The sequence below is a fragment of the Enterococcus hailinensis genome (genome assembly GCF_045862035.1).
Classification (GTDB): domain Bacteria; phylum Bacillota; class Bacilli; order Lactobacillales; family Enterococcaceae; genus Enterococcus_A; species Enterococcus_A hailinensis.
In genome coordinates this window covers 1-57,671 of the sequence record NZ_BAAFRV010000014.1, presented here as the reverse complement: position 1 = coordinate 57,671, position 57,671 = coordinate 1, and the positions used below count along the sequence as shown (strand labels likewise).

Sequence of the window (57,671 nt, the reverse complement as noted above, 5' to 3'; positions counted from 1 at the left end):
GCTCTTTGTCTTTCATAAAATCAGCTACATGAATCACCCGTAATTCTGTTGGTGCGAGATTTAACGCTGAAAAAGCGGCAGCGCTCAAGAACTGATGCTTTTTGGTTTTTTGTTCTGGCAATTCTAAGTTACGTAATTCATCAGCGGCTGTTACATCATTTTTTAAAGTCTCACCATCGTAATAAACTTTTTTAGTCGTCCGATTAGCGACGAATGTTTTAGCTTCTAATGGATTTTGATCAAATTGCGCTTGATTATAATAAATCGTCTCTTGATCTTCTTTTTGCGTATAGGTCACATCAGAAGTCGGCTGAATACTTGCCAAGTTAGACGCATCGACTTTTTGCGCATTATTTAAGATCAAATCATACGTAGAGGTGACCTCGGTCATCTTAGGAATTTCATTGTGAAATCCTAGTCCTACGGTAATTGCTCCGAGAGCTAAAGCAAAAAGCATCGCAACCATCGACAGGATCTTCGTGTAATCTTGAATACGGAAACTTAATTGCGATAAGGTAAAGTTATTCAACCCTTTCAATGCCACACTGTCACGGTTTTTTAGCAAGTTCAAGCCAAAAATCAAGATCGAATGGAAAACAAAGTACGTCCCTAAAACAATGGTGATCAAAGCGATCACTAATGCTATGAAGGCTAATTTCAATACTTGAGTCATCATATAATAACCGATCGCTAAGAAAATGATTCCTGCAATCACTTCTAAAAGCAAAGTGATCGTTTTACGCTTTGCTGGCATCGGTGTTTCACTTGCACGCAATAAACTTAAAATCGGTTTTTTAACGATCGTCATCGCATTCACTAATGCTGCTAGCAAAAAGATTATTGTAAAGAACACAAAGGTAACTAACATCCCTGTCGTACTTACTGCTGAAAAATGCGTGATTTTAAGTGCTAACTGTTTGACTAATAATTGTTGGACAATACTACTCAAGCCAATTCCGACTACCACTCCGACAATCGTTGCCCCGACACCCACGAGAAAGGTCTCGATAAAAATCATTTGTGCGATTTTACGGCCTTTGGCGCCTAGCATCATAAACATAGCATAATCTTTTTGCCGCATCGACATCAAAAATGAATTAGCATATAAAATATAAACAAACGTGATGATCGAAAGTAGCACTGTTCCTAAATGAAAAATCAATACGACCGACGACACCAAAGAATTACTTTTTAAAAATGTTTCATTGGTTGCTAATCCTTCGAACATATAAAAAATCCCCGAAGCCATGACCAAGCCTGAAAATAGCACGACATAATCTCTTAAGCGACCTTTTATTCCAGTAAGCGATAATTTTAAAAGCATCAAAAATTCCTCCTACTGTTCCAAATTTCCAAGAATGCTTAGAATCTGGCGATAGAAAGCTTCTTGGGTTTGGTCTTCACGATTGAGTTCTTGATAGATCACACCATCTTTGATAAATAAGATGCGGCGACAATAGCTGGCTGAGAAAGGATCATGCGTAACTAATAAGATCGACACTTGATCTTTTTGGTTCAATTCTTCCATCGTGTCCAACAAATCACGCGCACTATTTGAATCCAACGCACCGGTAGGCTCATCGCCCAATAAAATCGTAGGCTGAGTGATTAGCGCACGGGCAGCGGCGACCCGTTGTTTTTGTCCACCAGAAATTTGAGCAGGGTAACTATTCAAGATCCCATCGATCGACAAGCGTTTAGCAACTTCTGCTACGCGACGATGAGTAGCTTTTCCCTTAACTCCTTGTAAAGATAGAGGAACCGCGATATTTTCAGCAGCCGTCAAGTTCTCTAATAAATTAAAATCTTGGAAGATAAAGCCGATCTCTTTACTACGAAAATCAGCTAACTGATTGCCCGATAGTTTTGTGACGTCGGCTTGGTTAATTGCGATTTCACCAGCTGTTGGTTTATCTAGGGTCGCTAATAAATTCAATAATGTTGATTTACCCGAACCAGATGCACCCATGATTCCAACAAATTCACCTTTTTCTACTTCGAATGAAATTCCTTTCAAAGCTTCTGTTTTCTTCTGATTTCCTTTACCGTATGTCTTCTTGACGTTATTGACTGAGACAATTTTTTCCATTATTACACCTCATATTCCAAATTCTTGTTGAAACCATTCAATTAATGATTTAGTCTTTATAACTAATTTTTCGAACTTATACCTAATTTTTCAGCAGCTTTTTCAGGAACTTTCTTTTTTTGGACTTCTTCATAAGAAGTCACTCCTTTTTTCTTATTCCAAGTCACTTTCAAAAATGCATCTTTACGCAACGGACGATCTTTAGCAGCCGAAAAAGTTAATTGTTTTTCCTCGCCATTTTTATCGTATCCTGGTAATGAGTATTTATAATCTACATATTGATTGCCGCTATCATCTTTATTGACGATCCGTTCTCCATCATTAGTGATTTGTACATAATAATCATCCCCGCTAGAAACGACTTTCTGTGCTATTTGCAAACCTACAAAGGCAAGAACGATTAAACTAACTAAACCAATCAAAAATTTCTTCATGAGTCATTGCTCCTTTTCTAATTTCTTTCCATACTATACAAGTTTATTTGAATTTTCACCATATTTCGAAGATAGAATCATCTAACAAAATTGTCATTTCATAAAAAAAGAGCCAGCCTCAACATCATCGTTGAAACTAGCTCATATGATTGAATCAAAGCTAACTGTTTTAGCTTTAAAGGTTTTAGCGGTTCATTTTATTGCAAATCGCTTCATTTGGGGTAATTTGATAAACCATGCAACAAGTAGGCAAGAAACAATTTTATCCACAACATTGGCAGAAACCGCTCCCCAGTAAGTAGCACTGACCATTTCCTTGCCAGATGCACGCAGTGCCATAATCACAATATCTGTACCTGATCCAGTAAAACCACCAAACAAAGCCAAACGAATCGGAGCACCAATCATTGGACAAATAAACGCTAATAGTATGCCTGCAATCAATGCTTGTTTATATCCAAAACCACGTTTAGCTAATAAAGCAACCACAATCGCCACTGCTACATTTACTAGTGCAAACGGAATCGATAAGGGACCACTAAGCAATCCCATAAGTAGATTTGTTGTTACTCCTGTAATGATTCCATAACCCATACCAAAATTAGCAGCAATAAAAATGGTTCCCATCGTATCTAAAAACAACAAGGGAATTTTCATCATCGAAACAGCTTCACCTAAGACAACATTCAACACTACAGCAATGGCACACATAGCAATTACTTTGGCTTTACTATTATTCATTCTCTACTCCTCTTTCCAAGAAAATTTTTAGTTGTTCATTTAAGTCCCCTTGTTTTTCTTCACTGTACCAAGTAGGAACCTCAAAATAATCAGTATTGATACCCATTTCTTTACAAAGATCAAAAAATTCTTCCATTAAAACCCCACGCTCACCACTAATAGAACAATTAGGACTTTCATTAATCCCAACTACACCTAAATATTGATAGCCTTGCTCTTGGTAAGCATTAATTTGCTGAATAATAGGATCTAATATTATTTGACATTTATGACGATAGTTTGGTAGTTTATCATACTGCTGATAAGTCATTGGTGGTCGCTCACCACCAAGTATCAAAAATTCAGGACAAGGCAGCTGGATAAGTGCAATCCCAGCTTTTAACAAATCTACTGTAAAGGGAAAAGCACCACGAGCTCTTTCCCAACCGTGGATCACTGCATTTTGATTCAAGACACAATGCGAGACTGCGACTAATTTTTTTTGCGGGTGAATATCTATCCCTCCTTAAAAATTTCTAGCAAGCTTGTTTGGATCATTGAAAATTCTGCTTCATCAATTGTTCTTACATCAAGTAAATTACAGTCGTTTTTAATCCGACTGATAATCGGTACCTTTGCCATTCGTAGTTTTACTTGTAAATGATCGGCTGAATATTTTTTACTTGTTAAAGAAACAGTCATTGTCGGCAGTAAATGTTCAGGATAAGACCCCCCACCAATTTTACTATGATCTTTTTCAATCGTTACGTCTAAATCAGGAATTGCACTTAACATATCCGCTAATTTTTTAGCTTTCGTTAAACATTCTTGTTCAGTTAAACTGATCATTTGTAATGTCGGAATAGCTTCCAATGCTACTTTTTCATCTAAATACAAAGCGAAGGTTGCTTCTAGTGCGCTTAAGGTCATTTTATCAATTCGTAAAGCTCGTAAAAGTTGGTTCTGCTTCATTTTATCAATATATTCTTTTTTTCCAACGATAATACCAGCTTGTGGCCCACCTAATAACTTATCTCCGCTAAACGTGACCACATCACACCCTTGTTCCAAGATTTCTTTGATTGTTGGCTCATACGGCAGACCAAAAGACCGCATGTCTAAAAACAAACCACTCCCTAAATCATTGATCAGCGGCAATTTTTGACGATGGGCCAACTTAGCTAGCTCGTTTATTTCAGGGGTTTCAGTAAACCCAATAATTCGGTAGTTGCTGGTATGGACTTTTAAAATAGCTCCGGTTTCATCAGTTAATGCACGTTCATAATCAGTTAGATGAGTTTTATTCGTTGTTCCTACTTCTACGATTGTTCCGCCGCTAGAAGTAATGACATCAGGAATACGAAAAGCACCACCGATCTCTACCAATTCACCGCGTGAAACCAATACTTCTTTATTTTGGGTCAATGTGCTTAAAGCTAATAACACAGCCGCTGCATTGTTGTTCACTACTAATACATCTTCAGCGCCTGTGAGTTTCTTGATGATCGAGACTAGATGGCTATAACGCGAGCCGCGCTTACCTGTGGCTAAATCAAATTCTAAATTTGAATAATGAAAACTAGTTTCCATTACTTGCTGCTGGACTTGAGAACTCAATGATGATCGTCCTAGATTGGTATGAATGACTGTTCCAGTCGCATTTATTACTCGACGTAAAGAAAACTGATTTTCCTGCAATTTTTTTTCAATTCTTGTGATGATTTCGGCATCCGTCTCTAGTTCCGTTTTTGTTCCCGAAAGAACTTCTTGACGAATCTCAGTCAATACTTTTTGTGTTATTTCTTTAGCTATGCCGTGTGGATATTCCGGATTTATTTTCTTCAATAGTACATCAACGGACGGTAATTTCGATAAAATAGTTTGAATCGTTTGAGTCATAAGTCTCCTACTTTCTCAGCGAGACGCTAGATTTTTTAGTGCTGTTAATACATGATCGACTTCTTTTTTCGTAGTAAAACAAGAAAAGGAAATTCGAACAGTTCCTCGGTCTGCGGTGTTTAACGCTTCATGCATCAAGGGGGCACAATGATACCCGGGACGAGTAGCAATTTTAAATTCTTCCCAAAGTAGATCACTAACAATGGCCGATTCCGCATCTCGAAGATTGATTGAAAAAACATCGACTCGCGGAGCTGAAAAGTCACCATAAGTAGTTAATCCGGTAATTTTTTTGGCTTCTTGATAAAAATATCCTCCTAAATTAGAATTACTATCTTTTGATTTCAGCCACTCGACGCTAGCAGCTAAGCCTGCTAACCCGGGAATATTTAATGTTCCGGCTTCTAGCAATGTCGGTAGTACTTGCGGTTGTACTTTTGAAAAAGACTGCATGCCATCGCCACCCGTCAAAATAGGTTCTATAGATACATCTTTTTTTATACACACGCCGCCCGTTCCTTGTGGTCCATACAATGACTTATGTCCAGTAAAACAAAGTGCCGAAATTTTTCCATCACTAAGATCAATCGGTACTGCCCCGGCAGTTTGTGAAGCATCGATAATCAGAAAAAGATTATGCTGCACACAAAATTCTTTGATTCTAGCTAGATCCAATAGATTTCCTGTGACATTACTCGCGTGGTTGCAAATAACCACCCTCGTTGTTGGACGTAATTTTCGTAAAAATTCATCGTAATTCAATCGTCCACTGATTGGTTCGCTCGAGATAATATCTAACAATACACCTTGAGCTTCCAATTGATACAATGGCCGCAATACTGAGTTATGCTCCCAAGAGGTCGTGATCACGTGATCACCTGGATGGATCATCCCTTTTAAGACTTCATTCAGTGCAACAGTCGCATTGTTTGTAAATGCAACTTCGTACTGTTCACTGGCCTGAAAAAGTTCTTTGATCTGATTTCTAGCATTTTCAGCCACATGATAGCTAGCCAGAGAATAGCCATGAGCACCACGAGAGGAATTTCCATAATCACCTTGAAGAATTTTTTTTATTGAATCACTGACTACTGCGGGTTTTTGCGCAGTTGTTGCGGCATTATCCATATAAATACTCATGCGTCCCCTTCACCTCTTTATATCTATTGTTTAAAATAATTTCCTAAAACACGATAATTTTCTACCCGCTTGGTTATTTCTTGCTTGTCCATGTACTCTAAGATCAACATTGAGGACTTGCGGCTTGAATCTGTCAAATCTCGAAAGTCCCCTAACGTCATTTGACCCTTTTCAACGATTTGTTTATTGACTAATTCAACAGCTTGATCAAAGACTTTTTTTAACAATACATATTCATGCGTCAAAAAAACCACTGTTTCGCTATTCAAAGCTTCTAAGACTTCTTCAGCATTTTTATCTAAGTGGATTAACTCTTCTTTTTTTACCGGCGTATAACCATTTTTCGCTAAGACAGTTTCGATTTTTTCTTTGGCTGCTTTTTGATACTGATTAAAAGTTACTTCAAAATCTATCAAGGCTAGCCGATCATTACTTTCTTTGAGCTTTTCTTTTTTCATTAATTCCAGATATGTAGCAATTTCTTTTTCTGCCAAAGAGCGGCGCATCCGTGAACGAAATTCTTCTACTGGCATCCCATAGCGTAGACGATATTGTTTATGATAAGCAGTTAAAATTTCAATCCCTTGATCGGCTAATTTTTGAAAACTCGTTTGGGCTAAGTACCCGGTCTTAGTTTCTAAAATGCGTTTTTCTGCAATCATTTCACTTAATACAGGTTTGAGTTCTTCCGGATCTGTCCCAAGGTATTCTGCCAATTCTTTCAAATTAGTGAAAGGTTGTTTTTTATTCGTCATAAAATCATTGATCAATTCATCCAAACTACCATCTTCTTTTGCTTTTAAACTTTCTAATATTTCTACTTTAAAACGACGGTGTTTATGCGGTGCCGCATCTAAGACCTCACCTCCGGCAATCGTCTGCATAGGCGAATACGTACGTAAAATGAAACGGTCACGATCTTTCACTGCTACTTGCTCTTCTAGTCGTAATTGTAGAAAACCTTCTTCTCCAGGTGCAATCCAGTCGATTCCTAGTGGAACCGTTCGTGCCATCACCTCTCTAGTGCCTATTAGTAAACGAACCCGATCCCATAACCCGATTCCGTTGGTTACTTCGGGCAAACAAGTCACTTTAACATCCAACATCCACGTATCAGATAATTTTTCAGATGTTGTTAAAACATCACCTCGCTGGATTTCATCCTTTGAAATATTTGCTAAATTCAAAGCTGTCCGCTGTCCGGGCTGAGCATTTGAGACATCCATTTCATGAACTTGGATATTTCTTACTCGCGTTTTCTTTTGGCTAGGATACAGGTAAAGATCTTCACCTGTATGAATTTCTCCATCGAGCAAAGTCCCCGTAACAACGGTCCCAAACCCCTTTACACTGAATACACGATCAACATTCAAGCGAGCTGCCCCATTTTTTGATCTTTCGGTCGCTATTTCAGAATATTCTTGAATTTTATTAATCAGAATTTGGATTCCTGTACCTGTGACGGCATCCGTTTCGATCAAGTCAGCTTTAGCTAATGGCGTTTCACTTAATTGTTCACGAATATCTTCTACGACTAACTCTTTTAGTTCCGGATCAACTGTATCTACTTTAGTTAAAACAATCAAAAAGTCCTGAATGCCTAATAGTGATAGAATATCAATGTGTTCTTTTGTTTGTGGCATGATTCCTTCTGCCGCATCAATCACTAATAAAACAAGGTTAATTCCGGGCAACCCAGCAACCATATTCTTAATGAATTTTTCATGTCCCGGAACGTCTACGATTCCTACTCGTTTATCATTTGGTAGATCCAAATAAGCAAAACCTAAATTAATCGACATTCCTCTTTTTTTCTCTTCTGAAGTCGTATCTGTTTCAATCCCTGTCATGGCTTTGATCAGCGTTGTTTTTCCATGATCGATATGCCCAGCGGTTCCAATTACAATATTAGCCATCTATTAATCCCTTCATTCGTATAATCTTTCTTGCCTTACAATACTGGTTCTCATACAACTATTAGCGAGCTTCTAGTAATTCATAGTTTATTTTTAAGCCAGTCTGATTCGCGTGATAAAAGCCTTCTGAAATGATCGCTGATTGATCCAACAGTTCTCTCAGTTGTGCTTCTTCCGATAACGAATATTTCAAAGAAAAGCCACAACTAGCATGAATCCTTTCCGGAGTAGGAATGATTCGCACAGCTAGTTGGGCTTTTTTTGCAATTTCTTCTGCTTTCATCGCTTCTCGTGTCGAATAGAATAAGGCAACACCGTATGTTTGCATCAAAATTGCTCCTTTATGGTTTTATGATTCTTGACGCTTCACGCATCATTTCTACTATTCTATACATATTAGTTACTTCACCAATTGCCGGTGTCAGTTCATAAAAGTTCAAGCAAGCACCACAAGAGTAGATTTCAACGCCTTGACCTGCTAAAGCTATCAAGTCTTCCAATGAATCTGATGCTTTAATTACTGACTGTACACCACCATTATAAAAAATAACTTTACTCGGTAAGACATCTTGTTCTGTTAATGAATAAATAAACCCTTTCAATAAATTCTTTCCTAGTTCGTCAGAACCTCTTCCCATCACATTCGTATCGATCACCACGATATATTCATCAGTAACTACATCTTCTGTAGGAGTTATTACGGTTTCCGATGTCTCACCTGTTAATTCAGTATTTGCTTTAGAGATTACAACAGCATATTTGTTTTCCGCTTGTTGCTGCATTTGATAAATATAACCAAGTTGCTCAGCCATTTTTTTCAAATTTTGAGTCGCGATTTCATTATCTACAAGCGTTTCAACAACCGTATGTTCACGTAGTGCCTTTTTTGTTTCAATTACTGGTAAAGGACACGCTTTACCTAGTGCATCAATTTTAAACATTTTTTCACTCCTTCATCATGTGTCATACCCTTAATTTACGATCAATTCTTTTATTTGTTTTTCTATAACAACGCCAAAATCTTTTGCCGGAATGTCTGCTGCTTGTAACGCTTTCACTAATGTAGAAGCTTCATCTGCAGGAACACTCACTAAGAGCCCGCCCGATGTTTGTGGATCAAATAAAAGCTCTTCAATTCCAAAATCATCGATTTGAAAATCGATTTTATCCTGCATGTAATTTCGATTACGTTGTCCACCTGCCGTCAAAATAAATTCTTTTGCTCCTTGATAGGCTTCCTCAAAATAAGGCAGTTCTTTAGCATTAATTTCCGCACTGAAATTATTATTCAACATCTCATGCAGATGTCCAGCCAAACCAAAACCAGTGACATCAGTACAACTATTGATTGAATAATGACGAATAATATCCATCGCATATTTATTTAATGTCTCCATGCTCGTGGTCGCTTTCACAAATGCAGCTTTGCTAATTTCTTCTGCACTATAACCAACCGTGATAATACTTACACCCAAAGGTTTCGTCAATATTAAGTGATCCCCTAATTGACAAGTATTATTTTGATAAATTTTAGTAGGATCGATGGTACCTGTAACTGATAAGCCATATTTGACCGATTGATCGTGAATCGAATGCCCACCAGCTAAAATAGCACCGGCTTCCTGGACTTTTTCAGAACCACCTCGTAAAATTTCTTTTAAAATAGCAAGATCTTTTTCTTCAGGAAAGGCGACAATATTTAATGCTGAAAGAACTTCTCCTCCCATAGCATAAACATCACTTAACGCATTTGCTGCCGCAATTTTACCAAAAAGATATGGATCCGTTACCATTGTTGGGAAAAAGTCTAACGTTTGAATGATTGCTAAATCTTCACGTAATTTAATAACAGCTGCATCATCTGTAGAATCAAAACCCACTAATAAATTTTCATTCGTTGTTTTAGGTAAATCAGCAAGCAGTTCTCCTAGATTACCTGGTCCAATCTTTGCATTACATCCACCACAAACAATTAATTGCTGTGCTGTTTCCATATTGCTCACCATCCTTTACTTCAACCATTATAACAGTTAATTTTTTATTTAACCATGAGAATTTTATTTAAGATAACTTATAAAATAGTATTAATTGTTCCTTTAAAAAGGAAAATTTTTTATACTATTATCGTAATAAAAAAAGAAATAGATCTTTTAAAAAAATAAATTTTTTATAGTTATTAAATAATCATCAATTTAAATAAAACTCAATTATTGTGAAATTTTAGATTAGTCTCTAAAAAAAGACTGCTCACTTTTCTTAAAGTAAGCAGTCTTTTTTTTAAGCTTTTACAACTGATCGCATACTCTTACGAATATAAGTGATCCCAGTATAGATAATTACAACAATGATAATGTATGTTAGAAGTTCTAAATCTAATCCTGTTACAAATTTTGCAGCGATAATCACTCCTAAAATACCACCGATTGTGATGGCTAAACTAACTTTACGGGCATAATCTCCCGTCTTCACAAAATTAATACTAGCAATCGGCATCAATCCTGCACAAGAACCCATCATTACTGGGAAAGCAACCAAAGGACTCAGCCCCAGCATGTAAACCATTGCCATACAAGGTGCATACAAACCAACACCTATCGTCATCAATGCACCTAGGAAGAAATTGATCACAACGCCGATAATTAACTTGATTCCTGTTAATGCAGTTGCAGTATTATCTGCACCTAAAATATCAATCCAGCCTTGTTGACGAGCAAACATTAATATCGCTGTAACAATTAATGCCCATCCCATCCAAAGTTGAACTTTTTTTTCCGGTAATCCCGTCACAAACTTCGAACCAATAAAAGCACCAATTGTTGCTGCCCCTACTAAAGAGAACAATGTTATTGGCGATACATCAACTACTTTTGTAAAGATAAATGCTTCAAGTAATACGGGGATTCCGTGCGACACATTTAATGTTCCTGGCAATAAGCGATCGGAACTCAACTGCTTTGTTGCATCTAATGCTAACGTGGTAGGCGCAAAACTTCCGATTCCTAATGTATCTAAGAAGTCTGTAACAAAACCAATAATTCCCGAAATAATCCAATTTCCATGACCTAAATTATTTCTATTTTTAAACAAATCACTACCCATATTGACCGTGTGTAAGACCATCAGTGCAACATAGATTCCTAGCAATATAGTTACCATATTTCCCCTCCTCTTATAGCTAGCCTAGAAGAAATCCATCTTTCAACGAATCTTTAGGATCCACTAAAAATGAATTATAACCAGTGACATATGCTGATCCAGTGACACGTGGAATAATTGCTTTGTATCCTCCAACTTCAGCTTCTGCAATAATTTCACCTTTAAATTTTGTACATAAAATACTTTCGTAAACAAAGGTATCGCCAACTTTCATTTCACCTTTGCCATAAAGTGTTGCCAATTTTGCACTCGTTCCCGTACCACACGGAGAACGATCCACTTGACCATCACCAAAAACGACCACATTTTGATATGTTGCATCTGGACTAGTCGCCGGCCCGTAAAATTCAACTAAATCCACAGTTTGAATATGTTTCAGCGTTGGGTGTTTGACCTCGATTTGTTCATTGATTGCTTCACGAATAATTATTCCTAAATCATTAAATTTAGATGCGTTTTCTGGTTTGATTTCTAACCCAACTGACGAAGCTGGCAAAATCGCAAAGAAACTTCCACCAAAGGAAATATCTACCGTAAGTTCTCCGATATCGGGAACATCAACTTTTACATTTTCTTTATATAGAAAAGATTCCACATTTTCAAAAGAGACAGCTTCTGCAGAATAGTCTTCATCCAAATGAACCATTCCTCGAACGATTCCGGCTGGAGTATCTTGCACCACTTTTACTTCACGTTCACCTTCTGGAACTTCAAGCCAACCTTGTTCTACGGCAGCCGTCATAGCAGCAATCGTATTATGGCCACACATATTTAAATAGCCACCTGAATCCATAAAAATAATGCCATAATCGGCTTCTTCATGAATAGGCTCTGTAATAAAAGCACCGAACATATCACGATGACCACGTGGTTCTAGCATCAACATCTTGCGTAAGTTATCTGCTTCATTTTCTAAATAGGCACGTTTTTCGGCCATCGTTTCGCCAGGAAATTTAGGAATTCCACCAATAATTAAACGTGCAGCTTCACCAGCTGTATGGGTATCAATTGCTGAAATCATTTTTGATACTTTCATGATTGCCCTCCTTATTGAGCATAATTATCTGAACATACCATTCATTTAAATTTCTTATTACGTCTTACACATCAATTTAGATCACCTTGGTTCTTGATTGTCTTTTCTCATTTTCAACTTTATAGAAGCTAGTGCCTTGGCTGCGTCACGCTGATCAATCGTATTTTCACCTACGATTTCCGTTTCAATTCCTTTTTCGGATTTATTAAAATCCAAGACGTGTTTTGTAAATTCATTTTCAACGACAAATTTTGCTTGTGTTCCAATGAATTTAAGGCCAATTACACTTATATTTCGCCGTCCAATTTCTTCTAAAGTATTGGCAAAATCAACATCAGAGTTGCCCCAACCGTCTGTTGTAGCAATTACACCATTCGTGCGCATTCCTTCCAACCAGATAGCAGTTCGTTGACCAACTAAATATTTCATTGCATTACTTTGAGGGGTACCAACAATGATAACTCCTTGAAAATCAATATCAGGATCTTTTCCCAAAAGATCAATCAATGGATCTTGAAAATGATGTAAAGATGTTTCTTTTGTTGATGGACCTATTCCCATGATGCCACCACCTAGTTCTTATTTGTTAAACCATTGAACGAATAGCTCCATCTCGATATTCGTTTGCAGATAAAAAGACTGGTATATTATTCATATCTATAATTGAAGTTCCTCCCGCAAAGCCACTTGGCTCATTAGGATAAAGCAACATATCATACATCGCTCCTTGACCAGCCACTTGTTTTACTAAAGCAACTTTTGGTTTTCCTGGATGGATGCTCTCTTCATAGACATGAACTTCACATGCATCTTTGCCGTCCAGCATCTTCAACTTCTCTCGGATTTCTTGGATATATTTGTCTACAATAGCAAACATTTTAAGACAAAGCCTACGATTAAAAGGAGTCCCCTTTTTAGCTAAAAGATCTACCAAAATGATAGTGTCTTCTGCTTTAGGCGTCCCTGCTCGATCCAATACTAAATGATCACGCAATACACCTTCAGAAGACCCAAATTCATGCATTTGTTCTCCTTCTTCGATTGCTCCAGTCATGACGACTGCAACGCCTGTTAGTGTATGCGTGATCCCAGTTCCCAACACACCCAACACTTTCGTAGAAATCGGAATGATATCCATGATCGTGTTGGTTTCAACTTCATGTTGATGTGGTGGAAGTAATCGAATCGTCAGCTTCTGAATAGCGGCGTCTTCACAGTCAAAGTCCTGCTTAATTTGCAATCGATCTGGCGATAACTTCCAATTATCGCCAAAAACGACCTCTTTCATATGAAAAACTTTGATCTTTAGAGTTTCGCCTTGCATTAATCACACCTGCTTTCATCAAAAATGGTAGTTAGGTAAGTAGCCTAAAAAAGCTGCTTATCTGAATCGACCGTTTGATTTAGACGTGGGCAATGTATTCATAAGGTAATGGAACAATCTTCCCTGGCGTTTCGATTTTAACTAATTCTTCTAGCGTATCTTTTAAAATACCTGTTTGCATTTCAATGTTATGTGGTTCTCCAGCATTCGCGCCCATTGGTACGCGTGGTGCTACAGCGCGCGGTGTCCCATTTTGACGAACAACTGGTGGTAATGCTGCAATTAAAATAGTAGGAATCCCGGCTTCCTCAATAGCTCTCTGCACGATCACGGCAGTTCTATGACAGGTTCCTCAGCCAGCAGTCAATACAACTGCATCGACTTCTTCTTCCAATAATTTTTTTGCAATTTCAGGTCCTGTTACATCGTGGAAAGCATCTTGGTCTCCCCCACCGCCCATGAAGGCATAGTGTACAGGTGCTGACTCTTTAATAAACCCTTCTGCAGCCAATTCATGTAAGCGATCAATTGGAAACATTGAATTAATATCACGGTTTGCATCCGCATTATCATAGCCACCATGAGAAACCATTAACTCATCTATGGTAGATGTATCTGGTACTTCACGGTAAGTCGTATCTCCTGCTAAGTTGAATCGTTTATCTGTTTTCAAATGAACACCTGCAGCAGTTGCTAATGCTACACGCATTTCTTTAAGCTCTTTTTTTACCGGGGTAAAGACAGATTTTGGTGTAATTGGTACGAAAATTTCTGACTGTAACCCTTCAAAGACTGTTAAGCCCATGTTTAATTCTCCTCTCTTGTTTCTTCACGTTTTTTTCTAACTTCCATTCGACGGCGTTCATGCTCATAAATAGCTGTCTTATAATGTTCGTCGGGTTCTTCTGCTAAAACTTCTGGATAGGTCATTAAAAACCCAACTTCTTGGCCAATTTCTAAATTATATTCAGAAATGATCATTCGACGTGGTACTTTTAATTGCCCCAAACGACCTTTCAAGTCGATAGTCACACTAGCATCAAAAAGTTCTACGATGATACCTTCAAACATTTGTTCCGTCGAAATGTATTTGAGTTTGTTTATTCCATCCATCTGATTCACCTTATTCTTCGATTTCGTAAATTTCTTGACGCTTTTTACTCTTAGGTAAGCTTTGTTCATTTGGAGCCAATTCAATTTTCTTACCTGTTGTTTTTTCGATGATTTCAATATTGTTCAATTTAACATTGGGATTCCATTTACGTTCAGCAGCTTTGATTGTTCCGCCACCCATCAATGTTTTCAACATTGCTAAATCACGAATCGCGTCTTCTTTACATAGTGTGTTGTTTGATAAGATCTCATTTTCGATCCCTTGTTTTGATTTATTATTATCAACCATAGCGATCATTTCTGGATTACCTACCACTAACGCACCTTGGATCGCTGAATAAGAATCACCTACAACTTTGATGCCTCGTTTACCGATTTCTTCGATATGCGATGCAAAGTCGATATGGTTATTGCCAAACCCTTCTGTTGTAACGATTGCGCCATCAACATCCATGGCTTCAACCGTCATTCCTAAACGTTTCGAAACATAGTATTTCTCAGTATTTGCTTGCGGAGAACCTACAAACATAACACCTACTAAATCAATTTCTTCATCTTCCATCGCTTCACGTACTAATGGTTCTCTCCAATAGTGACGAGAAGTTTCTTTTGATGCTGGTCCAATACATGTCAATGCATGGATCCCACCATCTAATACCTCGGTTGGTGCCAGCATAATTGGTAAATTACCAAGGTCCACGTTTGGTTTTGCTCCTAATGTTCCAACCGGTTCAATTGGCATGATCAAATTATCATGCATTGCTCCTTGGCCCATAATTTCTTTGATAATTACCACACGTTTATTGCCGATGCGGCGTTTTTGTACGATTTCATCTTGCTCTACTACAAGTGATTCGTCTGCCTTCTTCACAGCTTCACGGATTTCTTGTGTAATGTAGTCAGATGCTTTATGAGCGGCTAATGGTCCGGGACGTTCCATATTCGCGCCTTCTTTGATCGTTACTTGTGTTTTAATAAAAATCTCGCCTTTTTCAGGTGCTCCAGGACGGCCCCACATGATATTACGATCTAATTCACCTTCGGATGATCCGAATTCTCCGATCTGTACACCTGTAGCATCTGTTCCTGTAAGAACCATGACAACACCATCTAAAACACGTGTAACTCCATGGCCAATATCCGCGCCATCAACTTTAGTTGCGATTGGTTGTACGTCCATGATTGTTTCACTATATTCGTTGTATCTATCTGGTGTAATGATTTCAAAAGTCATGCTTTCCACTAGCTCTTCTAATTCCGCTGCTTCTGCACACATGTCTTCCATCTTACGTAATGTAAGAGTTGTTCCTTCAATCTTTGTTTCATCGCCAAAAACCACGTTATCAATCTTCATATGATCACGACGAACAGAACGAATAACTTTCTCTTCTACTTTTGCTTCTGATTCAGCAGTTTCTGGGCTTTCTGCCGTTGTTGCTTCTTCCATCGGGGCTGTAGGTGGTACTGGCATTGTAGGTGCCACACCCATTTGTCCTGCTACAGACAATGGTAATTCTAAATCAATTCCACGTCCTTCTGCGATATGAATCTTGATTGTTTGGACATTTCCCATTGGCGCAACCGGTACGACTGGTGCCACTGTGGTAGGTGCTGCTTGTTCAACAACCGGCGGTGCTTGCTCTTTACTTGCTTCTTCAGTAGCTTCAGAAACACCATCAAGTAATTCTTTTGTTAATGGAACCAACGCATCCGTTGTCTCTTTTAATGTGGTACCAAGTACTTGTTCGATTTTTAAAGCGTCTTCAGGAATTTCTAATAATCCTGAATCCTCTAAATCGGGGAAGATCGCTGGATCTTCTAAATCATCTGGTGCGATTACTTTGCCTGCTTCTGCACGGCAACACAATACTGCAGGATCTTTGGCATGTTCTTTAGCAGTTTCTGCTGTAATAGACATTCGTTAATTCCTCCTAAATTTTCAGATTAATTTGTAGGTAATTTACGATATAGTCTGTGACCATCTGCCCGCAGTACATGATCTGTATGATGATAAACCGGAACTCCTAACCTAGGAGCTACACCCATTACGGTGTTCGTTCAATCGGAACAAGATCCAGTCATCACTACTTCTGCTCCTTGTTTTTTCAACGACAGAACAGTTTGAGCTTGACCTGGACAAATACCTGGCAGGGCACATCTATATCTTCCATTCACTTCTACCATCCGCTTGCATCTTTCAGCAGCGACAACTTCTGCGCCCATATTGTTAGCAATTTCTGTCATCCGTTCAGCAGAACCTCCGCATTCACAGATCAAAAGACCGACCTTCCGACTTTCTTGTGGGAATGGCATAGCGACCAATACACCACCACTTATTTTCGTGATTGGTGTGATTTCATCCCCACTTCTTCCAGTCATTGGTCCGCCGATTACGATTTCGCCATGAGGTTCAACATACCCTCCGACATTATTGATCAATGTTTTAACTGGTGTACCGATTGGAACATCAATAAAGACGGTTTCTTTTTGTTTTACACGTCCAGAAACAGTTACATCTTTATCGATAAATGGCTTACGATCTTCAATCGCTTCCACAATTCGTTTAATCGTTTCCACATTATCGATCACCGCTCCAACTTCAGTAGGAAGCTGACCCGGTTCCAAAACGATATCCATAACTTCCCGCACGATCATGCGCTCATCGCCTGCTGGATAAATATCTGGTAATTGATAAACCTCTAATGTTGGTTCACTATCGATCGCTTTTAATAGCCGTGTAACTAGTACTCGATGTTTGCCTTTTACAGCAATCACACCTTTTGGTGCTTTAGTCATTGCCATGCAATATTTCATTCCACGAATCAATTGATCGATGTGTTCGTTCATTTGTTTGACATTATGGATAAGTAAGGCTTCGCACTCTGCTCCATTAGCGATAAAAACGCCTTCAGGAATCTCACAAGCTAATTTCAAAAAGGTTGGAAAACCAGCACCGCCAGCACCAACGATCCCAGCATTTTCCACCGCTTTAATCGGACTGTCTGTTTCAGTAATTGGTAAATAGGTTGAAAAATTTTGCTCTTCATCGATCATCAAGGCAATATTATTTTCATCTACATCAATTATCCTTCCAGAAAAGCTTGCATGGATATTGGCACCTAATCCATTCGGTTCGGCAATCAATTGTCCTCGCTGAACATGATTACCTGCTTTTACAATTGCTTTACATGGAGCGCCGACATGTTGTTTTAATGGTATAAGAATTTGTGTCAATTTATTTCACCTCCTAACTTTTACATTTGTTCGAACTTGAGCAAATCAGCCACCCGTAGTTCAAGTAAATAATAGCACAATCATTTTGCTTCTGAAAGATGATAAATTATAAACTTGGTATTTTTTAATAAAAAAATTAGTTGCTCATTCTAAAAAAAATATAAATAAGTAAAATCCTACTTTATTTATTTTATATAAAAAAAGCTAAAAGCACTTATATATAGGTAAAAAAACCTTGTAAATATCATTCCAATTGATATTTATTATAATTTAAGGTAATAAAAAATTGGTTATCTACTAATGAATATATGAATTAAATCGTTATTTAAATGATATCTATTCTCATTTGAAGAAATCGCTTTCTATTTAATTTTTCTATAAAACACCCTTATTAAAAACTTCACTTCAATACAAAAAAATACACTGATCTCGATTGAGATCAGTGTATTTTTTTACTCAGCTGTTTCTAATTTATCAAGTGATTTACTGCCGAACCATAAAATAATCCCTAATATGATTACAACTGCTGCTAAAATTCCATAACCCATTTGGAATTTAGCTGGATCTGCTGTTTCTAATACCGCATAGATGACTGGATAAATCATTTGCGAGAAGAAAACAGCGATCGTCCAAACACCTAAAAGCAAGCCCATCAATTTTGCTGGTGCTAATTTAGCAATGAACGAATTTCCTAATGGAGAGAAAACCATTTCACCAACGGACATCAATAAACTAACTAATGCTAGCCATAAAATGCCTGTGTGTCCATTTCCAATTCTATCTGCAAGCACCATCACCACATAAGAGATACCAACTAAAATCATTCCTAAAGCGGTCTTTTTAAACATGCTCATGTCACCTTTAGGACGTGTAGCTAATTTTGTCCATAAACGACCTAAAACTGGTCCCAATACGATACAAGTCAAGGCATTCATTGAATCAAAGTATGAAGTTGGAACTTTGAAGCTGCCGATCATCCAATTTGCTCGTTCAATAAATCCAGCACCATCACCATAGCCAAAATAGAAATATGCCGGCATATACGCTAAATACCAAACTGTCCAAAAAGCAACAGAAAACAAAGTGACCAAAATAATTGCAACGATTCGTTTTTTATCACCTGAAGTTAATTTCGTATCTGCCGCATCATCCGCTTTTTTACCAGCTGATTCGAATTGACGTTGATCCACTTTAAATGGTTTTTTTCCTGCTTCACCTAAAGAACGGCTATTAAAGATAAACCAAAGCGCATCAATTAGTAGCAGAATTCCACAAATCAAAAATACAAAGTTGAAACCAAAAGCCGGAATCAATAATACTAGAAAAGTCGTCCCAATAAATGAACCAACATTCACAAATGAATATTGAATCGAGAAGGCTTCATTTAATTCTTTCTCGTCACTAAACAGTAAAGCATTCACACCCGAAAGGTTCCCCTTAAATAATCCTGTACCAAGTGCAACTAAAATAATCATCAGCCAAACCATTCCCATTGAGCTGGCTTGCCAAGCTAACATATAGCCCAGACCCATCATGATCATTCCGACTGACACACACAGGCGCGGACTTAACCAATAATCCGCGATATAGCCGCCAAAAGTCGGTGTAATATAAGTGGCTGCTACAAACCAAGCTGAAATTTGTACACCTTGTGCACTAGTCATTCCTAATCCACCTGAAGCAGCTGTTGTAGCGATCCAGATCGCTAACATATATTTTGCAGTATAAAAGGCACATCGCTCAAATGTAAATCCGAGTGCACAGACATAAAAACCAAACGGCTTTTTTGTTTTTACCGGAGTTGTCTCCACTATCTTCTTCCCTCTTTCATTAAAAAATTTTAGTCGTTGGCTGACAGCCAATTTTCCAGTAACAGCATGTATTTTTCACGCTCTTCCACAAATGGCATATGTCTGCTATTGGCAAACAATTCCCATTTCGCCCCTGGAATCGCATCATACATTGTTTTAGCTACTAAAGGTGTAGATAAATCATTTGTACCACTTGTAACAAGTGTTGGCACAGTGATTCCACTCAGCTTTTCCGTATAATCATACCCTTGCAGTGTGCCCTCTGGAGAATATTCATTAGGACCCCAAGCAGTAAGATAACTTTCTGTTCCAGCTACTTTTTTACGCCACAATGGCTCTGGATCATTTTTGGTAAATACTGGGGCAGCATGACGAACCATATAACGATCGTTAGCGGCCAAATAAGCTGGATCACTATAATTATTCGTTTGTTCTGCTTTAGCGATCGCCGCTTGATCCTCTTCAGACATAAATTTGATCATTCGATGTTGCTCTTGTGCCCAAAGTTTAGCAGAAGAAAGAGTACTTGAAAGCACCATACTTTTTATTCCTTTGGGGGCATAATCACAAACATAAATAATTTCCAACATACCGCCCCATGATTGTCCGAGCAAATGAACTTCATCAAGTTCAAGATGCTCCCGCAAAGCGATCAATTCATTGACCCATGTCTCAGCTGTCCAAAGTTCCGGCTGTGATGGTACCGCCGATTTTCCACAACCTAATTGATCATACATGATGAGTTGGCGTCCATCGCCTGCCAACTCATCAAGAACTTCAAAATAATTGTGGGTAGAACCTGGACCACCATGCATGAGAACCAAGGGTTTTTTATTACCGGTTTGTTCTCCAACGATTCGATAATAAGTTTTATGACCTAAATAAGGCATATATCCTTCTTCGATTTTCATACTTTTTGCCCTCCTAACCGACAACTTCTAAATCTTTAGGATAGTGGTTCAAGTTCTCATAGCCATCTTCTGTACAGATAATCAAATCTTCGATACGCACACCGACTTCGCCCGGAACGTAGATGCCCGGTTCAATCGAAAAGACCATTCCTGGTTCTGCTACGCTATGATTAGCCGCCGAAACATCCCCTGCTTCATGACAATCGATTCCAATAAAATGACCTAAACGGTGCGTGAAATATTCACCATAACCTTGCTCTGTGATGTAATCCCGAGCAGCTGCATCTAAATCAGAAAATTTTACTCCCGGTTTAACCATTTCAATGGCACGACGATTAGCTTCTAAAACAATCTCGTAGATTTCACGGGCTTTGTCGGATACTTCTTTATAAAAGACCGTCCGTGTCATATCAGAAGCATAGGAATTTTTGATACCCCCAATATCTAAAATGATTGAATCCCCTGGTTTCACTTTAGAGTCATCTGTTTCGTGATGTGGATCTGCAGCATTAGCTCCATAACCAACAATTGGATCAAAAGAAAAACCACTGTTTCCTAAATCAGCATAGATTTCCGCTAATTTGTCACGCATCTCAAGCTCTGTCAATTCTTCTGGCAATAAATCCTTTAGGCGCCCCACAGCAATATCATTATCTCTCGAAGCTTCACGCATCAAATCAAGTTCGTCAGCATCTTTGACTGCTCGAACAGCATCTGTAACTTCTGAACCATTGCCTAATTGTGCATTCGATGCAATTTCTAATAATCTCAATAAAAAGTGCGCAGGCCAGTTCTTATCGATCCCGATCTTTTGATCCGTATCTACATACTCTAATACTTTTTTGACAGCATCATCTGTATCATCGATAAAGACTTTTTCAACGCCCAAATCTTCTTCAATCGGAAATAACTTGTTTACGATCAACGTATTTTTATTTTCTGGGGTAATTACTAATACAAGTAGCCGTTCACCTGGATGAATCCAGCGTCCCGTTAAGTAAAAAATAGTCGTTGGATCTGAAACTAACAATTGGCCATACCCTTGGTCTTTCATTTTTTTGATGACTCTTTCAACGCGTTCTTCTTTCAAAATCTTTCACTCCTTCAATAATGATAGTGGTATATTGCTATTTAAAAACAGCTCACTTTTAAGTTACTGCTTTTAATTTATTTAAACGAATCCAGCTGACCTGTAACAGTTCATACTAAAAAAAATATTGACTCGCTTTTTTTAAAAATAATTTAAAAATAACTATAAAGCCAAATATTTAGTTTAACCTTTACTGATTTTATGATCATGAAACAAAATGAATCCGCTTTAATCATTCTACTATACTTTTCTGAACAATTAAACAATTCTTAAAATTATTTCTAAGCACTAACAGTACCTTACTTTATCCTCTTACTTTAAATATTGTTTTACAAAAAAGTATACTCATCCTTTTTTGTATTAAAAGTTCCTCTCTTTTTTTATCATTCAATAACAATAAATGTAATAATAAAAAAACTAGTATTGTTATATAACAATACTAGTTTTCTTCCACTATTTTGTTTTTTTGCATTTTATGATATGAATAAAAAAATTTAGGCGATAATTCATACCCAATTGTGATCCCTACTGCAATAGCGATCGCAATTTTTAACACTTGAACACCAATTTGCGCTGCTTCGATTGAATTGCCTATAAAAAAACTATACGTAAAATTGTAAATACCCATCCCAGGTACTAAACAAAAAATACCACAAATCAAAAAAATCGTGACCGGAGCTTTTAAGGCAAAGGATGCTTCTCTTGAAAGATAGATCAAGACCAAAGAAGCTATGAATGTTGCCATGACTGGGGCAACTAAAAAGTGCATAATCAATAAATAAATAAACCAGCCACAGGCTCCGATCACACCACAATAAATATAATAACGTCGTGGGACCTCAAATAAAATGGCAAAGGAAATCGTTCCTAAAAAACCGGCTATGACTTGCAAGACTAAATTGACCAATCGCTTCTCCTCCTCTTTGACGAATCAATAATACCTTTATTTTTCAACACTTTAGTACAACATATCAAAGACTTGTAATACCAACCCCACACCAACTGAAACACACAGAGCTGTGATCAAAGCATTCACGATTTGCCCCCAACCAGAACTATAGTCGCCATCAAATAAATAGCGGATACCATTGACGATAGCAACTCCTGGTAACAAAGAAATGATCCCACCGGTAACCAAACTAGTCAATTGAAGAACTGGAAAAAAATGAACAAATAGACAAGCAAGAATGCTAACGAATCCACTACAAGCTATTGTCGAAATAATATCGGATAAGTTGAATTTCGGTAATAAGCGCATAGAAAATAGTGCTAACAATACACCTAAAAAAAGAGCTCCGATGGCATCCCAAAAACTACCTCCAAAGATAAAACAAAAGCTAGCACTACCAAAAGCATAAGCGAAAATTTTCAATGGTGTAGAAGCAAATGACTCTTGTTTAATTTGTTGCAACCAAAGATGCGCGTCTTCCGGACTCAAACGTTTTTCTGTTAGTCGACGGGATAACGTATTGATTTGTTCGATTCTCCCCAAGTTAATTGGTGATATCGGAATATCCCTTACTCGTGCCTGAACAGTTTTATCTTCTAAGCGTGCGGTCATAAAAATACCATTGATCAACACAAAGCTGTCAAATTCTTTTAACTCTAATGCGGCAGCGATATGACGAATCGTTGTTTCGATTCGTTTGATTTCGGCCCCATTTTTTAATAATGTCTCACCAATATCATAAACTAAATCAAAGCATTCCTGCTCCTTCATCCGCTTCCCTCCTCTGTAAAAAAACGACGACAGCTTTTGCTGTCGTCGTTAATAGTATAGCTTAAGCGCGGCTTACAATTCAATCAAATCATGTGGAATACTGATCATATTTTCATAGCCACTCTCAGTAATCAAAACTTGATCCTCAATTCTCACACCGCCCCATTCAGGAATATAGATGCCTGGTTCGATCGTCATGACCATATTTGTCTCTAAAACATCCTCGTATTGTTCATCGATATACGGCAACTCGTGAACAAACAAACCAATACTATGTCCGATGTTACGATAAGTATATTGCGGATATTCTGTCCCGGCTAATGGTTTCAATGATGCTTGATAGATATCTTTGACTGTAGCTCCATTTTTCATAACAGCCTCAGCTGCTTCCAAACTCTGCTTTTCTAACTCATAGACTTCTTTTTGTTTTTCCGAAGCTTTACCTACGACTACTGTGCGAGTCATATCAGACATATACCCCTCATATTGACAACCAAAATCCATCAGAACAAAATCGCCATACTCGATCGCCTTTTTTGATGGGATGCCATGTAACAAAGAAGTATTTGTACCAGAGATCAAAATATTTCCATAAGGTTGTGTATCTGCGCCTTCTTGTACCATGTATAATGAAAGTTTTGCCGCCAATTCTTTCTCGGTTACCCCAACATGAATATCTGATAGTATGCGGTTAAAAGCACGACAAGATATTTCACAAGCATTACGCATATACTGGATTTCTTGAGGCGATTTGATGGCACGCATCCGATCAATCACACCACCCGCTTGGATAAATTCAGCAGATGATTTAGTTGTAAAATCAGCATACATGTCATACGTTAGATAGTCCGCTTCAAAAGCAACTGTTTTGATTTGTTTTTCGCTTGTTAAACGAGCAATAGTATCACCAACCGTTTTTCCTGGCAAACGCCAATTGATAATTTCATAGTCAGGTACTTCAAGTGCCGCTTGCTCGGTATAACGTGGGTCTGTCAAAAAATATTTCTCGTTCGGAGTGATCAGGATAAACGAATCATCTCCTGTCCAGCCACTAGTAAAACGAACATTCACTCGCTTCGCAATAAAAAAAGCATCCATTTTTTCTTTTTCTAAATAAGATTGAATCTTCTCTTCATTCAACATCTTTCCACATTGCCTCCTCTTAAAACACTTTTGTGTCTCTAGACTAGCAGTGGAATTAAATTTGGTCAAACGTTTTCAAAAAATATTATAGCAATAATCTTTACAACTTTAACTGCTTTTTATCCCTACTTTACTTTCACTATTGGTGTTTCTTAGTTTTCTTTTCGATTGTTAGAACGTCACCTTCTGATTGATACACAATTTTGATATATGCTGAAACTTGTGGTGCCCCCGCTTTGATTGCAATCAATTGACAATTTTTGACAATTTCCATTAATCCTTCATAATCACCTTCAATACTCGTTTCAAAAGCACCAACTTGATAGGTATATCCAGTTGATTGAATGTAAGCAATGACTTCATCGACCACCCGAATCAATTCCTCGCTACTTTCCGTTTTTGGTAATACTTGAATGGCTACGCTTGCTTCCATGAGCGTCCTCCTTTTAGATAGTCATTAAATAAAAAAATGTGAGACATTATCTATCCAGATAATCACTCACATTTGAAAAGGATTCAATCAATCACAACTAATTTATTATTCAATTCAATAAATTAGTTTTTATTCCTACGTCAGCATTATCTGAATCAGGTCAATGGGTCGAAGTCAAGCTTCCTCTCAGCCAAAAAAATAGCTCCCCACATTTGCTATTTAATTATTTCCATATTAGACCTCTACATTTTTTCCGTCAACTATTCTTGAAAAATAAAAAAGTACGAGAAAAATTTTCTCGTACTTTTTTATCGACGACGATGTCTGCTCATTCGAGTAGTTGGTTGCTCTTTAACCGAATCTGTTGATTCAAAATCGGTCACTCGCTTCGTTTCACCTTTAGATTGAATTTTTTTACGATCTAGCAAATCTGATTTTGCAACAATAACTTGTGGCTGCGCTTCTGTTGTCTCAACTTTTTTACGCTCTGCTGATCTTCTTCGTTCAGCCATTTCTTTAGAATTAGATTCTTTGAGTTCTGTTTTAGCTGAACGTTTCGGTAATTGCGGAAGTTTAAAGGTTTGAATGGTTTGTGCTTCATGGAAAAACGGTACCCGTTGCACAAATAGATTGGCTAAGTAGCCTGCCAACCAAATCCATAAGAAAAGTTCCACTGGAAATACTAATAAAAACAAGCATGCAGTAGCAAAAGGCTGCTTTAAAATCACCGCACAAGTAGCTGCAGTAAAGACTGCTGCTACTACCCCTGGTGAGTAAGGCAATATATTTGCAAATGCTAGAGCAATGGCAATACTTGAAAAAATCATTGGAAAAATTGTTCCGCCTCGCCAATTACAAGCTAAACAAATCATCGTGATCACTACTTTTCCTAAACCGATCAAAAGTAAGATGAAAAAATTCATAGTCTCCGCTTGGCGAGTAAATGATAGTAACGTATGCTCCCCCGAAAAAAGAAAATAAGGAGAAATCACACCAAGAATACCTAATAAGATGCCGGCAAAAATTGCCAACGGTAGTGGATTACGTATCCGCTGATTCAATTGTTCACTCTTTTTTCGTAGAAATAAGAAAAATTTCCCAAAAAGAGCACCTAAAATAATCATTGGAACACATAACAGTACGCCTTGCCAAGTAAAATTAATTGCCATTCGACGAATCGCAAAAACTTGTTCTTGATCTGGAAATAAATTATAGGTTACTAGATAACCGATAAATCCTGTAAAGGTCGCAAAAATATATAATACATATTTCTTCAACTTGCTTTCCGTTACGACTCGCCAATCTTCTTTTTCAGCCGAACGGCCAACTCCGAATAAGGGGGTCATAAAAATGACGCCTAACGATGTCCCGATTCCAAATTCTGTTAAATCAGCCCGCTGACTTTCAGAAATTTTTCGTTTATCCGCTACATAAGTAATTAATCCACCGATCATTGCTACTAATGCTGCTTCCGGGCCTAAGCTAGCTCCAAAAAGTAATACAATAAAACCACCTAAAAGGTTACGAACGATTTGTCCTTCATGATAATCAATCCGTTTTGTTTCCTGATATTCAGTCAGAGATTCTTGCAGTGTACGAGGATATCCTCCAAAGGCTCGAACAAAAAATCCAATAAGAATTCCACCAATTGGACAGATAATTAATGGATAGAGTCGCGGATTTCCAAGAGCTTGTGGCAATATTTGCCACAGCAACTGATGTCCCAATTCTGAAACACCCATAAATAAGGCTACAATCACTCCAATAGCTAATCCTAACAGACCGCTGTAGCCAAAAAACGCTAGTTTAAACTTATTCATAAAATTAACCTTTCTTCTTGTTAGACTCCGCTACATTATAACAAAGGTTGTGCGTCTTAGGAGGCTTTTTTTACGACTTTTTGTGTTTTATATTGTTTTTGCTTTTCTTTTTGCTTCATGATATTTTGTTGAAGTCTTGAAAGCGTTTGTTCTAATTCTCTCGTCATTTCATAATGATCGACTAGATACTGACGAGTCTTTTCTGTGAAGAAGCCGCGCATAAAGGTAAAAAAGAATGCTTCTGGATTTTTCACATTCTTATATCGATACATTTGTTCTAAGGCTTTAGCAACTGCATCTGAAATTCCGGCACTGAAATAGCTATTGTCTTCAAAAGTCAATACTTCTGATTCAGCAGGCAAACCAGCTTCGATTAATTGTTGATTACTAGAATATTTGGCTTTGAAGATGGTATCGATAAACCACCGCGACTTCTCATAACTATTATCACAAAAAGGCAATAAACGTTGAAAAACTTGCTGAGGTAATAAATGAGTATAACGAGCAGCTAACGCCTCTATCAAAACACTATCTTGAGAGGGGGCTGCAGAATTCGTGGTCACGCGAGTTACATTTGTTGTATTTGTTATATTTTTTGCTAATTGTTTTTGTGTACTTGTAAGCAAATTTTGCGCAGACGTAGACGCAGATTCTGCTACCCTATCCACAGGGGATAACTTTGGTTTTTCTGTCACAGGATTATCCACAGTTTTAATTGTCCGTGTTGTCATAAAATTTTTAAAAACTAGTGGAATAGTTGTTCCTTCAGATGGTGCTTGAGGATTAGCAACATAGATTCGATAATTTTTTAAGCCATGTCGCATTACTTGGATTAGGCCAAGCTCAGCTAAAGAACTTTTAAGATTTGTCACTTTTCTTTCCGAAACACGCAGCAAAGAAGCCGCCTCTTCGTTGGAAAAATAAATATAAGGATGCCCGTCCTCGTTTAACCAACTACCATCTTTTTGGGAATTATAAATACTACAAGACATACGCATGGTATATAAAGCATGAAGCATCATGGCTTCAATTGAAAGAGATTCATAGATAGGGTTGTTAATAAGATTTAGATCAACGGGAATATAGTTACCGTTAGGCAAGTTTGTTGCCGTCATAATATTCGTCAATGTTGTGGACATCACAAAAAAACCTCCTTAGATTCTTTCATACTTGTGAATAACGAAAGTTTTTAAAAAGGTTTGAGTTCTATCACAGATATATTGAGAAAGCACCTTAAATATGCTATACTTAATAAAGGTTAGGCAAACACCAATTTTTCTAACCCTTTAGAATTATTTGTATGTGATATGCTAATTCGCCAAAATTAGCTCAAACCTTTGAGTTTAGAGATCGCCAAATCTTTAAACTCTTTTTTTTTCGTTTTTTTCTACACGTTTAGAATAATGGATTGGAAGCCTAATGTAAAGCGATTCCTATACATCTTTTTTTAGAGTAAACTTTTAAAATGTTTGTAAAACTTATTTCGGTTTACTTTAATACAAGCAAAAATAAGTTTAAGTTTACCTAAATTAAACTAATAAAAGTTTTTAAAGTAAACTATAATATAGGAATAAGACGAGTTGTGGAAAAATCGAAGTTAAATAAAAACTAAGGCACACAAGTTTTAGATAAGTTATCCACAAATAAAAGTGTAAATCGTTTTCTATTATAAAAGTAAACCTTAAAATTGGATTAAGACAATATAAAGTATACCGATAAGAATGATAGAATCTAAAAAAAGTAAACCTTATTGCAGGAATAACCTGTTAATAAGGTTTACTTTTTTTGCGATCATTTCTCATCGTTTTCTAATTCTTTGAATAATTTTTGATATTTAGGCTTTTCTTTATACTCTTGCATCGATGCTTCTTCTAATTGATCTAAAAAATTACGATCATCTTTTGACAATCCTTTTTCGATATAATAATCATAAAGAAAATCAATCATTTTATCTGGCGTATAACCGTCAAATTTAGCATTGATCAGATTTTGCATACGAATTTTTGTCCGAGCAGAGATTTTTTGCATTTCTAAAGCTTTCAAACGTGGGTCATAATATTGACGTTTACGGCCTCGTTTCCCCGTTTCTGGTTCTTTTCGAACAGAAGTATTTTCACGTAAGTGCGGAGAACGTTCATTCAATCGATCTGTTTCTTCATGAACAGAAGCACGACGGAAATCATCCTCAAGACTAAGTGATCTGTTAGCTAAAAGATCTTTTGAAGTGGGTTTTTTGTCTTCTTTTTTGTCTTGATTTGAGTACTCAGACATTTTTTCAATGCCTTTATTCTTTTTTTTCGCAGTTAAAAGCGAATCCAGTTTCATTTTTTTCGCCATTTAACGTCTCCCCTACTCTTCACCGCTCAATATACGACGGTGTTCATCAATTTCATCTAAAATATTGACAAAAACTTCATGTGCACGTTTATCCCACTGTTCTACTTTGCCATTTTTATTAATATCATAGGTAATACCAGAGCCATCGTAACGTTTTAAACGACTTTGGTTCAACACAACAGTATCCAATAAATGAGCACCATAAATATCTTTTGCAGCAGTATAAATTTCTTGATCCACAGAATCACGTTTTTGCATCATAAATGGAACAATTCCTACTACCTCTAGATCAGTATCGTATTGTTCAATAAAGAAATTCATGTAATCAATGTAATTTTGAGCCCCTTTTAGAGATTTTACTTGTGTTTGTAAAATCACTATGACGTATTCTGCAACATACATTGCTGCATTTGAATAGGTACTAATCGTCGGTGGGACATCAATATAGATGACATCATAAATATCTTTCAACGGCTGAATCAATTTTTCCATATATCTAAATTGAGAAAGTTTATCACCAGGATACTTTTCAATCATATAATCAGGAAAATCAGAAAATGAAATATTTGCAGGAATCAAATCAAGATCAGGCATGATGTTATAAATAGAAGAAGTTATGTCCCCTGTTCTAACAGCTTCCCAAATAGTCGCATCGAATTCATCGGGTAAATTTTCATTCCCAAAATTTTCGGCTGTGATAGATAGTACATCACTAGTATTTCCTTGAGGGTCTAAATCGATTACTAACGTTTTACGTTTTTTTCTAAATGCACTTTCAAAAGATAACATTTGAACGGTGGTTGACTTACCTACCCCACCTTTAAAATTTCCGACTACATATGTTTCAGCTTGTTTTGGCATAAAAATTCTCCAATCATAATTACTCAAATAAAGTTTACTACAAAGATAATAATAATGCAATAAAGTTTACTATAAAAAGTTCAAATAAAGTTTACCACTATGCCTTTAAATAAAGTATACTTAAATAAACCAATAAAGTAAACTTTATTGTTAGATATATAAAGTTTACTTGAAAATAATCTATATGAGGTTTACCTTGTATAAAAAAGTAAACTTAATATAGTGAATAAGTAAACTGAAAAAATAAAATAAAGTTTACTATTGAAAAATTAAGGTATACTTTTTACTTATAAAAAAGCCTATTTAATAGTATCTTATCATATAAAAAGTAAACTAATTGCTATTTAAGGTAAACAATATAGAAAATAAAAAGTAAACTTTATCATTGAATTGAAATAAAATAGGTAAACTCTTTGATTAAAAAGTAAACTATATAATCAAAGTATACCGTTCACCTAAATGAACTTTTTTTCAGTAAACCTTCAAAATATAAATAAGGTAAACCTAATACTTGAAGAGAAACATGAAAAATAGTTTACTTTTAAAATAAATAAAGTAAACTTATATATTGATAGACTAAAAGGTAAACTGTATTTTCAACTTAAAGGTAAACTTTAAAAACGGTTTATTTTATGTGCTAGTATGGCTATAGATAGATAAGTTCATATTTTTATAGTAAACTTCAAAAAAACGCATTAGGGTTAACCCTAATGCATTTAAAGTAAACTTCATAATGATTCGATGATTTGAATTGCTTGATAAATATCATCAATAGTAATGTTAGCATCTACCATATTAAAAGTTTCTGAAGATGAAGCAGCGTGTTTAATAACAGGAGCTAGGTGCTCTGGGGATAGATCGTAGACATTCAATTGTTGTAATTTTAAGGGTAAACCGGTTGCTTCATAAAAAGGTCTTAAGTTTTTGAGTTCATCGAGATCTTTGGTGTGGGCAAGTTGGACTAAAATGCCATAAGCAACTTTTTTCCCATGAAGTTGGTCATGTGTTTCTTCTAAATAAGATAGCCCATCGTGAATCGCGTGAGCTCCAGCAGAACGACCATAAGCAGCAGCAAATCCACCTGTTTCCCCGGCAAGCCCAATAATTGTATCAGCCACACGACTGAAAGTAGGGGTGATTTGCTTGTTTTTCAAATCATTTATGGCTGAAATAGAATCTGTTAAGAGCAAATCTTGAATCGCTTTTGCACTGGCAATCCCTAAACGTACATAGGCAGTTTTTTTATCTTCAGTGAGGGTTCGAGTGATACCTTCAATTTCATACCACTTAGCTAATGTATCGCCGATCCCGGCTATAAAATAGTCGACGGGTGTATTCAACAAAAATGACCAATCGACTAAGGTTAAGAAAGGTGCTCGTTTCATATAACCAATTGATTTAAAGGTTCGATCTGGGTGATAGATCGCAACAATCGGTGTGAAGGGAGCACAATTAGAAATCAAAGTTGGAATGACTAATAATTCAGCATTTAATTCTTCAGCGGTCATTTTGGCCGTATCAATCAGACGGCCACCACCGATAGCGATAATTAAATCGGCAGCAATGATTTCTGAAGCGAGTGCTGAAGCATTCTCATAACTAGCGGTTCCATCGTAACGATAAACAGGAAATGGGAGTTCATTTTTGTAGTAACTTTTAAAAATATCAAAGGAGGTGTCTCCAGTAATAATAAAAATTTTTTCAAAATCAGTGAGATAGCTAGGCAAATTTCTTAAAATATTTTCACCGCTTACGTAACGGTTCGCGCCTGGTCGTACTTCAGTAGCAATATCCATTTGGTCAACTCCTTAAATGTGATTTAAAATAGTTTAGACCTTGTTTAAATTAAAGTCAAATGTGTTTTCGGTAATAAAAAGAGTTGACAATTTTAATTTAGGTGTGTAGTATACGATTTATCAATTTGCAAACAAAGAAACGTGATGAAGAGAAAAGTATAGATCTTAAAGCATCAAAGAGAATCCGGGTAGGTGAGAGCGGATATGTGGCATGGTTTAGAAAATGGTCTCTGAACGGGATTGTCGATAGGTAGACAATGACGGGGCAGCGCTCGTTAAAAACGCTCAAGTATAATTAGTACTTGTAAAGACGGTAGTCGTGAGGTTATCGTAAACGAAGGTGGTAACGCGAGTAAACTCGTCCTTTTCTGACAGATTTAGTGTTGGAGAGGGGCGAGTTTTTTTCTTTGTCTATCTGCACATTGATAGGTACTGATTTTTCATTCGAAAAATCGGTACTGTTTTACGGCCATTATAATTTTAGGATCAAAAATAAAAAGTTAAATTAGGAGGAATAAAATGAAACGATTGGGTAAAGGAATTTTATTAAGTGTTGTGGCATTGAGTGTTGGAGGATTATTAGCTGGATGTGGTAGTAAAAGTGAAGCCAAACATTTAGACGAAAAATCAGTGACGATTGGGGTCACTTCTGGACCACACCAACAAATTATGGAAGAAGTTGCTAAACAAGCAAAAAAAGATGGAATCGAAATTAAAATAAAAGCTTTTGATGATTACAATACACCGAACACGGCATTGAATGATGGCGACTTAGACGGAAACAGTTATCAAACGTTGTCTTTTCTAGAACAGCAAGTGGATGATAAAGAGTACAAACTCGAGTCGGCTTTTAAAACAGTCGCTTTTCCATTAGGGGTTTACTCTAAATCAATTGATAATTTAAGTAAACTTCAAAACGGAGATAAAATTGGGGTGCCAAATGATCCTACAAATGAATATCGTGCATTAAAGTTATTGGAAAAAGCGGGCGTATTGAAATTAAAAGCTGGTGTTGAAGTTAAAGCAACTAAAAATGATGTGGGTGAAAATCCTAAAAAGATTGAAATCGTTGAATTAGAAGCGTCACAAATTCCATCGCAATTAAGTGAATTATCTGCAGCAGTAATCAATACAAATTTTGCATTTGGTGCTGGACTAACGATCAATGACGATGCGATCTATCATGAGCCTTTAGAAAATAATCCGAATTTCAATGTGTTTGCTGTCCGCACGGAAAATAAAGATGACAAGATCATCAAAGAAATCAAAAAATATTATCAATCAGATGAAACGAAAAAGTTTATTGAAGATACCTTCAAAGGTTCTGTTGTCCCAGCCTTTTAAGAAATCATCGTGAGCTGCCAGCCCTGTTACTTATTACTTGAGTAAGAGAGTTGGCAGTAAAAAATGTAATTGTAAAATAGAAGAGGTGAGCCGAATGATCGAATTGAAAAAAGTTTCAAAAGTGTATCAACAAAAAAAGCGGCGGATTGAAGCAGTGAAAGAGGTTGATTTAAAAATTGAAAAAGGCGAGATCTTCGGTGTTGTAGGATATTCAGGCGCAGGAAAATCGACATTGATTCGGATGATCAACTATTTAGAGCCACCTACTACGGGTGATATCTTGATCAATGGTCAAAATTTAAAAGAACTTAACAAAAAAGAATTATTGTTAACTCGAAGGAAAATCGGGATGATTTTTCAAGGTTATAACTTACTTTCAACAGCGACGGTGTATGAAAATATTGCCAAACCGTTAAAATTAGAAGGTGTTTCTAAAGAGGTAATCAAAGAGCGTGTGGCTAAATACTTAGCATTGGTTGGCTTAACCGATCGTAAAGATAATTATCCGGCGCAACTTTCTGGTGGTCAACGTCAGCGGGTTGCCATCGCTCGAGCTTTAGCGCATGAGCCGGAAATTTTGTTATCAGATGAAGCCACAAGTGCCTTGGACCCTGAAACAACGGAATCGATTTTGACATTGTTAACGAAAATCAATCAAGAATTGGGAATTACGATCTTCTTAATCACCCATGAAATCGAGGTCGTTCAGCGAATTTGTGATCGAGTGGCGGTGATGGAAGAGGGTCAGATTGTTGAAGCTGGGCCGGTAATTGATTTATTTACGCAGCCTAAAGAAGCAACGACCAAACGGTTTATTGGTGCGAATGATAGTTATGGTGTTCCGGAAGAGGTATTATCAAGTTATCGAGATACAGGGCGCTTGGTGCAACTGCAATTTATTGGCGACGAAGCTACCGAACCGGTCTTATCAAAAGTCGCAAAAGAATTTCCATTAAGCCCAAATATTTTAAGTGGTACAATTGGCTATTTAAAAGAGCAGCGACATGGAAAATTATTAGTGCAATTTTCTGGCGGGAGCACAGAAGATTTTTTTGCGGCAAAAGAATATATCAAATCACAAGGTATTATTATAGAAGAAATTTGATTGGTTGCTTTATAAAAAGTTGAAGACATGAAAAGAGGAGGGCATAAAATGAATGCTTTTTGGAGTCAATGGGGCAGTGTCATCATTGAAGGCTTAGGTCAGACATTAGTGATGGTCTGTATCGCACTCACACTATCGATCGTGATTGGGATTCCGTTAGGTGTGTTGCTAGTGATCACACGCCCAGGAGGATTAAATAGTAACTTTCCATTATATACGGTGTTAAATAGCGTCATTAATGTCTTACGTTCGCTGCCGTTTATTATTTTACTATTTTTGATTTTGCCTCTGACGAAATTTATTATGGGGACGACGATCGGGGTCCAAGGAGTTTTATTGCCATTGATCATTTATACGGCACCTTATTTGGCCCGGCTAGTCGAAACCTCTTTATTAGAAGTAGACGGTGGTGTGATCGAAGCTTATCAAGCAATGGGGATCAATCATTTCCATATCATTCGTAGTGTTTTATTACGCGAGGCACGCGGCGGGATCATTCGTGGTTTGACGATTGCAATGATCGGATTGATCGGTGCAACAGCGATGGCTGGTTTGGTCGGCGCAGGTGGGTTAGGTAGCATCGCCTATCAATACGGCTTTTTAAGAAATGAACCGACGATCATGTATACTACGATTATCTTATTGATTATTTTGGTCCAAGTCGTTCAGTCATTAGGTAATGTGATTGCCAAAAGTTTAGATCGTAATTAACAAGCAAATGATGGTGTTGGAAGCATTGATTTCCAATTCATCATTTGCTTTTTGTTATACTTAAGGTAAATGAATTAAACTGTTCATATCAATAAGTAAATGAGGTCGAAAAGATGAAAGCAAAAGATTTATTGACGGCGATCCAAGTGGATTCAGCCGGCGAATTAACACAATTGTCTTCTTATCAATTTGTTTTTATAAACGAAGGGGAGCAAGAAACAAATCATTTGGCAGTCAAAAGGACGGCTGATAAAATTATATTACAAAAAAACCCATCTGAGCGTTTGCGTCTTAATTTATTCATTAATTTGTTGAATGAAGCCAAGGATGCAGAAATTTATTTCGAAGAGGAACTAGTCTTTGGTTATCGTTTGGTGGATCAAGGAATCGTTTTGGGCTAATTTTCGAATATCTAGTTTTGGTAACTAGATTGCATTATTTTATTAATCGTGATATATTATCTTTAGAAAGTAACATGAGGTGATAAACGAATGGAAGCACAATTTAGTCGAAAGTATTTGATCACGAATGAAGTGTTGAATGCGGTCACACATGGTGTGGGTGCGCTGTTGAGCATTGCGGGTATTGTTCTGTTACTACAAAAAGCAGATAGTCCGTTGCATTATATTTCATTTGTCATTTATGGTGTGTCCTTGCTGATGCTTTTTCTAGCGTCAACGCTTTACCATAGTTTGATTTTCACCAAAGCCAATAAAGTGTTCCAAGTTTTCGATCATTGTTCGATTTATCTTTTAATCGCGGGAACCTATACGCCATATTGTTTGTTGTATATCCAAGGTGTGATCGGCATTGTTTTACTATCAGTTATCTGGCTATCGGCTATTGCCGGAATTATCTATAAATGTTTGACTTTAATGAAACAAACGTCAGTCTCTAAAGTTTCAACGATCCTTTATAATGTCATGGGTTGGGGCGTAGCGATCGCGTTGCCTGTACTTTACAAAAATGTCGGTCTAAAAAGTTTACTTTTATTATTGTTCGGCGGGATTGCTTACTCTGTAGGTTCGATCTTTTATAGTATGAAAGATCGTCGCTTTATGCATGTAGTTTGGCATCTATTCGTGATGTTAGGCGCCTTGCTGATGTTTTTATCGATTTACCAATAAGAAAAAGCTGTCCTTTTTAAAAAGGACAGCTTTTTCTTGTTTATAGATAATCGTCTTCGGAAAAACCGGTCTTTCGATAAGCACCTTCATCAGCAAAGTATTTATTGTAACGTTGCTTGAATTTTCGGAAGGTAAAGACGACGAGCAATTTGATCATGGAATAAATCGGGATACCAAAAATCACTCCGACTAATCCAAGTAGATCGCCCATCACTAATAAAACGACTAAAATCGTAATTGGATGAATCTTTAATTTATCGCCCATTACACGAGGAACGACTAAGTCGCCATGTAATAGCTGAACGACGAACCAAGCAATCACGAATTTGACGACCATAAAGGTTGAATCTTGAAAAGCAATGAATAGCCCTGGAAGAAAGGCCAGGAAAGAACCGATATAAGGAATGATACTTAAAATCCCTGCTGCTAAAGCAATGACGGTCGCGTATTGCAATCCTAGTAATAAGAAGACGCCCCAATAAATCAAGCCCAGTAATAACGAGGCGATGACTTGACCTTTTAAAAAAGCGCCTAATTGTTGATTTGCGATTTTGATCAGCGCACTAGTATCTTTCCGAAAGCGTGGCGGAATCAATTCCATTACTGTGTTATATAATTTTTGGGGGCTTTGGATCAAAAAGAAAGCAATGATCGGCCCAGTAAATAAAGTGATCGCGGTACTAGAGACAGCAGAAAAAATCGTTCCTAGTCCTTTTGCGCCATCTTGCCAATTATTTCCTAAATAACTAAGCGCTTCGTTTGTTAGCTTGTCAATCGAATTCAATGCCTCATCTGAAGAAGCAGCAAACGGAGTCGCATCCAAAAAGCGGCGAACGGTTTGTTGAAAGTCCGTTAAATACGTAGGGAATTGTTTGATCAAATCTTGAGCTTGGTCACGGATCACGGGGATTAAACGCGCACCACCGAAAAATAGGATCGCAAGAATCACGATATAGGTTAGCGTGATACTGATCGTCCGGGATAAGCCCTTTTTGTTGATAAAATCTACGATCGGATTCAATAAATAATAGAGCAGCAAGGCGAAAATCATTGGTGGCAAGATCGTGGTAATGATCACTACTAAGGGTTTGAAAATAAAGGAAACAGTCGTTAACAAATAAATGGCTAGGGTACTTAAAATAATCAAACCGATCAGATAGTAAGATGTTTTACCACCAAAAAATTGAATGAGTTTTGAGGGTTTTTCTTTTTCCATCATGTGAACCTCCTTTATAAGCCAAGTATACAGAATGTACAATCGAGTGTATACTTTTGTGGATTTTTGAAAAAAACCTTGTAAAATGAGATAATCAATCAAAGACAAATAATAGAAAGAGTGATATTTTGACTGACACAAAAACTTGTCGCGAATCGCGCGTGATCCAGACCCACCGAATTTTTCCTTTTGACTTGAATCCGTTTGGTTTTTTATTCGGTGGAAAGCTGATGACCTTGATCGATGATGCGGCTTCGATCTCTATTTCAAGACATTGCCGACGTGGGGCGGTGACAGCTTCGTTGGATAATTTAAATTTTTTAAAACCGTTGCATGCCAATCATTCTGTTTGTGTGAAGAGCTATGTTTCAGGGAGCCATAATAAATCGATGGAAGTCTTTGTCAAAGTAATTGGTGAAGACTTATCCACAGGTGAGCGCTATTTGGCCGCAACATGTTTCACAACTTTCGTCGCGGTACCTTCACACATGAATGAAGAAACGGAATTCACTGTGCCGGCAGTTATTCCAGAGACTGCAGAGGAGAAAATGGTCTGCGATGGGTACCAGCAACGTCGAGACCATCGCTTAAAAGAGCGGGATGACTACAAAAAATTTGCGGCATTATTATCAACGGAACTTCCTTGGTCAGATGAAGGCACGGGTGATTAATTGATTTTTTCGAGTACTTCGTCGATGGCGGAGTACTTTTTAGTGAAACATTTTGCTGGATCGATGATTTGGGAAACAATTTGATTAGTGACAGGCTGATTCATTTAATTGGTTTAATCGCCAGCCCTCCAGTATACTTAAAAGGAATGGACAAATTATTGTTCAGTTAGTATTCAAATTAGGTAGTAGAAAGAGGGAATGTGGAAATGAAGAGTAGAGCAGCGGTGGCTTTTGAAGCCGGAAAACCTTTAGAAATCGTTGAGATCGACGTGGCGGATCCAAAACCAACGGAGGTCATGGTAAAAATATTGTATACCTCTGTTTGTCATACGGATGCTTTCACTTTATCGGGGGATGATCCTGAGGGTGTTTTTCCAGCGGTTCTTGGACATGAAGGGGCGGGCGTCGTCTATAAAGTTGGCGATGAAGTTACATCCGTCAAAGTTGGGGACCATGTGATTCCTTTATATACGCCAGAATGCGGGAAATGCGAGTTTTGTCTATCTGGTAAAACCAATCTATGTTCGGCTGTCCGTGAAACACAGGGCCAAGGATTGATGCCAGACGGAACGACGCGATTTTCTTATCAAGGAAAGCCAATCTACCATTATATGGGCACGAGTACCTTTAGTGAATATACTGTCGTCAATGAAATTAATTTGGTAAAAATTGATGAGCTGGCACCATTAGATAAAGTGGCTCTATTAGGGTGCGGCGTAACCACCGGCCTGGGAGCGGTTGAAAATACGGCTAAAGTAGAAGCTGGAGCGGTAACAGCAGTATTTGGATTAGGTGCGATCGGCCTAGCAGCGATCCAAGGATTGAAAAAAGCTCAAGCCAAACGGATCATTGCCATCGATACGAATCCTGATAAATGGGCATTGGCTAAAAAAATGGGGGCGACGGATTTTGTGAATCCGAAAGATTTTGAGCGTCCGATCCAAGAAGTCATCGTTGAAATGACGAATGGCGGTGTGGATTATAGTTTTGAATGTATCGGTAACGTCGATGTTATGCGCTCAGCGCTTGAGTGCTGCCATAAAGGTTGGGGCGAAAGTATTATTATTGGTGTGGCTGGCGCTGGTAAAGAAATTCATACGCGTCCCTTCCAATTGGTAACCGGCCGAGTATGGCGCGGTTCTGCATTTGGCGGTGTCAAAGGTCGAACTCAATTACCTGGAATGGTGGAAGAATTTATGGCTGGTTCGATTGATCTGGATTCGTTTATTACGCATCATTTAGATTTTACTCAAATTAATGAATCGTTTGACTTATTACATCGTGGAGAATCGATCCGAACGATGTTGACCTATGGAGACGCCTAATATGACCGTTGAAATAATAGAAAAACATCAATCTTTTGGTGGTCAGCAAATCAAATATCGTCATGATTCCGCAACTTTGAAGTGTGAGATGACGTTCAGTTTATTTTTGCCGCCAGAAACCAAGACAGCTATGCCATTGATCTGGTGGCTCTCAGGACTGACTTGTACGGACGATAATTTTAGTCAAAAAGGTGCGTTTCAAGCTTACGCTGCCCAAAATCACGTCGCTTTTGTGATACCGGATACTTCTCCAAGAGGCGTTGCTGATAGTGACGATTGGGATTTAGGACAAGGGGCAAGTTTTTATCTAAATGCGACTCAAGAACCTTGGCAAGCAAATTATCAGATGTATGATTATTTGACCCAAGAACTTCCAGCGCTCGTTTATTCGTTGCTGCCTAATTTTTCTGGTAAAGAAAGTATTATGGGCCATTCGATGGGTGGCCATGGCGCATTGATGATTGGATTAAAAAATCCCCAACGTTTTTCTGCGATTTCCGCCTTTGCGCCGATTTCAAATCCAAGCCAAGTACCATGGGGACAAAAGGCTTTTACTGCGTATTTGGGAACGTCGGTAAACACATGGCGGGCATGGGATGCGACGGAGCTGCTGAAAGAAGTTGGGACTAAGCATGCACCGATATTGATCACCCAAGGCACGGACGATAATTTTTATCAAGTTCAGTTGAATGAGCAAGCCTTTTTAGCGGCTGCAGCTGCTAGTGATGAAGCAATCAGTTATCGTAAAGAAATTGGGTATGATCATAGTTATTATACGATCGCGACGTTTATCGAAGAACATATTGCGTTTCATATTTCATATTTGAAATAAATAAAAAGTGTCTTTAACGAAGGAGTTAGAGACACTTTTTTTTATTTAGTTATGAATGGCGCGGAATTTTTTCTGACCAAGTATAAAATTGCGATTTGTCCGAAAAATCGGCTTTGTATAAGCCGTTCAATCCGGCTTGCTGGCTGGATAAACCAAGTTGGATAAGCAAGTTTTCTTCTTCCGCTGAATAGTGTATCCGACCTTTTAAAGAAAGCGCACGGATATAATTGACTAAGCGATTGAGTAATGCAGGTGGATTGTTAGATGTATCTATTTTTAAGTGTACTTGCAATAAAACATCTATAATATCTAAAAGTTCGGGGGACGGATCTGTTCGTTTCGATAGAAGATTGTACAATTCATGAATATTGTTTTTTATTTGAAGTGAATTTTCCAATTTTGACCGATCCTTTCAATAAAAAATAGCTACTAAACATTTTATTTAAAAAAGTAGTAGAGTGAGTGCATCATCATATAAGGCCATCTTTATGCAAAATATTCCTGTTTTTTATTTTAATAAAAATGACTTTATATAATAATGTAATCTTTTGTCAGTGATAACAAGATCTATCCGAAGAATATCAAAATAAATGAATGACGAAAAGCAGTTTCGTTATTAACAAATGCTATATGCGAATAAGAAAAAGCTTATTAATGCAGGCGGATTACGAGATACTTTTTGAGAGCAATTCAAAGCAAGCAATCGAGCACACTTGGTCATTCAATGCTGATAACCAAGTGGCTCCGTATTAGAAATCGACACAGAGATAACTACTAAAACCATCAAGTGCTTTCTAGCAGAATAAGGGTAAATAAAAAACCTATCATTTATTTGATAGGTTTTTTTAGTTAATAATCAAATAATTTGGGATCAATAACACAGAGTATTTGCGCAGCAAAAAAATTAATAGTAGCATTGCCAATACGAAATGAATAGTTATTTTAGCTATAATCGCTGGGCAAATTTAGACAATTTAGGCAATTTGTTTATATTTTGAACAGATGAAAGTGCTTAGATTTGTAATTAAATATCGATGGTTCTAGAATCAAGGTGTAAGGATAACTTAGTAAATAAGGAGGTATTTTTTATGAAGAATAAATTATTTCTATTAGGTATCGGGTTATTAACAATTAGTGGCTTAATTTTAGGGAAAAAAACAGGCTTATTCGAAAAGGATGATCATCTATACGATGAATATGATACCAGTAAATAAAAATTTGAAATGAGGGATAATTTATCATGAGAAAAAATAAAGCTGTAATGATTGGGGCCGGCATTGCTAATATGGCTGCCGCCGTCTATTTAATCCAAGAAGGTGGTTGGAACGGATCCCAAATCAAATTTTATTCATTAGATGACCATGGATCAAATGATGGAGCACCCACTGATACAGTAACCGATGAATATTGGAATGAAAATCATCCAATGGAAAACACTAAAGGCTACATTGCACGTGGCGGTAGAATGTTAAATTATCGTACGTATGTGGATTTAATGGATTTATTAAGTAGAATCCCTTCTGTGACAGAGCCTCATATGACGGCGGAAGAAGATACTAGAGAATTTGATGCAAACCATCGGACCTATGACATCGCACGTCTACTTGAAGGCGGTAAAGGAATTATTGATGGTGGGAAACTAGGGTTTGATAATACGGATCGTAAATTATTGACCAAATTGATCTCAATGCCCGATTCTGAAGAAGAAAAATTAGACAATGTTACAATTGCTCAATACTTCAAAGATGATCCACACTTTTTTGAAACGAATTTTTGGTATATGTGGGAAACAACTTTTGCCTTTAGAACAAGAAGCTCTGCCCAAGAGTTCCGCCGCTATATGCATCAAATGATTTATGAATTCACGCAAATCGAACATCTAGTTGGTGTCAATCGTACGAGATACAACCAATATGAAAGCATTATGTTGCCTTTGATCAATTATTTGAAGGATCAAGGCTGTGAAATCGTGCTAAATCGATTGGTAACTGATTTTGATTTTAAAGAAACCAAAATGCAAGATGAAATTACAGTAACAGGTATCAAGATGACGGATACTGTTACAAATGAAGATCATTATTTACCGATCGATGATGATACAGCTGTCATTTTTACGAATGGTTCAATTACTGATTCCGCTACGTTAGGCGATTACAATACAGCTGCTGCTGAAAATATGGACTATGGGGCTGCGTCAAGTCTTTGGAAAAATATCAGTAAAAAATTCTATAACCTAGGAAATGCGGATAAATTCTTTGCTGATCGCGATGCAAGTGAATGGGTAAGTTTTACTTTGACGACTAAAGATCATTTATTGTTGAATGAAATTGTCAGAATTACGACGCAAACGCCAGGTAATGCGCTAAATTCATTCATTTCAACGACACCAATTACGCCGCTAGGTCATAAGGACGTCAATATGTCGATCGTGGTTCATCATCAACCACACTTTACCACACAAAAACCTAACGAAACCGTCATTTGGGGCTATTTCTTATATCCAAGACGTCAAGGAGAGTTTGTTGAAAAAGAATACATTCAAATGACTGGTAAAGAAATGGCACAGGAATTGATCGGGCAATTGTCTAAAGTTGATCCTGGTCCGGTCAATATTGCTGAAAAAGAAGAAGCGATTTTAGAAAGCATCATTAATAATATACCTGTATATATGCCGTATGCTTCGGCACTATTTAATAATCGCGCAAAAATAGATAGACCTAAAGTAATCCCAGAACATTCGACTAATTTAGCCTTTACTGGTGAGTTTGTAGAACAGCCTTATCAAATGATTTTCACTGAACAAAGCGCTGTTCGTTCTGGTGAAATCGCTGCGTTTCATTTTGCTGGAGTCCCAATGTCTAAATTAGTCAAAACGCCAAGATATGACAAAGATATTCCTACATTGTTAAAAGCAGCTAAAAAAATGTTTGATTGATCAAACGATGATTTTGTAATTACTATTCATTCACACGAGGAAGAAGATTTTTGTGGTAGAATCTTCTTCTTCGTGTTTTAAGGGAATGATGAAAAAGGTCGATCTATCATTACTTATTAACTTAAGAAAGAAGCTGTTTTTAGATACTGAATAAAGAAGCCCCGATTCTCTAGAGAATTAGGGCTTTTTATCATCCGATTCTTGTTTCTTCGGCTACTTTGTGAGCTTCTACATCCACAATGGCTTGTTCGAACATGGCTCGAGTGATTTCATAAGGACTATGAACGATGTCATTGGTCGTCATTGCTTTGTCTAAAATAGCGGTCAAATCTGAAGTTGTATTTAGATTCATTTCAGCTAAGGAGACAGGCAAGTTATTTTCTTGCATGAATTGGTAGATGCGTTCAAAAAGTTCTTCTTGTTGATCGAGTTTTAGTAGGGCTAAGACGCCATAACTGACAGAAGCTCCATGTAGGTATTCTTCCATTTTTTTCAAGACGGTTGTCCCGTAATAGAAGGAATGTGCCATTGAAGAATTGTAATCATTGATCACCAAAACAGAAACCAATCCCGTCGTCACGATGATCTCAGAAACGACTTGCTCGATTGCATAGGACGCTTTTCCTTCAGCACTGTCTTTTAATGCTTGAGTTCCATAGTCCAACAAGCGGTCGGTACACATTTTTCCAATTTGAATCCCTAAGCCATCCGTATGGTTCAGTTGGTCGCCCCGAGCAGAAAAACTTGATTCGACTTGTTTTGAAAGAGCGTCACCGATACCAGCCCATAGGTATTTATCAGGAGCTGCAGCAATAATTGCGGTATCAATAAAGGCATGTGTCGGTGGTTTAGATGGAAAAAAGAGTCCTTGCATTTCGCCTGTTTCAGTATACATAACACATACGGCAGTTACCGGTGAACAATTTGACCCGATCGTTGGAAAAGTAAAAACGGGTTTTCCAATTTTTTCGCCCACGACTTTAACCGTATCACAGACACGACCTCCGCCGACTGCAAATAATACATCAGCTGTTTGGACTGCTTGGGAATTGGCTAACGCATCAACATTCTCATACGTCGAGTTGCCGCCGTACCAAAGAGTATCCGTTAATTCAATATCTGTTGTGATGGCGGATGTGATTTTTTGTTCTGCTGCGGCTAAGGCTTTTTTTCCGCCGATCATAACGGCTTTTTTTCCGTAAGCTTGAACGATTTCAGTGATGTGATTATAGGCGTCTGTACCGATAGTATAGCTTGGTAAAAAAATTGTTTGACTCATATACTTTTCCTTCTTTCTTTGCGACTAGGTTAGCGAGAATCGGACCAGTGATTTGATGGATCACCATGCCCACGGCAGCGGGAGTGACAGCAGCAGGAATGGTAGCGAAATGAGCTGTGGCGAGTGAAATCGCTAAGCCGGTATTTTTCATTCCTAATTGGAACATGATCGATCGGGCTTGCTTGGCACTGACACCTAGCAGGCGGCCCAAGCCATATCCAGCACCATAACCAATCAAATTATGAAGCAAGACTAGTAAGATCAAAATCAATCCTGACTGAACGATCACAGAACCATTTTTAGCAACGGTCCCTGCAACGATCAGTAAGATACTGACAGAAGAAACTAAGACAAATGTTTGCAGCCACTGTTCAATATATTTAGCGATTAGTTTATGCACGATAACGCCTAAAACAATTGGAACTAAAACCATCTGCAAAACAGACAGCAGCATTTGTACAAATGAAATATGCGTGTATTTTCCTGCCAAGATAAAAGTTAAAAAAGGTGTTACGACAGTCGCCAATAAAGTAGAGATGGTGGTCATGGAGACGGTCAAAGCAACATCACCTTTTCCAATGAAAGTCATCACATTGCTGGCTGTCCCGCCAGAAACGGAGCCAAGTAATACAAAGCCGATAATCAAGCCAGATGACAGTCCAAATAGTTGAGCCAATCCGTAAGCGACCAATGGACTGATCGTGAATTGAAAAATCACACCGAGGATAAAGGCCTTGGGCTGGACTACGACCATTTTGAAAGCATCAAAATTTAGAGTCATCCCCATACAAAACATGATGATACTCAATAAATTTGTTGTTCGAGCGGGGATCCATAGAAACGGCTGAGGGAAAAAATAAGAAACGATCATCAATAAAATCATAATGTAAATCAGGTACTTGTTAACAAAAGCAGCAATCGCATTAACGGTTTTCATATGAGGTTTCTTCCTTCCAAATCCTGTTAGCCGCAAAGAAAGCAGTAGGCCAAAAGAATCGACTTTAGATTGGTGGAACACGAAATCGTTCGTTTTATTAAACGGTGTTCAAAAGCTAATTGATCAAAAATAGGTATAAAAAAAACATTCCATCAAAGAAGTAAGTTCTTCTTTTCGATGCAATGTGAATAGGGACTTTTTGATTGATCACTCAAAAAAGTCCCTAGCATAATAAAATAATGACGGCAGTTGATAGATTTTGAGTGCGTTTCATGGTCTTCACCTCCTTGTTCGGAATTTTCGGAATATTTAAATTAATTTCTTATCAGTCTACAGACGGATAAGGACTTTGTCAACGTTTTATGCATAACTTTTGTCATTTTTTCTATAAAATGACAAAAAAACGCGAATGATGATAATGGTCTTTCTATATAATGTACGGCGAAATGACCGGGAATAAATAAAAAGTGAAAAGATAGCCTTCTAAATTTGTAAGTCGTTGATTTTAGATAAAGAGAGGGCTAAACTTCTCATATGGGGTATGGGGGTATAGTCCATATCTTAAAAAGGAGGGAGACAATATGTCACATCAACCAGATCATCAAGTAGAGAATCTTGTAAAACGGATCAATCGCATTGAAGGGCAAATCGGCGGAATCAAAAAAATGATCGTCGAAGAAAAACCGTTCGATGAAGTCATCATACAATTAAATTCAGCGAAATCAGCTTTACAAAAAATTTCGCAGATATTATTAGAAGCGCACGCGGATCATACATTTATGAATGCGATCGAAAGTGGAAAAGCTGAAGCGGAATTAGAAAGTTTACGTAAAGCGATCCATCAGTACAGCAAGCTGCTGTAAGAGAGGTGATCTGATGGAGTCATTGAAAGAAAATAAATTATTACAATTAGCGATTCCCGCAACTATCGAAAATTTACTACAGACAGCGGTCGGGTTTGTAGATGCTTTGATGGTATCAAAAATCGGATTGATCGCAGTTACAGCGGTGGGAATCGCAAATACGATCTTAAATGTCTATTTAGCTCTGTTTATTGCTTTAGGTGTAGGAGCTTCGGCCTTGATCGCACAGAAAATTGGCGGTAAAAGACAAGCGGAAGCGACAAGTATAGCCAATCAAGCAGTACTTTTAACAGTAGCGATCAGTCTAGTATTAGGAATGCTTTCGCTCTTTTTTGGAAATCCTTTACTAAAAGTGATGGGCGCCTCAGCTTCGGTCCTTCATGAAGCACTGAAATTTTTTATGGTTGTCGGCGGCGCGGCAATCGTAATGGGTTTGATGACGATTTTTGGTAGTATTTTGCGGGCGACAGGTGATACCAAATCACCAATGAAAGTCAGTGTCGTCGTTAATTTAAGTAATATTGTTTTAGATTATATCTTGATTTTTGGATTGGGACCAATCCCGGCTTTGGGTATTTTAGGAACAGCGTTGGGAACAGTTATCGCTCGTTGTTTAGGATGTTTTTTACTCTATCGTAAAGTCCAATCCTCAAGCAGTCCCTTAGATTGGTCTCGTTTTTTTTCACTTAAAGGCTTTCGACCGTTGATCGAATTATCGATCCCTGCAACTTTGGAACGCTTGGTGATGCGCTTAGGTCAAGTCCTTTATTTTGGTTTGATCGTCAGTATCGGAGCCAAAACATTTGCGACACATTCCATCGCAGGAAATATTGAAAGTTTTACTTATATGCCGGCTTATGGACTGGCAACTGCTGCAACGACTTTGGTCGGTCATGCGATTGGGGCGAACAATCCTTTATTAGCCAAAAAATATGGTTATAATGCCGCAAAATACGGTGTGATTTTCATGTCTTTTTTAGGAGTTGTTTTATTTTTTGGGTCTCCTTTTTTTGCCAGTTTATTTACCCACGATCATTCAGCTATTCAGCAAATCGTCACGGCTTTACGAATCGACGCTTTTGCACAACCTGGGCTTGCGATCAGTTTGATCACTGTTGGATCGCTCCAAGGAATGGGCGATACACGTTCCCCTTTGTACAGTACAGCTGTTGGGATGTGGGGCATTCGGGTCGTCGGTGTAATTGTTTTAGCGAAATATTTAAGTTTAGGAATCGCCGGTATTTGGTTATCGATCGCTTTGGATCTGTACTTGCGCTCGATTTTTTTAGTCTATAAATTCAATCGCAATCTTAAAATAATCAATGAAAAAGAACCCTTCGAGTCTTAAGACTCGGAGGGTTCTATGTGTACATCAGTCTCAAAAATTTGAAACTCTTCTTGTAATAGGTCCTCGATTTGATCTGCGATGTCGTGACTTTCTTTGACGGTCAGCTGTGGATTCATCGTGACGGTGACATCCAAATAAATATTAGCCCCATAACTCCGGCCTTTAATACTTTTGACTGCTCGGATCTCTGGCAGTTGTTCGATCGCACGCGTATAGCGAGTCAATTGGGTTTGATCAAACCCGTCTGAAAGTGAGAAGACACTGTCGCGAAAAATATCGATCGCGGTTTTTAAAATCAACAAGGCGACAACGATCGCAGCAGCACTATCCAACCAACCTAAATTGAACGAAGCGCCGAAGACAGCAACGGCGGTCCCGATACTTGTCCAAGCATCACTACGATTGTCTTTGGCCGCAGCTAGCAGACCGGAACTTTGGACTTCTTCGGATAAGCGCTTGTTAAAGAAATAAACAGCGTACATCACGATTGCTGAAAAAATTCCCACGATCGCAGCAGTCATATCTGGAGATTCCGTTTTATGCTGGATCACTGATTGTACCGAACTATATAAGACTTCCAGTCCCACTAACAACATGATGAACGAGGTCACTAAACTGGCGACATTTTCAGCTTTCCAATGACCGTAGCGATGTTCAGCATCTGCGGGTTTACGCGAAATCCTTAAACCGATCAAAACAGCGATTGAAGCTAAGATATCCGTAAAGTTATTCAAACCGTCTGCGCGCAATGCTTCTGAATGCGCCAGATCAGCAACCGTCAGTTTTAAAATCGAGATCAAAATGTAAGCTACGATACTGATGATCGCCCCTAATTCGGCTTTTTTTAATTGTTCATAGCGATTATTTACCATTAGTTTAAACACCCCAAAAATTAAAATGTTTTATCACTATACACTTTTTGATTGGGGAAAAACAAAGATTTTGACAAACTATAATTATTTTGGGACAGCTAAAATAAAGCCTAGGACGCCATAGTTTTTATCACCATAAAGACCAATCGATTTCTGTTGGCTCCGCTTCTAATTTTTCATAGCGGGCCAGAAAAGTGACTTTAGTATAGTGCCGACTAAAAGCGGTGATGGGATGTGTGAATTGAGATAACAGCGGACGTTTGACTAGTAAACGTGCAAAAGGGGTATTAGGTAATTCTAGATAAGCTAAAGGCGTGTCTGCTTTTTTAACAAAACGGAATAAATCTCTGCGCAACAAAGCGAGTGCATAACAAGCTTGGGCGGAGTGGAGTCGGACACTTCGCTGCAGCAATGGTAAAACAAGAGTCGAGCCATCACACAATTCGAGGTAGCAACGGTTATCAGCTTGTTTCGTATTCGCAATTTTTAACGGATTGATCCAAATTGTTCGTCGCGTATCTTCGAGTGGCAGTAAAGTAAAAAATGGACAGAGCCACGGTGTTTTGTAGTGGGTGCCGCAGCCTAGAGCATTCAGGCAGCGATGACTATCTTTATACAGAGGAAAACGATGAGCATTTGAAAAATGATTCAAAACAGTCAAGCCACTATCGTCACTATGATAGAGCTGCTTGTCCGTAAAAATCAGAACACCGCTATGTTCAGGTATTGGTACGATCACATTGATTTCATCGACCATCAATGGATCGAAAGGTGTAGCTCGTTGAAGTGAAGCTGACCAAAGATCGGACCACTGTCTGTCATCTAAATACTCCGTTTGAACAAATGATTTCATGAATGTTTCCTCCTTCAAAATAGTAATTTCATCTTCACTATAATTCATACGATGAAAAACAACACGCCTTCTTTTTTATCAGCAAATTAATAAAAGCAGTCTTTTATCTTTGAGACTGTTCCGCTCTTTTCTCACTATCCATAAACGCTGTTTTTTCTTTAAAGATTCGAATAAAGCAAGTGTGTGCTATTTGTAGAAAATGCGTGTAAATCAAAAATATAAAACTCTTTTATTTATCTATAATTGTTATTTTTATTTTCTTTTAGGTCGTATTATATTTTTTTTTAAAAGTCGATTGAATAAAGATCATTGTTTTTTTATTTTTCTTTTTTTGTTAAACGGCGTTTGTGAAGTGAACAAAAAAAATTTGGTTTAAAGCTTAGAAATCAAAATTATTTACCGTTTTTTTTCGTATAGCAAATTTTTTGAACACAGCATGTCGAAGTTTCGTTAGTTAGAGTGAAGCAAGAGAAAGGAGTCGAGCTAATGAATAAGCATCCCTTTACGATGCGCCAATTGTTTCATTTGAAACCAAAAACACTAGAAAAACGAATCACTGTCTTTTATGCAGAAAAAAAAGATGCTGAAACACTGGTTCGATTGATCCTGATGCTCCAAGTCCGTGGAGCATTAGGGAATGAAGAGCTTGAAAATCCGTGTTGCGAGTTGGTTCGCAACCTTTATATAAAGAAAGAATACCGTCAAGTCGCTGCCTTCAAACGCTTTTATTTTCAGTTTGAAAGCTATTTTTCACATGCAGAATGGCGGGAACTCCTGCAAGAACTGTTTCCATTTTTGCCCAAATATAGGGCTTGGAAACAGCTGCAGTTATTGGTCCAAATTTATTTAGCAACAAAGTATCGGGGCACAGTCCCTTAGTAAGGTCCAAAAAATCAGTTGAATGAGAGCAATCAGTTTGATTTCATTTGTTTTTTTATGGAATTATTTTTAAAATTAAAAATAAATCTTTTTTAGTTTATGATTTAAATGAAATTATTTATTGACAATGATTAGGTGCCGAAGTATGCTAAGAACAAGTTAAATGTTAGGTACCTAAAAAATAAGCACCGAATTGAAAGGATTCTATTTAATATTTACACAAAAGATTCTGGCTAATGGGTTTGATAAAAGCAGTCAATGAACCAATAGCAGCTAACGAATCAGATCAACTAAAAAATTTATTTCTCATCTGTTAAGGATAAGAAATTTCTAGGAATACGGAGGACGTTTGCGATGAAGATTGAACAGGCTGAATTATTTAGCAAAGAGCATACTGCCGCCCTAAAATTACGTAAACAACTTTTAGGCGGAAAAATAGATTGGGATCAAGAAAGAAATTTGACAGTTTTTGTAGCAATTGAACAAGGGGAAGTTGTAGGGACAGCCGCGGTGCAATTGTATCCTTTTAGCATTGCCCGCATCCGTCAAGTCGCGGTCGCACCAGAACAGCAAGTCAGAAAAATCGGCGCTCAGTTAATGGGGCAATGCGAAGCCTTTGCTCAAGCCCAAGGTCAGGTTCGAATTGTTTTGACCGCGCGTAAGTCCGCACAAGCCTTTTATCAAAAAAGAAAGTACAAACCCATTTTTTGGACCTTTAAAAAACACACGATCGCTTTCGTTTGGATGATAAAAGAAATTGCGATCGCGCCAGTTCCAGCATTATTTCACCAATGACATGAATGAATTTAAAGGAGGAATCAGCATGAAAAAAATCTTTGATAAACAAATCAAGCAACCGAGTACAGCTACAAAGAAACACACCATTTCTGAATTTGAAAAATTCTGCATCGAATTAGAAGCCAAATCACGATTATTCAAAACTACTTTAAGCATGGTAAATTATCAAGCATATGGCAATAACTAAAAAGATCGAACCCTGAAAACTAGGGCTCGATCTTTTTAGTGTATTCAATATTATATTTATAAAAAAATAATATTTAATATGTTATTAAAAGTTATTTTGTTATAATTATGAAAACGGTTAAGGGGGATTGAAATGATTAGTTGTCGTGGTAAAGAAATGAGTAGCGAGGTAAAATTTTGTTCTAATTGTGGAAAAGACCTAATTAAATCAAGTAGGTCAAGGAAAAAGCAGATAGCCTAAAAAAAGAGTGAAACAGATATTTCAAAAAGCAATTTCAAAAGTAGGAAAGATTTATTTATTGCTTTATCTAAAGATTGGAAATTCATGCTATCGATCGTGGTACTTTCCTTTTGTGTCATTGCACTGTTAAATCAATTATTTCCTAGAACAATGCAATCCAAATTGGATCGACAAGAATGGTATTTATCAGTTGATGATGAAAATATTCGAATTGACTTTGACGATGATTCTGCTACTTTAAAAGGTAATTATGTTGGTGATAACCTTAATGCAGACGTCACGTACCGTGAAGACAGTATTATTCTTTTTACTTCTGAAGATCATTTAGATTCTGAAACTTTAGTTTTTGATGAAAAATTGAATAAAAATTATTATAGAGGACATTTTGCAAAAGATGGTCAGATTTTTATTTTGCGAAATTTCAATTAATAAAAAAATCCAAAACTAAATTACTTTAGTGTTGGATTTTTTTAATTCTAAACAGAATCAATCTTTATTGTCATATAACTAAAAAATCGTCTCAAAAAAGACGCCGTGGAAAAAGGATAGACTAAGAAAAATTAAAAACAAAGCTGTTAATTGGATCGGCCAGCCTGCTAAGAATCTCGGGATTGGAGCAATAGCCAGGCGTTCTTTGATCCCGCTGAATAATCCACCGCAAACGAGGAAAAAAAGTAGGCCAAGATTGTATTGGTAGAAAAAATTTGTGGCTGAAAAAATGGCTGGCAGCAAGGCAAGATTCAAAATAAAAGGTAAAGCCAATACTATCCCGTACATTTCTGAGGGCACCCAGCGACGAATAATCAGCCAAATGATAATCGAAACAAACAAGCTACAGCTTCCTACCATCGCCGGAAAAGTCACGATCTGATTACCAAAGTCGCCGACCATATACTCAAAAAACCAAAACAGCATTCCTCCCAGCCAACTGATCCCGCTAACTAAAAAAACAACGGCTAAACTTTTAGCAAGGATGCTGGGACGGTTGCTGCCGATTTTTGGCGGATTCTTCTCAGCAGCACTAGACAGCCATAAAATACCCAAAAAGAAAACGAGTCGGATCGTAAGTGTCATCTTCTGTTCCTCCTATCGTTTTAGTTTGGCATTGATGATCCGATTACCGGGTTCACCTAACACACGTCGACGCAATAAACGGTCAATCAGTGGTGTGGCACAATTCATTGTCAAAATTGCATAACTAACGCCTTCATTCGTCGGTCCTAAAAAACGAAAGACCAAGATCAACACACCAATACCAAAGGCAAAAAGACATTCACCTAATTTATTTGCTGGACTAGAAGCATAATCGGTAGCCATAAAAACCGCACCTAATAATAATCCTCCGCTTAGTAGATGGCCGAGTACCGTTTGCCAACTTGCCAATCCAGCACTTTCACCAAAGAGCCAAGCTCCTAGTGCGACCGTTGCTACAATAATGACAGGAATGTGGTACTGAATAATCTTCTTTTTAAGCAATATAATTGCTGCCAAGAGAATTAAGACACTGCAAGTCTCCCCGATACGGCCGCCAATATTACCGAAGAAAGCTTGCACTAACTCATGATTAGTCAAGGTTTGCTGTTCTTTTAAAATGGCTAGCGGTGTCGCCTGTGAAACAACATCGGGGGATAATCGTCCAAATGGCGGGTTAGGCCAACTGATTTTAAACATATCCGAAAAGAATAAACCAACTAATAGTGCCCGGCCGCCCAATGCGGGATTTAAAAAATTATAGCCTAAGCCGCCAAAAAATTCTTTGACCACAATAATGGCAAAAGCTGCGCCGAGCATCGGAAAATACCATGGAGCAGAAGGCGGCAAGTTCATGGTCAGCAAAACGGCTGTGACAATCGCACTAAGATCCCAAGTCAAAGGTTTATCGGTCCACTTGAACCATATAAACTCACACATCTGAGCAGTCACGATCGCGATCAGATAAAGCATGTAAACCCGCCAGCCGAAAAAGAAGCCTGAGATCAAAACGATCGGTGCTAAGGTGATCAAAACCCATTTCATGATTTCACGGGTAGTCGACTCACCGACAATATGTGGCGAACTCATAGAACTGAACGTCAGCGCTTTATTTTTCATTGGCAGCCAACTCCTTTTTTATTGCTTTGATTTCAGCGCCAGCAGCACTGATTTTGGCGGCTAAATCGCGTCGAGCGGGACAGACATAGGTGCAACAGCCGCAATTGATACATTCTTCGGCCATCAATTGATCACAAGTGAACAAGTCGTTGTTGCGATAGGCCAAATCGATCGATTGTGGTTCTAGTCGGACAGGGCAGACGTCGACACAACGATTGCAGCGAATACAAGGTGATTCTGGCAGTTTGCCATCATGTTCTTGATTGAAAACGATGATTCCGTTGCTGCCTTTCGCTAAAGGAAAATCCAGACTCGTGATCGTTTTACCCATCATCGGTCCGCCGTGGATTATCCGTGAAGGTGTGCCGGCAAATCCGCCGCAATAATCAATCAGATCTCCGACGCTGGTACCTAAAGGAAAAGCGATCACTTTTGGTTCGACGACATCTCCAGTGATCGTCACATAGCGATGGGTCAACGATTTGCGTTCATCAACGGCCTCGGCGATTGCAAAAGCCGTCGCGACATTGATTGTGAAACCACCCGTCTCGACAGACCGCCCATCGATCGGGGATTCTTTGGCTAACAATGTTTCCAACAATTGACCTTCACCGCCTTGAGGATACTTGACTGGCAAAGCTAAGACGTGACAATCCGGAATCGTTTTGGCCACTTCTTTCATGGCTGCTAAAGCTTTAGGTTTATCTGACTCGATCCCAATTAATATTTTTTTTGCACCGATTATTTGACGAGCCAATTCACCGCCGCGTAAAATTTTACGACTTTCATAACGCATCAAATAGTCATCGGAGGCCAAGAATGGTTCACACTCCGCACCATTCAAAATCACGGCTTCGATCTCGATCCGATCATCTGGATCTAATTTGATATGAGTCGGAAATGTCGCACCGCCAAGACCCACGATTCCAGCATGACGCACGGCCGTTTCCGGATCTAGTTCTTCGGGGATCAACTCTGGCGTGGTCGCTTCCTGTGTACATTGGATTTTGATCGCACTTTGGGTTTCGCCGTCAAAAGTAGGGACTTCTAAAATTTCTAACACGATTCCGCTGACAGAAGCGTGGACATGCCCGCTAATATCGGCACTGCTTTTGGCAATGATCTGTCCTTGTTTCACGGTCTCACCGATACTAACAACCAACTCATTGGGAGCTCCGATGTGTTGATCAAAAGGGATCGTGACTGTTTTAGGTGTGAAAGTAAAAACGTTCTCATTTTCTACAGCAAATAATTTTTTTAGTTGTTTCGTTGAAGGCTCGAAAAAGAAACCACCAGAAAAATCATGGATTTTCATCGCTTATCCTCCTAACCTTTTCTTTTATCGTAGCATATCTTGACAGTTGGTCAAAAGGATATCCTGAGCACAAAAAGTCCCGCCAGCAAATGATGCGCTGACAGGCTCATGCTTTAGGTGATAAGTGGGGCCATTTGTCCAAGAGTAGCTTGGCTAGCATACCCGATAAAATACCGGAAACGATCCCGACACTGCCTAAAACCGGCAGATACAATAAAATCGTCCACGTTTTGGCCAACATCGCTGCAACGAATAATTGCCCTAGGTTATGTAAAAAACCACCGGCGGCACTGACACCGACCACACTAAACAGCGGAGTGGTAAGTCGTTTTAGTAAGAGCATCCCGCCAAAACTTAATAAGCCGCCGACTGCTGCATACAACAGGCCCATGATCGTTCCGCCTAATAACGTCGCCAGTAATAAGCGCAGCAAGACTAAGAAAAAACTATCTTTCGTCCCCAAGGTATAAAGTGCGAGGATGATCACGACATTGGCTAAGCCGATCTTAGCGCCGGGTGCAAAAACAAAAATGGGGGGAATCAGCCGCTCGATCAAGCTTAGCAGGATTGCTTGAGCCGCCAACAAGGCGATAAATACTTGTTTATGTAAAGTGTTCATCATAGACGAATCAATAAATCGATCCGTGTCCGTCACCTCCCGTTTGAATTTCGATCACTAATTGGTGCGGCAGGCAGACGATCGTTTGTCCCGGCTGATCGATCCAGCCGCCCGCTTCGCAGATGTGATCGCGACAATTCGCTTCTTTGACCCGAACCCGCTGATGGTTGATCTCGATCAAATTCATTTCGCCATTCTCTGAATAATACTGGTAGGTCTCCGTAGTTGAACTCGTTAAATCAAAACGCTGGAGCTCTTGACCACGAACTTTGATCACTGCGACGGTTGACAGACTAGCCGGTTGACGTAAAAAAAGTAAAGGCAGAAAAGAACATAGAAACAAGCCTAAAATCAGACAAAGGTCGCGCCAATTAAAATAACGTTTCAAATTTTTCATGATCTGTCCTCCAGCTTCATTTTATCACAGGTTCTTGGTAATTCTTGCTCCGACGCGTTATGATAAAAGAAACAGATAAAAGAAAGGAATAGGGATGAAAAAATTTCTTGCAGGACTGCTGGTTTTAGGACTTTTGTTTTTTGGTGGTTGCCAAAAGACCATCATGGACAGCCCAGATGAACAGTCAGGTTTTTTCTTTGATACGCCCGTGACCATTAAAATTTATGATCGCGGAAAAAAAGCGGTACTCAATGAAGCATTTGAAGAATTGGCAAAATTACATGACCAATGGAATCTCGCTGATCCAGCTTCTGAACTGAGTCAGATTAACGCCGCGGCCGGTATCGCGCCCGTTACAGTGGCGGCAGAAACTTATCAACTATTAGTGAAGGCCAAACAATACAGTCAAACGTATGAAAAATTTGATCTGACGATTGGACCCGTGACTCAGTTGTGGGGGATCGGTTCTGCGACTGCTAAAAAGCCAGCAGCAACAGATGTCGTGAAGGCCCTCACTTTAGTGAATAGTGAACAGGTACAACTAGACGCCGACAAGCAGACGGTTTTTTTAATGGAAAAAGGGATGCAGCTTGATATTGGTTCGTTAGGAAAAGGCTACGCCACAGATAAAATCGTCAAATTATTCAAGCAAGCAAAGGTCACGACCGCCGTTTTAGATCTAGGCGGAAATATTTATGTATTAGGAGAAAGTACCCGTGGAAACGGCCAACCATGGCAAGTCGGTATCCGTGATCCTCAACAAGCCAACGCGATCATCGGTGAAGTCGCGGTGACCGATCAAACGATCGTTACGTCTGGAACCTATCAACGCTACTTACAAAGTCAAGGCACAAATTATCATCATATTTTTGATCCAACTACAGGCTACCCCATCGACAACCAACTCAGCAGTGTGACGATCGTAACCGATTCGTCACTGACCGGCGATGCTTTATCGACCGTTGCATTTACCGCAGGTTTAACCAAAGGCTTAGCCATGATCGAAGAATTACCTGCCACCGAAGCACTTTTTGTCACGAAAGATCAAAAAATCTATCGCACTTCAGGCTTAGAAAAAAACTTCACGCAAAAAACAGGGACCGATTATCGATTAAAATAAAAATAAAAGGCCACACAAAAAGCAGCTCCTAAAAAGAGCTGCTTTTAGCCGTTGTTTGATTCTTTTTTGGACCTCGATTCTTTCCAATCATCGTAGACAAAAATATTTTTGATGATTCGTAAAATGGGGCGGATCGTTAGAAAAATGGCACCAGTAAGATAGAAATACATCCCGATACGATCAGGGATCGATGTCAGAGAAGCGACACTCCCGATAATGTAAAAGAAACCAGTCAATAGATCCACCGTTAATGACAGAATCGAGTAACGATTTTGAAAATACAATCGGAACCGTTTCCCCTGGATCTCGATATCTTCTTCCAGCACCGACTCAACTTCGTGGGACTTACGTTTTATTTTTGGCATGACAATCATCAAACCTTTCCAGAATTGTCGTAAACGTATATTGTACTAGCGATTCACTCAAAACAATAACTATCAGCCCAAAAACGAAGAAATATGGTGAAATGTAAAGGAAAGTTAATGACTTTTTATTTCACGCCGATTGTAAAATTAAGCTAGACAACTAAAAAAGCCATTTGTGCTACACTCAAAATAGTTCTGACCAAAGAATTATAAGGAGTGAGTACAAATGACCTATACCCATCTTACAACGGATGAACTT

Annotated in this window: 61 protein-coding genes, 1 riboswitch and 1 other annotated feature (1 of these 63 running past the window's edge); of the genes, 17 read left to right on the top strand and 44 right to left on the bottom strand. The window is 38.1% G+C overall.

What is annotated here, in order from left to right:
- The 32 genes from ACKTSC_RS10370 to ACKTSC_RS10220 form a co-directional block, all read right to left on the bottom strand.
- Positions 1–1,324 carry the 5' portion of an FtsX-like permease family protein gene (locus ACKTSC_RS10370; protein WP_407857546.1) on the bottom strand. Its footprint begins 479 nt before the window's first position, so only the first 1,324 of its 1,803 coding nucleotides appear in the window; its start codon is at positions 1,322–1,324; the stop codon falls past the left edge of the window.
- Between the two features lie 12 nt (positions 1,325–1,336).
- Positions 1,337–2,089 carry an ABC transporter ATP-binding protein gene (locus ACKTSC_RS10365; RefSeq protein ID WP_407857545.1) on the bottom strand — a complete coding sequence of 251 codons (753 nt, stop codon included), beginning with the start codon at positions 2,087–2,089 and terminating at the stop codon, positions 1,337–1,339.
- Between the two features lie 62 nt (positions 2,090–2,151).
- Positions 2,152–2,523, bottom strand: coding sequence for a YxeA family protein (locus ACKTSC_RS10360; protein ID WP_407857544.1), 372 nt, complete (start codon positions 2,521–2,523; stop codon positions 2,152–2,154).
- Positions 2,524–2,715: 192 nt separating this feature from the next.
- Entirely contained in the window at positions 2,716–3,264 is a 549-nt protein-coding gene (locus tag ACKTSC_RS10355) for a CD3073 family putative ECF transporter S component (protein ID WP_332654348.1), read from the bottom strand.
- Positions 3,257–3,757 carry a CD3072 family TudS-related putative desulfidase gene (locus ACKTSC_RS10350; RefSeq protein ID WP_332654352.1) on the bottom strand — a complete coding sequence of 167 codons (501 nt, stop codon included), beginning with the start codon at positions 3,755–3,757 and terminating at the stop codon, positions 3,257–3,259. The genes ACKTSC_RS10355 and ACKTSC_RS10350 overlap by 8 nt, the downstream gene beginning before the upstream one ends.
- Positions 3,758–3,759: 2 nt before the next feature.
- Positions 3,760–5,142, bottom strand: coding sequence for an L-seryl-tRNA(Sec) selenium transferase (gene selA / locus ACKTSC_RS10345; protein ID WP_407857543.1), 1,383 nt, complete (start codon positions 5,140–5,142; stop codon positions 3,760–3,762).
- 15 nt (positions 5,143–5,157) lie between these two features.
- Positions 5,158–6,282, bottom strand: a complete 1,125-nt coding sequence (locus ACKTSC_RS10340; protein ID WP_407857542.1) for an aminotransferase class V-fold PLP-dependent enzyme — start codon at positions 6,280–6,282, stop codon at positions 5,158–5,160.
- Positions 6,283–6,305: 23 nt separating this feature from the next.
- The gene (gene selB / locus ACKTSC_RS10335; protein ID WP_407857541.1) at positions 6,306–8,198 is read right to left on the bottom strand and encodes a selenocysteine-specific translation elongation factor; all 1,893 of its coding nucleotides are present in this window, start codon (positions 8,196–8,198) and stop codon (positions 6,306–6,308) included.
- Positions 8,199–8,259: 61 nt separating this feature from the next.
- Positions 8,260–8,526: a putative Se/S carrier protein gene (locus tag ACKTSC_RS10330; RefSeq protein ID WP_332581602.1), complete on the bottom strand. Its 267-nt coding sequence runs from the start codon at positions 8,524–8,526 to the stop codon at positions 8,260–8,262.
- Between the two features lie 13 nt (positions 8,527–8,539).
- Positions 8,540–9,139 carry a sulfurtransferase-like selenium metabolism protein YedF gene (yedF, locus tag ACKTSC_RS10325; protein WP_332581601.1) on the bottom strand — a complete coding sequence of 200 codons (600 nt, stop codon included), beginning with the start codon at positions 9,137–9,139 and terminating at the stop codon, positions 8,540–8,542.
- A 30-nt stretch (positions 9,140–9,169) separates the two neighbouring features.
- Positions 9,170–10,192 (bottom strand): selenide, water dikinase SelD, encoded by a 1,023-nt coding sequence (gene selD / locus ACKTSC_RS10320; protein ID WP_407857540.1) that lies wholly within the window; start codon positions 10,190–10,192, stop codon positions 9,170–9,172.
- A gap of 283 nt (positions 10,193–10,475) precedes the next feature.
- The gene (locus ACKTSC_RS10315) at positions 10,476–11,354 is read right to left on the bottom strand and encodes a TSUP family transporter (RefSeq protein ID WP_407857539.1); all 879 of its coding nucleotides are present in this window, start codon (positions 11,352–11,354) and stop codon (positions 10,476–10,478) included.
- 19 nt (positions 11,355–11,373) lie between these two features.
- Complete coding sequence (locus tag ACKTSC_RS10310) at positions 11,374–12,390, bottom strand: proline racemase family protein (RefSeq protein ID WP_407857538.1); 1,017 nt, start codon at positions 12,388–12,390, stop codon at positions 11,374–11,376.
- 81 nt (positions 12,391–12,471) lie between these two features.
- Positions 12,472–12,951 (bottom strand): glycine/sarcosine/betaine reductase component B subunit, encoded by a 480-nt coding sequence (locus ACKTSC_RS10305; RefSeq protein WP_332581597.1) that lies wholly within the window; start codon positions 12,949–12,951, stop codon positions 12,472–12,474.
- Positions 12,952–12,976: 25 nt separating this feature from the next.
- Positions 12,977–13,714, bottom strand: coding sequence for a proline reductase cluster protein PrdD (gene prdD, locus ACKTSC_RS10300; protein ID WP_407857537.1), 738 nt, complete (start codon positions 13,712–13,714; stop codon positions 12,977–12,979).
- 79 nt (positions 13,715–13,793) lie between these two features.
- On the bottom strand, positions 13,794–14,039 hold the full coding sequence (locus ACKTSC_RS13435; RefSeq protein ID WP_211271190.1) for a hypothetical protein: 246 nt from the start codon (positions 14,037–14,039) through the stop codon (positions 13,794–13,796).
- A 27-nt stretch (positions 14,040–14,066) separates the two neighbouring features.
- On the bottom strand, positions 14,067–14,519 hold the full coding sequence (locus ACKTSC_RS13430; protein ID WP_481982003.1) for a glycine/sarcosine/betaine reductase selenoprotein B family protein: 453 nt from the start codon (positions 14,517–14,519) through the stop codon (positions 14,067–14,069).
- Between the two features lie 2 nt (positions 14,520–14,521).
- Positions 14,522–14,827 carry a CBO2463/CBO2479 domain-containing protein gene (locus ACKTSC_RS10290; protein WP_332581594.1) on the bottom strand — a complete coding sequence of 102 codons (306 nt, stop codon included), beginning with the start codon at positions 14,825–14,827 and terminating at the stop codon, positions 14,522–14,524.
- A gap of 10 nt (positions 14,828–14,837) precedes the next feature.
- The gene (gene prdA, locus ACKTSC_RS10285) at positions 14,838–16,745 is read right to left on the bottom strand and encodes a D-proline reductase (dithiol) proprotein PrdA (RefSeq protein WP_332581593.1); all 1,908 of its coding nucleotides are present in this window, start codon (positions 16,743–16,745) and stop codon (positions 14,838–14,840) included.
- Between the two features lie 26 nt (positions 16,746–16,771).
- Positions 16,772–18,061, bottom strand: coding sequence for a proline reductase-associated electron transfer protein PrdC (gene prdC, locus ACKTSC_RS10280; RefSeq protein ID WP_407857536.1), 1,290 nt, complete (start codon positions 18,059–18,061; stop codon positions 16,772–16,774).
- A gap of 452 nt (positions 18,062–18,513) precedes the next feature.
- Complete coding sequence (locus tag ACKTSC_RS10275; RefSeq protein ID WP_407855353.1) at positions 18,514–19,872, bottom strand: peptide MFS transporter; 1,359 nt, start codon at positions 19,870–19,872, stop codon at positions 18,514–18,516.
- Positions 19,873–19,901: 29 nt separating this feature from the next.
- The gene (gene pepI, locus ACKTSC_RS10270; RefSeq protein ID WP_407855352.1) at positions 19,902–20,783 is read right to left on the bottom strand and encodes a proline iminopeptidase; all 882 of its coding nucleotides are present in this window, start codon (positions 20,781–20,783) and stop codon (positions 19,902–19,904) included.
- Between the two features lie 13 nt (positions 20,784–20,796).
- Positions 20,797–21,873 carry a M24 family metallopeptidase gene (locus tag ACKTSC_RS10265; protein ID WP_332581707.1) on the bottom strand — a complete coding sequence of 359 codons (1,077 nt, stop codon included), beginning with the start codon at positions 21,871–21,873 and terminating at the stop codon, positions 20,797–20,799.
- A 439-nt stretch (positions 21,874–22,312) separates the two neighbouring features.
- Positions 22,313–22,780, bottom strand: coding sequence for a threonine/serine exporter family protein (locus ACKTSC_RS10260; protein WP_407857535.1), 468 nt, complete (start codon positions 22,778–22,780; stop codon positions 22,313–22,315).
- A gap of 51 nt (positions 22,781–22,831) precedes the next feature.
- Complete coding sequence (locus ACKTSC_RS10255) at positions 22,832–23,593, bottom strand: threonine/serine exporter family protein (RefSeq protein ID WP_407855350.1); 762 nt, start codon at positions 23,591–23,593, stop codon at positions 22,832–22,834.
- 72 nt (positions 23,594–23,665) lie between these two features.
- Positions 23,666–24,736: a M24 family metallopeptidase gene (locus ACKTSC_RS10250; protein WP_407857534.1), complete on the bottom strand. Its 1,071-nt coding sequence runs from the start codon at positions 24,734–24,736 to the stop codon at positions 23,666–23,668.
- A 139-nt stretch (positions 24,737–24,875) separates the two neighbouring features.
- Positions 24,876–25,169 (bottom strand): thiamine-binding protein, encoded by a 294-nt coding sequence (locus ACKTSC_RS10245; protein WP_407857533.1) that lies wholly within the window; start codon positions 25,167–25,169, stop codon positions 24,876–24,878.
- Between the two features lie 115 nt (positions 25,170–25,284).
- A riboswitch (TPP riboswitch) is annotated at positions 25,285–25,388 on the bottom strand.
- 89 nt (positions 25,389–25,477) lie between these two features.
- Positions 25,478–26,989 carry a chloride channel protein gene (locus ACKTSC_RS10240; protein ID WP_332581577.1) on the bottom strand — a complete coding sequence of 504 codons (1,512 nt, stop codon included), beginning with the start codon at positions 26,987–26,989 and terminating at the stop codon, positions 25,478–25,480.
- Positions 26,990–27,045: 56 nt separating this feature from the next.
- Positions 27,046–28,128 (bottom strand): replication initiator protein A, encoded by a 1,083-nt coding sequence (locus ACKTSC_RS10235; protein ID WP_407857532.1) that lies wholly within the window; start codon positions 28,126–28,128, stop codon positions 27,046–27,048.
- Between the two features lie 652 nt (positions 28,129–28,780).
- Positions 28,781–29,326: a hypothetical protein gene (locus tag ACKTSC_RS10230; protein WP_332581578.1), complete on the bottom strand. Its 546-nt coding sequence runs from the start codon at positions 29,324–29,326 to the stop codon at positions 28,781–28,783.
- A gap of 12 nt (positions 29,327–29,338) precedes the next feature.
- Positions 29,339–30,187, bottom strand: a complete 849-nt coding sequence (locus ACKTSC_RS10225; protein WP_332581579.1) for a ParA family protein — start codon at positions 30,185–30,187, stop codon at positions 29,339–29,341.
- A gap of 728 nt (positions 30,188–30,915) precedes the next feature.
- The gene (locus ACKTSC_RS10220; RefSeq protein WP_407857531.1) at positions 30,916–31,983 is read right to left on the bottom strand and encodes an iron-containing alcohol dehydrogenase family protein; all 1,068 of its coding nucleotides are present in this window, start codon (positions 31,981–31,983) and stop codon (positions 30,916–30,918) included.
- A 135-nt stretch (positions 31,984–32,118) separates the two neighbouring features.
- Positions 32,119–32,352: a binding site (T-box leader), on the top strand.
- Between the two features lie 150 nt (positions 32,353–32,502).
- Between ACKTSC_RS10220 and ACKTSC_RS10215 the strand changes: the two genes are divergently transcribed.
- The 5 genes from ACKTSC_RS10215 to trhA all read left to right on the top strand — a co-directional run bounded on the left by ACKTSC_RS10215 (position 32,503) and on the right by trhA (position 36,270).
- The gene (locus tag ACKTSC_RS10215) at positions 32,503–33,327 is read left to right on the top strand and encodes a MetQ/NlpA family ABC transporter substrate-binding protein (protein WP_407855344.1); all 825 of its coding nucleotides are present in this window, start codon (positions 32,503–32,505) and stop codon (positions 33,325–33,327) included.
- Between the two features lie 94 nt (positions 33,328–33,421).
- A complete protein-coding gene (locus tag ACKTSC_RS10210; protein ID WP_332654293.1) occupies positions 33,422–34,432 on the top strand; it encodes a methionine ABC transporter ATP-binding protein in 1,011 nt (336 codons plus the stop codon).
- Positions 34,433–34,480: 48 nt separating this feature from the next.
- Positions 34,481–35,143 (top strand): methionine ABC transporter permease, encoded by a 663-nt coding sequence (locus tag ACKTSC_RS10205; protein ID WP_332654294.1) that lies wholly within the window; start codon positions 34,481–34,483, stop codon positions 35,141–35,143.
- Positions 35,144–35,256: 113 nt separating this feature from the next.
- On the top strand, positions 35,257–35,544 hold the full coding sequence (locus ACKTSC_RS10200) for a hypothetical protein (protein ID WP_407857530.1): 288 nt from the start codon (positions 35,257–35,259) through the stop codon (positions 35,542–35,544).
- A 90-nt stretch (positions 35,545–35,634) separates the two neighbouring features.
- A complete protein-coding gene (gene trhA / locus ACKTSC_RS10195; protein ID WP_407857529.1) occupies positions 35,635–36,270 on the top strand; it encodes a PAQR family membrane homeostasis protein TrhA in 636 nt (211 codons plus the stop codon).
- A gap of 40 nt (positions 36,271–36,310) precedes the next feature.
- Here the strand turns inward: trhA and ACKTSC_RS10190 are convergent, their stop codons facing one another.
- A complete protein-coding gene (locus tag ACKTSC_RS10190; protein ID WP_332581591.1) occupies positions 36,311–37,486 on the bottom strand; it encodes an AI-2E family transporter in 1,176 nt (391 codons plus the stop codon).
- 128 nt (positions 37,487–37,614) lie between these two features.
- Between ACKTSC_RS10190 and ACKTSC_RS10185 the strand changes: the two genes are divergently transcribed.
- From ACKTSC_RS10185 to fghA, 3 genes are all read left to right on the top strand, one after another.
- A complete protein-coding gene (locus tag ACKTSC_RS10185; RefSeq protein ID WP_332581586.1) occupies positions 37,615–38,157 on the top strand; it encodes an acyl-CoA thioesterase in 543 nt (180 codons plus the stop codon).
- A gap of 206 nt (positions 38,158–38,363) precedes the next feature.
- Positions 38,364–39,482, top strand: coding sequence for an S-(hydroxymethyl)glutathione dehydrogenase/class III alcohol dehydrogenase (locus ACKTSC_RS10180; protein ID WP_332581587.1), 1,119 nt, complete (start codon positions 38,364–38,366; stop codon positions 39,480–39,482).
- Position 39,483: 1 nt separating this feature from the next.
- Entirely contained in the window at positions 39,484–40,314 is an 831-nt protein-coding gene (gene fghA / locus ACKTSC_RS10175) for an S-formylglutathione hydrolase (protein ID WP_407857528.1), read from the top strand.
- 49 nt (positions 40,315–40,363) lie between these two features.
- On the opposite strand, the gene ACKTSC_RS10170 is transcribed toward fghA, so the two are convergent.
- Positions 40,364–40,711 carry a bacteriocin immunity protein gene (locus ACKTSC_RS10170; RefSeq protein ID WP_332581589.1) on the bottom strand — a complete coding sequence of 116 codons (348 nt, stop codon included), beginning with the start codon at positions 40,709–40,711 and terminating at the stop codon, positions 40,364–40,366.
- Positions 40,712–41,402: 691 nt separating this feature from the next.
- Here ACKTSC_RS10170 and ACKTSC_RS10165 point away from each other — a divergent pair.
- The gene (locus ACKTSC_RS10165; protein WP_332581691.1) at positions 41,403–41,528 is read left to right on the top strand and encodes a methanol dehydrogenase; all 126 of its coding nucleotides are present in this window, start codon (positions 41,403–41,405) and stop codon (positions 41,526–41,528) included.
- Between the two features lie 26 nt (positions 41,529–41,554).
- A complete protein-coding gene (locus tag ACKTSC_RS10160) occupies positions 41,555–43,249 on the top strand; it encodes an oleate hydratase (protein WP_332581692.1) in 1,695 nt (564 codons plus the stop codon).
- 190 nt (positions 43,250–43,439) lie between these two features.
- Here the strand turns inward: ACKTSC_RS10160 and ACKTSC_RS10155 are convergent, their stop codons facing one another.
- Both ACKTSC_RS10155 and ACKTSC_RS10150 read right to left on the bottom strand, forming a co-directional pair.
- Entirely contained in the window at positions 43,440–44,528 is a 1,089-nt protein-coding gene (locus ACKTSC_RS10155) for an iron-containing alcohol dehydrogenase family protein (protein WP_407857527.1), read from the bottom strand.
- A complete protein-coding gene (locus tag ACKTSC_RS10150) occupies positions 44,476–45,465 on the bottom strand; it encodes a bile acid:sodium symporter family protein (protein WP_407857526.1) in 990 nt (329 codons plus the stop codon). The genes ACKTSC_RS10155 and ACKTSC_RS10150 overlap by 53 nt, the downstream gene beginning before the upstream one ends.
- Positions 45,466–46,046: 581 nt before the next feature.
- Between ACKTSC_RS10150 and ACKTSC_RS10145 the strand changes: the two genes are divergently transcribed.
- Both ACKTSC_RS10145 and ACKTSC_RS10140 read left to right on the top strand, forming a co-directional pair.
- Positions 46,047–46,328, top strand: coding sequence for a metal-sensitive transcriptional regulator (locus ACKTSC_RS10145; protein ID WP_332581670.1), 282 nt, complete (start codon positions 46,047–46,049; stop codon positions 46,326–46,328).
- A gap of 13 nt (positions 46,329–46,341) precedes the next feature.
- Positions 46,342–47,676: an MATE family efflux transporter gene (locus ACKTSC_RS10140; protein WP_407857525.1), complete on the top strand. Its 1,335-nt coding sequence runs from the start codon at positions 46,342–46,344 to the stop codon at positions 47,674–47,676.
- Here the strand turns inward: ACKTSC_RS10140 and ACKTSC_RS10135 are convergent.
- Both ACKTSC_RS10135 and ACKTSC_RS10130 read right to left on the bottom strand, forming a co-directional pair.
- On the bottom strand, positions 47,673–48,548 hold the full coding sequence (locus tag ACKTSC_RS10135) for a cation diffusion facilitator family transporter (RefSeq protein WP_407857524.1): 876 nt from the start codon (positions 48,546–48,548) through the stop codon (positions 47,673–47,675). The genes ACKTSC_RS10140 and ACKTSC_RS10135 overlap by 4 nt on opposite strands.
- 130 nt (positions 48,549–48,678) lie before the next feature.
- On the bottom strand, positions 48,679–49,401 hold the full coding sequence (locus ACKTSC_RS10130; RefSeq protein WP_332654307.1) for a hypothetical protein: 723 nt from the start codon (positions 49,399–49,401) through the stop codon (positions 48,679–48,681).
- 486 nt (positions 49,402–49,887) lie between these two features.
- On the opposite strand from ACKTSC_RS10130, the gene ACKTSC_RS10125 reads away from it, so the two are divergent.
- The 4 genes from ACKTSC_RS10125 to ACKTSC_RS10110 all read left to right on the top strand — a co-directional run bounded on the left by ACKTSC_RS10125 (position 49,888) and on the right by ACKTSC_RS10110 (position 51,934).
- Positions 49,888–50,280: a hypothetical protein gene (locus ACKTSC_RS10125; protein WP_332581673.1), complete on the top strand. Its 393-nt coding sequence runs from the start codon at positions 49,888–49,890 to the stop codon at positions 50,278–50,280.
- Between the two features lie 354 nt (positions 50,281–50,634).
- Complete coding sequence (locus ACKTSC_RS10120; protein ID WP_407857523.1) at positions 50,635–51,075, top strand: GNAT family N-acetyltransferase; 441 nt, start codon at positions 50,635–50,637, stop codon at positions 51,073–51,075.
- A 28-nt stretch (positions 51,076–51,103) separates the two neighbouring features.
- Entirely contained in the window at positions 51,104–51,265 is a 162-nt protein-coding gene (locus tag ACKTSC_RS10115) for a hypothetical protein (RefSeq protein WP_407857522.1), read from the top strand.
- 324 nt (positions 51,266–51,589) lie between these two features.
- Positions 51,590–51,934 carry a hypothetical protein gene (locus tag ACKTSC_RS10110; protein ID WP_407857521.1) on the top strand — a complete coding sequence of 115 codons (345 nt, stop codon included), beginning with the start codon at positions 51,590–51,592 and terminating at the stop codon, positions 51,932–51,934.
- 78 nt (positions 51,935–52,012) lie between these two features.
- On the opposite strand, the gene ACKTSC_RS10105 is transcribed toward ACKTSC_RS10110, so the two are convergent.
- The 5 genes from ACKTSC_RS10105 to ACKTSC_RS10085 form a co-directional block, all read right to left on the bottom strand.
- Positions 52,013–52,579 carry a hypothetical protein gene (locus ACKTSC_RS10105; RefSeq protein ID WP_407857520.1) on the bottom strand — a complete coding sequence of 189 codons (567 nt, stop codon included), beginning with the start codon at positions 52,577–52,579 and terminating at the stop codon, positions 52,013–52,015.
- A 12-nt stretch (positions 52,580–52,591) separates the two neighbouring features.
- A complete protein-coding gene (locus ACKTSC_RS10100; protein ID WP_407857519.1) occupies positions 52,592–53,596 on the bottom strand; it encodes an RnfABCDGE type electron transport complex subunit D in 1,005 nt (334 codons plus the stop codon).
- Positions 53,586–54,911: an electron transport complex subunit RsxC gene (gene rsxC / locus ACKTSC_RS10095; RefSeq protein ID WP_407857518.1), complete on the bottom strand. Its 1,326-nt coding sequence runs from the start codon at positions 54,909–54,911 to the stop codon at positions 53,586–53,588. Before rsxC ends, ACKTSC_RS10100 begins: the two co-directional genes overlap by 11 nt.
- 106 nt (positions 54,912–55,017) lie before the next feature.
- Positions 55,018–55,533, bottom strand: a complete 516-nt coding sequence (locus tag ACKTSC_RS10090; protein ID WP_407857517.1) for a Gx transporter family protein — start codon at positions 55,531–55,533, stop codon at positions 55,018–55,020.
- Positions 55,534–55,540: 7 nt separating this feature from the next.
- On the bottom strand, positions 55,541–55,927 hold the full coding sequence (locus ACKTSC_RS10085) for a NusG domain II-containing protein (RefSeq protein WP_407857516.1): 387 nt from the start codon (positions 55,925–55,927) through the stop codon (positions 55,541–55,543).
- Between the two features lie 94 nt (positions 55,928–56,021).
- Between ACKTSC_RS10085 and ACKTSC_RS10080 the strand changes: the two genes are divergently transcribed.
- Positions 56,022–57,047, top strand: coding sequence for an FAD:protein FMN transferase (locus ACKTSC_RS10080; RefSeq protein WP_407857515.1), 1,026 nt, complete (start codon positions 56,022–56,024; stop codon positions 57,045–57,047).
- Between the two features lie 44 nt (positions 57,048–57,091).
- On the opposite strand, the gene ACKTSC_RS10075 is transcribed toward ACKTSC_RS10080, so the two are convergent.
- Positions 57,092–57,412: a YrhK family protein gene (locus ACKTSC_RS10075; RefSeq protein WP_407857514.1), complete on the bottom strand. Its 321-nt coding sequence runs from the start codon at positions 57,410–57,412 to the stop codon at positions 57,092–57,094.
- Positions 57,413–57,671: the final 259 nt, after the last annotated feature.

Excerpts from the sequence above, each read along its gene's own strand:
- ACKTSC_RS10365 (WP_407857545.1), bottom strand. The coding sequence starts at position 2,089 with ATGGAAAAAATTGTCTCAGTCAATAACGTCAAGAAGACATACGGTAAA.
- ACKTSC_RS10360 (WP_407857544.1), bottom strand. The coding sequence starts at position 2,523 with ATGAAGAAATTTTTGATTGGTTTAGTTAGTTTAATCGTTCTTGCCTTT.
- ACKTSC_RS10355 (WP_332654348.1), bottom strand. The coding sequence starts at position 3,264 with ATGAATAATAGTAAAGCCAAAGTAATTGCTATGTGTGCCATTGCTGTA.
- selA (WP_407857543.1), bottom strand. The coding sequence starts at position 5,142 with ATGACTCAAACGATTCAAACTATTTTATCGAAATTACCGTCCGTTGAT.
- ACKTSC_RS10340 (WP_407857542.1), bottom strand. The coding sequence starts at position 6,282 with ATGAGTATTTATATGGATAATGCCGCAACAACTGCGCAAAAACCCGCA.
- selB (WP_407857541.1), bottom strand. The coding sequence starts at position 8,198 with ATGGCTAATATTGTAATTGGAACCGCTGGGCATATCGATCATGGAAAA.
- ACKTSC_RS10330 (WP_332581602.1), bottom strand. The coding sequence starts at position 8,526 with ATGCAAACATACGGTGTTGCCTTATTCTATTCGACACGAGAAGCGATG.
- yedF (WP_332581601.1), bottom strand. The coding sequence starts at position 9,139 with ATGTTTAAAATTGATGCACTAGGTAAAGCGTGTCCTTTACCAGTAATT.
- selD (WP_407857540.1), bottom strand. The coding sequence starts at position 10,192 with ATGGAAACAGCACAGCAATTAATTGTTTGTGGTGGATGTAATGCAAAG.
- ACKTSC_RS10315 (WP_407857539.1), bottom strand. The coding sequence starts at position 11,354 with ATGGTAACTATATTGCTAGGAATCTATGTTGCACTGATGGTCTTACAC.
- ACKTSC_RS10310 (WP_407857538.1), bottom strand. The coding sequence starts at position 12,390 with ATGAAAGTATCAAAAATGATTTCAGCAATTGATACCCATACAGCTGGT.
- ACKTSC_RS10305 (WP_332581597.1), bottom strand. The coding sequence starts at position 12,951 with ATGGGAATAGGTCCATCAACAAAAGAAACATCTTTACATCATTTTCAA.
- prdD (WP_407857537.1), bottom strand. The coding sequence starts at position 13,714 with ATGCAAGGCGAAACTCTAAAGATCAAAGTTTTTCATATGAAAGAGGTC.
- ACKTSC_RS13430 (WP_481982003.1), bottom strand. The coding sequence starts at position 14,519 with ATGGGCTTAACAGTCTTTGAAGGGTTACAGTCAGAAATTTTCGTACCA.
- ACKTSC_RS10290 (WP_332581594.1), bottom strand. The coding sequence starts at position 14,827 with ATGGATGGAATAAACAAACTCAAATACATTTCGACGGAACAAATGTTT.
- prdA (WP_332581593.1), bottom strand. The coding sequence starts at position 16,745 with ATGTCTATTACAGCAGAAACTGCTAAAGAACATGCCAAAGATCCTGCA.
- pepI (WP_407855352.1), bottom strand. The coding sequence starts at position 20,783 with ATGAAAATCGAAGAAGGATATATGCCTTATTTAGGTCATAAAACTTAT.
- ACKTSC_RS10255 (WP_407855350.1), bottom strand. The coding sequence starts at position 23,593 with ATGAAGGAGCAGGAATGCTTTGATTTAGTTTATGATATTGGTGAGACA.
- ACKTSC_RS10250 (WP_407857534.1), bottom strand. The coding sequence starts at position 24,736 with ATGTTGAATGAAGAGAAGATTCAATCTTATTTAGAAAAAGAAAAAATG.
- ACKTSC_RS10245 (WP_407857533.1), bottom strand. The coding sequence starts at position 25,169 with ATGGAAGCAAGCGTAGCCATTCAAGTATTACCAAAAACGGAAAGTAGC.
- ACKTSC_RS10240 (WP_332581577.1), bottom strand. The coding sequence starts at position 26,989 with ATGAATAAGTTTAAACTAGCGTTTTTTGGCTACAGCGGTCTGTTAGGA.
- ACKTSC_RS10235 (WP_407857532.1), bottom strand. The coding sequence starts at position 28,128 with ATGTCCACAACATTGACGAATATTATGACGGCAACAAACTTGCCTAAC.
- ACKTSC_RS10230 (WP_332581578.1), bottom strand. The coding sequence starts at position 29,326 with ATGGCGAAAAAAATGAAACTGGATTCGCTTTTAACTGCGAAAAAAAAG.
- ACKTSC_RS10225 (WP_332581579.1), bottom strand. The coding sequence starts at position 30,187 with ATGCCAAAACAAGCTGAAACATATGTAGTCGGAAATTTTAAAGGTGGG.
- ACKTSC_RS10220 (WP_407857531.1), bottom strand. The coding sequence starts at position 31,983 with ATGGATATTGCTACTGAAGTACGACCAGGCGCGAACCGTTACGTAAGC.
- ACKTSC_RS10215 (WP_407855344.1), top strand. The coding sequence starts at position 32,503 with ATGAAACGATTGGGTAAAGGAATTTTATTAAGTGTTGTGGCATTGAGT.
- ACKTSC_RS10210 (WP_332654293.1), top strand. The coding sequence starts at position 33,422 with ATGATCGAATTGAAAAAAGTTTCAAAAGTGTATCAACAAAAAAAGCGG.
- ACKTSC_RS10205 (WP_332654294.1), top strand. The coding sequence starts at position 34,481 with ATGAATGCTTTTTGGAGTCAATGGGGCAGTGTCATCATTGAAGGCTTA.
- ACKTSC_RS10200 (WP_407857530.1), top strand. The coding sequence starts at position 35,257 with ATGAAAGCAAAAGATTTATTGACGGCGATCCAAGTGGATTCAGCCGGC.
- trhA (WP_407857529.1), top strand. The coding sequence starts at position 35,635 with ATGGAAGCACAATTTAGTCGAAAGTATTTGATCACGAATGAAGTGTTG.
- ACKTSC_RS10190 (WP_332581591.1), bottom strand. The coding sequence starts at position 37,486 with ATGGAAAAAGAAAAACCCTCAAAACTCATTCAATTTTTTGGTGGTAAA.
- ACKTSC_RS10180 (WP_332581587.1), top strand. The coding sequence starts at position 38,364 with ATGAAGAGTAGAGCAGCGGTGGCTTTTGAAGCCGGAAAACCTTTAGAA.
- fghA (WP_407857528.1), top strand. The coding sequence starts at position 39,484 with ATGACCGTTGAAATAATAGAAAAACATCAATCTTTTGGTGGTCAGCAA.
- ACKTSC_RS10165 (WP_332581691.1), top strand. The coding sequence starts at position 41,403 with ATGAAGAATAAATTATTTCTATTAGGTATCGGGTTATTAACAATTAGT.
- ACKTSC_RS10160 (WP_332581692.1), top strand. The coding sequence starts at position 41,555 with ATGAGAAAAAATAAAGCTGTAATGATTGGGGCCGGCATTGCTAATATG.
- ACKTSC_RS10155 (WP_407857527.1), bottom strand. The coding sequence starts at position 44,528 with ATGAGTCAAACAATTTTTTTACCAAGCTATACTATCGGTACAGACGCC.
- ACKTSC_RS10150 (WP_407857526.1), bottom strand. The coding sequence starts at position 45,465 with ATGAAAACCGTTAATGCGATTGCTGCTTTTGTTAACAAGTACCTGATT.
- ACKTSC_RS10145 (WP_332581670.1), top strand. The coding sequence starts at position 46,047 with ATGTCACATCAACCAGATCATCAAGTAGAGAATCTTGTAAAACGGATC.
- ACKTSC_RS10140 (WP_407857525.1), top strand. The coding sequence starts at position 46,342 with ATGGAGTCATTGAAAGAAAATAAATTATTACAATTAGCGATTCCCGCA.
- ACKTSC_RS10135 (WP_407857524.1), bottom strand. The coding sequence starts at position 48,548 with ATGGTAAATAATCGCTATGAACAATTAAAAAAAGCCGAATTAGGGGCG.
- ACKTSC_RS10130 (WP_332654307.1), bottom strand. The coding sequence starts at position 49,401 with ATGAAATCATTTGTTCAAACGGAGTATTTAGATGACAGACAGTGGTCC.
- ACKTSC_RS10125 (WP_332581673.1), top strand. The coding sequence starts at position 49,888 with ATGAATAAGCATCCCTTTACGATGCGCCAATTGTTTCATTTGAAACCA.
- ACKTSC_RS10120 (WP_407857523.1), top strand. The coding sequence starts at position 50,635 with ATGAAGATTGAACAGGCTGAATTATTTAGCAAAGAGCATACTGCCGCC.
- ACKTSC_RS10115 (WP_407857522.1), top strand. The coding sequence starts at position 51,104 with ATGAAAAAAATCTTTGATAAACAAATCAAGCAACCGAGTACAGCTACA.
- ACKTSC_RS10110 (WP_407857521.1), top strand. The coding sequence starts at position 51,590 with ATGCTATCGATCGTGGTACTTTCCTTTTGTGTCATTGCACTGTTAAAT.
- ACKTSC_RS10105 (WP_407857520.1), bottom strand. The coding sequence starts at position 52,579 with ATGACACTTACGATCCGACTCGTTTTCTTTTTGGGTATTTTATGGCTG.
- ACKTSC_RS10100 (WP_407857519.1), bottom strand. The coding sequence starts at position 53,596 with ATGAAAAATAAAGCGCTGACGTTCAGTTCTATGAGTTCGCCACATATT.
- rsxC (WP_407857518.1), bottom strand. The coding sequence starts at position 54,911 with ATGAAAATCCATGATTTTTCTGGTGGTTTCTTTTTCGAGCCTTCAACG.
- ACKTSC_RS10090 (WP_407857517.1), bottom strand. The coding sequence starts at position 55,533 with ATGATGAACACTTTACATAAACAAGTATTTATCGCCTTGTTGGCGGCT.
- ACKTSC_RS10085 (WP_407857516.1), bottom strand. The coding sequence starts at position 55,927 with ATGAAAAATTTGAAACGTTATTTTAATTGGCGCGACCTTTGTCTGATT.
- ACKTSC_RS10080 (WP_407857515.1), top strand. The coding sequence starts at position 56,022 with ATGAAAAAATTTCTTGCAGGACTGCTGGTTTTAGGACTTTTGTTTTTT.
- ACKTSC_RS10075 (WP_407857514.1), bottom strand. The coding sequence starts at position 57,412 with ATGCCAAAAATAAAACGTAAGTCCCACGAAGTTGAGTCGGTGCTGGAA.